Raw genomic sequence first — 54356 nt, 5'->3', positions numbered from 1 at the left:
CAGTCATCCAGAACGTGCCGTGGTAACTATTGGTGGATTTAAAGGACAGTCTGGGCCAGTTCATCCTATACCAGAAGTTACTGCTGCTCCTATCCCTCATCACACAACTGACAATGTGAAATCGGTTTATAGTGATACTTACACTTCGCTTGTTCCGCATATGTTTATTGGCTCTTGGCAACAAAAGACAGCTACACAGAGTGTCAGCCTTGACGGCAACAATACACTCAAGTGTTCCAACTTTAATTATGTCGGAATTGAGTTTGGTGGTCCTGAGATAGACGCAACAGATATGGAATATCTCCATTTGGATATCTATCCTCTATCTTCTTTTACGATCAATGTATACCCAATATGTCGTAACAACGATGGTAGTGTCAACGACCAATTGAAAAAACCTATTAATCTCATAGCTAATCAATGGAATAGCATAGATATCCCTATGAGTGATTTTGTTGGACTCAACGCTTCTAGGATCTTCCAGTTCAAGTTTGATAACGGTAAAGGAGAGACCTTCTATCTCGACAATCTGTATTTCTACAAGAATGGTTCTTCTAACGGAATAAGTAGCATAGAGACCCACAAACAGGATAATCATGCGTGGTACAACTTGCAAGGTCAGCGTATGAACGATGGTGCAGGCTCATTGCCAAAGGGAGTGTACATACATAACGGAAAGAAGATTTTAGTGAAATAACATAAAATAATAAAAACTCATGCGGAAGATTCATCCGCATGAGTGATAACCAGATCAGTGACATGAGTCCAGTATGTGGTCAAATAATTAAAAATATGAAGAGACGAATTCTTTTTGCAAAAAACTTTTTCCTTGTAGGTTTATTGCTATTAACTTCTTTACAAGTCATAGCGCAAAAAGCCCGTGTGATGATCACTACGGAAAACAACAGTAAACTCTTGTCAGAGACAATACTGAAAACCACAAAAGGTAGTCCTGCATCCAACTATGTGCGTATCAATACAGACCGTCAATATCAGACGGTAGATGGTTTTGGCTTCGCTCTTACCGGAGGGACGTGTTACAATCTAATGCGAATGAGTGAAGGAGAACGTGTTGTACTTCTTAAGAAAATATTTTCAGAGCGCCAGGGTTATAGTGCGAGTTATGTGCGCATAAGCATAGGATGTAGTGACTTTTCTCTTTCACGCTATACTCTTTGCGATGAAAAAGGCATAGAAAATTTTGCCCTTCAAAGTGAAGAAATTGCGTATGTGATTCCCATTCTAAAAGAAGTGCAAGCCATCAACCCCAAGCTGAAAATCATTGCCGCACCATGGACTGCTCCTAAATGGATGAAGGTGAGTCAGAAAAATGGGGATGTTCCGTATGAGAACTATGTAGGCGGACATCTGAATAAAACTTGTTATTCGGACTATGCGGACTATTTCGTAAGGTTTCTGAAAGCGATGAAAAACAACGGAATAACAATCCATGCGGTGACTCCACAAAATGAACCTGGAAACGGATACAACGAAGGAGGAGCTATGCTCATGGATGTTGAAGAGGAAATAGCTTTTGTTAAGGTTCTTGCCACAACCTTTCACAATGCAGGACTGAGTACCAAGATATATCTTTTTGACCACAATTTTGATAACGAACAATATGCCGAACAGGTAGCAAAGTCCTTGCGGTCATCATCGTTTCTTGGTGACGATCTTGTGGAAGGTGCCGCTTTTCATAACTATGGGGGTGACCCTACAGCCATGGCTACGTTTTATAATAACACGGGTCTGAAGTCAATCTATACTGAGTCAAGTATAGGCTCGTGGAACGATGGACGTAATCTAAATGGCAAGCTATGCGGAGAATTCAACTGGTCGGGTTTGCGTGCGTTGCAAAACCAGAGTAGTGCATTTATAGCATGGAACCTGCTTCTCGACTATGATGGTCATCCTACCACCTTATCTAATAGTACTGTGTATGGCAATATAGAAATAGATCCAAGTAGTTATGCGCTCTCTACGGTACGCTACAATCGCGATTATTATATCATTTGCCATCTTTCTTCTGTCATCCGACCTGGTGCGGTAAGATGTGACTATATAGAGAATGGTGTACCAAGAGATGACTGGGACTTCAATTATGTCGCACTAAGAAACTCGGATGGCACCACAGCTTTTGTCATTAGTAATAAGACATCGGTCGAAAAGCATATCAACCTTGCTTCGAATAGCGAATATGTGAACGTAGATATACCTGCCAAAAGTATTGTTTCTGTCCTTTTGGGAGATACAGAACAAAATGCCGTGACCTTTGGTGGTATGGAGATGATTCCGTCAGATAACCGAAATAGTTTTTCTATCAATACCTATCTTGAAAAGGGCAAAACATACACTGCTGTAGGCGATGATGCCTTCAGTTCACCTGACTTCTATGAAGATCCTGATTTTTTCATCAAGTTAGGAAATGGTTGTTTCAAGTTTACGGCTCTCAGTGGTTATTATAACATCAAGTTTGTCCCCGCAACGAAGAGTTTTCGTATATACGCCTCTCATGAGAATGGGAATCCATTGAGTCTTAATGCAGATGGCACCGGTGCCTTATGGGCTATTGGCAGTGATGGATTGCATAAACCGTATTATAGTATCATAAGCAATCAGGGCTGGTGGACTGATACCGACCATGCTACATGTATGGCACCCGTGGGCAACAAGAGATACCAACTGACACTTACTGCAGGTCGTCAACTGAATGTAAATCATGTTGACTTTAAATTTTTCGGACAGGCAGGATGGGGTGTTGAATTGAATCCTACAGGTGAATACCGCATCTCTTCCAGGAGTGATGTGTTTCTCATAGGGCATAAGGCAGTGAATGGGCATAGTGATGGCAATGTGTATGTGGCAGACGGTGTGACGCTACAAGAAGGAAGAACCTTTCGTTTTATCGTTGACATGTCGGTTCCCTCGCAGCCAGTAATGTCTGTTGATGATATATCTACGGGCATAAAACATCCTGAAGTATATGCTGATGGTCTTTCCCACGAGTGGTTCACACTTTCAGGTATAAAGATCGAACGGCCACATAAAGCTGGTGTTTATTTATGTAATGGGAAAAAAATCATGATCTTATAAATATCTGACTGAAGTTTCGCATGTGGTTCAAGTACGGGCTGAAGGCCCAAAAGCTCCTAGCCCAGGGCGTGTGGGGCGATGCTAAGCCTTATACCCCCTGGACATCTTGGGATTAAGACTTACTTATTATAAAGGAAATGCGGGATTGAGTTGATTGCTCAATCCCGCATTTTATTTTTTTGCTGTTGAATTTAAATCGCTAACTACTCTGAATAGAAAAGCCTCGAAAAAATGAAAGCGGCTTCGATAGTCAATGAAGCCTATTTCGTAGAGCAATGAAAGCGGCTTCGTAAGCAGTTGAAGCCTATTGCATTTGTGGTTTAACGATTTTAGTCAGCGCTCCACCATCTGCTGCAACTCACTGAGGGAGGTTGCCACTTCGATGTAGTCGTGCCAGTTGCCACGAATCATGCCCTGCGAAGCCATGTCGTCGAGGAGGGCAATGGTGGAGTTCCAGAAGCCCTTCATGTTGTAGAGAATCACCTTTTTGCTATGATAGCCGATGGTGTGGGAGGCTGCAACGGTGAATATCTCGTCGAGGGTGCCGATGCCGCCAGGGAGCGCCACGATGATGTCGCTCTGAGAGAGCAGCAAGTCCTTGCGGTCGCTGAGATTGTCGCAAGGAATCTCTACGTCGAGGTCGGGAAAAGTTTTGCCGCCTCGCTCTACAATGGTGGGAACTACGCCTATGGCTCTGCCGCCATGCGCCTTGACTGCCTTGCCGATGGTGTTCATCAGGCCGATGTTGCAGCCGCCGAAAACTAAATCGTGCCCTTGCTCTGCCATCCACTTGCCCATCTCCTCTGTGAGACGGAAGTAGTCGCTGTCAATATGGGCGTTTGCTGAACAGAATACTGCTATTTTCATTGTTATTATGTTTTTTATGTTTTGCCGAGTGCAGGATATCTTTTGCAAAGATTGCACCAACGAGCGCAATGAAAGCTTGCTTTCAGATTGCCGAGTGCAGCTAATCTTATGCAAAGTTAAATAAAAACTTTGGATTTGATTTCTTTTTCTGACTATTATTTCTTACTTTTGCAAACAATATAACTAATCTACCATTGCACAGATGACTAAAAACAGAATAATAAGATTTTTTTTGATGTGGATTTGCTGTTTGTTGAGCCACGTCGCTGAGGCTGTGCCGACCCTTCAGGACGGAGGGGCTTGGGCGAAGCAGGGCGTTACAGAGAGAAGGCTCAACGAGCTCGATGGACTGGCGCACCATCACGCAACGGGTCTTGTACAGGACAAACAGGGAATGATCTGGGTGGCAACATGGAACGGACTGAGCCGATACGACGGCTATCGCTTCGTGTCGTTCAAGCCGAAGGCGGGCGATGGATGCTCGATGGGCGTGAACCGCATCAAGGATATTCGTATTCGTGATCCTTATATATATTGTAATGCGGAAGGCTACTGCTTTGTCTTCGATATTCGCACGGGGCGGTTTGATGACAGCCATCTCTCCTGGAACAAGGCGCTGCGCAAATGGGGCTTCTCCGGTCAGGGAACGAAACGGCTGAAGACAGCCGACGGAGTGGAGTGGGCAGTGGACTCTCTGGGCGTGAGGATGAGCTACCGCAAGCCGTGTTATGCTACGTGGCTGTTGAGGCAACCAGGATGTCAGGTGAGGGCACTCTTCCGCGACCGCGAGGGACGGATATGGGTGTGCTCGCGCGACGATGCCTCTGTGAGAATCTACGACGCCAATCTGAATCTTTTGGGATTTCTTGGAGCCGACGGCCGACTGCATGGCGGAAAGACTCCTTTCCGGTCGGCTGTGTACACGATGTTGCAAGACGAGGACGGCAGCCTATGGTTGGGATGCAAACCTGGTGGACTGTTGCATCTGTCGCCCCGTGCCGACGGCAGCTACGACATCAGCCGAATAGCGCTTGTAATCCGTGGTAGGGAGAAAGAACATCATGTTTACTCAATGCAGAAAGACCGATGGGGCAGACTGTGGGTGTCAACGCTGAACCATGGACTGTTCTGTTTTACCCGTACGGGAAAGAGTTGGAGGTGTCAGCCCATCGTCCTCTCTCATGACGACAAGACAGGCAAGTACTTGGGGGTGCGAATGATATATATCAGCCATCGTGACGAGCTGCTGGCGGGCACAACGCTTGGACTTTTCGCCACGAAGCTTACTGCCGCCAATCCAGCCTCGCTGCGCTTTATCCAGCATGAGCGTGAGGGCGGAAGAGACGGCAGCCTGAGTTGCTCTGCCGTCATGTTTATGGCGGAGGACAGGGCCAACAGACTCTATATCTGCACCGAGGGCAGCGGACTGAACATGGTGGAGCCCGGCATTTCGCTGCTCAGCAAAGATGTGGACTTCAGACACTTCGACAGGCGCGATTTGCCGGAGGACTTCCTCTTGTCGGCTTTCGCGTATGGACAATATATGTGGTTTGTAGGCACCAACGATTTGACGGGCGTGGACGTGGAACATGGACTATCGCTCTATTTCAACCACCGCACATGGACCGATGAGCTGATTTTCTCGGATGCGCAGCCCCTGAGATGGAAAGGCGGCAAATGGCTCATGGGTCTGATGGACGGTTTGGTGCTGATGGATATGGACCGGCTGACGAAGCGCACCAAGGCACCGCGCATCGTACTGACAAGGGTGTCGGTGGAAGAAGGCGAGATGATGGAGGCGGTGAGCGCCCTCGACACCATCTGCCTCGATGAGACAGTGCGCAATGTGAAGATTGAGTTTGCTGCCATCGACTATGCCAACACCCAGTCGATAAGCTATAGATTCCAGTTGGACGGCGGTGTATGGAACACGTTAGAGAACAGCCACACGGTGACGCTGCTCAACCTTTCGCCCGGTACGCACACGTTGCGGGTGGAGTCGAAACTGCCCACTGGACAATGGGCGGGCAACGTGAAAGTGGTGATAATCTTCGTGAAACCAACCATCTGGCAGACTACTACCGCCAAGGTGCTGTATGTGCTGCTGGCGCTGTTGTTTATCTATACTATGGTGTACGTGACGAGGACTATTCGCTCCTCCCACCGCAAGCAGAGGGAACTCTTGGGGCAGTATCTCGACCTGATGGAGAAATACGACAAGGAGAAACACCTCGTCGTGGCTGTCAAGGATGCTGGGGCAGACAAAACTGCTGTTGAGGTGGCAGAAAAGGCTGCTGAGGAAACGGTTGTTGCCGACGGCCAACAGCCCTTGCAAGCCGACAGCCGCAGCGTAGGCGAGGAGAGCCTGAACGAGGAAGACCAGCGCTTCATGCAATGCGTGGTGGAGTTTGTGGAACAGCACATCGACAATTCCGACCTCAGTGTGACCGAGCTGGCAGCCAAGCTGAACGTCAGCAAGTCGGGACTGAACCGCAAACTGAAGAGCCTGTTGGGTGTGGCGCCCAAGGAGTTTATCAACAAGGCACGCATGAACCGTGCCGTGGCGCTGTTGCTTCACAGCGACCTTCCTGTGAAGGAAATCGCCTATCGCTGCGGTTTCTGCGATCAGAACTACTTCGGTAAGTGTTTCAGGGCGGCAATGGGCGTCAGTCCGTCTGAATATAGGCAGAAAAACGGGCTTTGAAACGTTTTTACCGAACTTTTGGGAGTTTTTTACCATTCATGATAGGGGTTTTTAGCTACTTTTGCCCCCGACAATCTACTTCATTTTAAAAACTAATAATAAAAACTATGAGAAAAGTAGCGATTATTTTTATGAAGAAGTGTTCAGTACTATTGCTGATGCTTCTTTTCCCGTTAGGAGTGTTGGCGCAAAGCGTCACCGTTAGCGGACAAGTAACTGACGAGGCTGGTGAACCAATTATTGGCGCAAGCGTGAGGATTCCTGGCACATCGGTGGGAGTGGTGACCGATATGGACGGCAATTACTCTATCTCTGTTCCGAAAGGAAAACAACTCGAAATCACTTATGTGGGTTATAAGAAGGAAGTGATCATTGCCAAGGAAGGCAAGATGACTGTCCAGTTGAAGGAAGATTCCAACATGCTTAACGAAGTGGTGGCTATCGGATACGGAACCGTAAAGCGCAAGGACGTGACAGGTTCGGTTTCTTCGGTAGGCAATACAGAACTCGTGTCGGTGCCTGTGGCTTCGCCTGTTGAGGCCATGCAGGGTAAGCTGGCAGGTGTGCGCGTCACCATGCCTGAGGGCAATCCCGATGCCGAGGTCATCATCCGCGTGCGTGGTGGTGGTTCTATCACCCGCGACAACACACCTCTTTATATAGTAGACGGTTTCCCCGTCAGCAGCATTTCCGACATTCCTACCAGCGACATCGAGAGCATCGACGTGCTGAAGGACGCTTCCTCTACCGCCATCTATGGTAGCCGTGGTTCCAACGGTATCGTGCTCGTCACCACCAAGAGTGGTAAGGCTGGCAAGGTGACTGTGAACTACAATGCCTATGTGGGCTTCAAGAAGGCAGAGGACAAGGTAGACGTGCTGGGAGTGGAAGACTATCTGAAGTGGCAGTACGAATTGTCAAGCCTCTCTACTGGTGCCAATGCCGGTAAGTACCAGCAGGTACTCGGCGGATGGGACAACATACCCAACATTATGAACTCGATGAAGACTACCGACTGGCAGGACGAGGTGTACGGACGCACCGGCAACGTGTTCAGCCATAATGTCAACATTTCGGGAGGTTCAGAGAAGTTGCGCTTCACAGCAGGGTACAACTACATGAAAGAGAAAGCCATCCTGCTCACCTCTGACTTCTATCGCAGCAACCTGAACTTCAAACTCAACTATGAGCCCAACAAGAAGACCAAGCTCGAGTTCTCTACCCGTTACTCACGCACCAAGGTGAACGGCGACGGACAGAGCGACGCTACCGGCGACCAGAACTCTGTGCCTTCAGGCTCTTTCGGCCGTATCCGCCATGCTGTGGTACAGTCGCCTTTGACAGGCTCAGGAAGCCTTCTCTTCGATGAGAGCAACATCGACGACGGACTGGAAGACCCAATCACAGCCCTCAACGACAACTACAAGAAACGTGTTCGTGAGAACTTCAACATGAACGGAGCTTTCACATGGAAGATATTGCCCGAGCTTACTTTCCGCACAGACGTAGGTCTCGACATTTACAACAACGACTTCCGTTACTTCTCCGGCTCTACTACCTATGAGTCGCAGAACAACACCCTGGCAGAATACAAGAACATGCCGCTTACTACACGTACCCAGGTGAACCGCCGCACCGTGCGCAACTCCAACACTCTGCAGTACGACTTCTCAAAGATTCTGCCCAAGGCTCACAGCCTGAACCTCATGGTGGGACAGGAGAGTATCGTAAGCCGCGAGACACTGGCAACGACACGCATAGAGGGATTCCCTTCATTCTACGATGCCGACATGGCTTTCCACCTCTCTGCACAGGGCACTCCTACACGTGCCAACGAGTTCTACTATCCTGACGACAAGATGGTGTCGTTCTTCGGACGTGCCAACTACAGTTTCTTGGACCGCTATCTGCTTACCGCCACTCTGCGTGCCGATGGTTCAAGCAAGTTCTCTAAGGACAACCGCTGGGGCTACTTCCCATCAGTGGCAGCCGGATGGCGCATTATCGAGGAGCCTTGGATGAAGTCAACACAAGACTGGCTGAGCAACCTGAAGTTGCGCTTGAGCTACGGTGTGTCGGGTAACAACAACATTCCTTCAGGACAGACCAGCCGTACCTATTCTATCAAGGAGAGCTCTTGGTTGCACCTGCAGAACTCATGGCTCACCACGGGTAACGCAATGAGCAACCCCGACCTGAAGTGGGAAACCACACATTCGCTCAACCTGGGTATTGACTTCGGTTTCTTCAACAACAAGCTCAACGGTTCGTTCGAGGTGTACAAGAACAACGTGAAAGACCTGCTCATGGAGATGCAGATCACAGGTAGCGGCTACAACACACAGTACCAGAACGTGGGCGAGACCAAGAACTCTGGTTTCGAGTTGACATTGAACTACGATGCCATCAACACCAAGAACTACGGTCTGAACTTCTCGTTCACACTCGGTCATAACACCAATGAGGTAGTGAGCCTCGGAAGCATGGACTCATACAGTAAGCCTTCTTACTGGGCAAGTACAGAAATTGGCTCCGACTACTTAGTGAAGCCAGGAAAGCCTGTAGGAACCATCGTCGGCTACAAACTGGCAGGAACAGGACGCTACGAGGTGGACGACTTCGAGGGATACGATGCTGCCGCAGGACAGTGGAAGTTGAAGGAAGGTGTGGCTGATGCCAGCGGTATTGTGGGCACAGTACGTCCTGGTACCATGAAGCTCCTCGACAAGAACGGTTCAGGAACCATCAACGATGACGACAAGTTCGAAATCGGTGACGCCAACGCATGGGCTGTAGGTGGATTCTCTATCGGTGCACGTGCCTACGGATTCGACTTCAACGCCGACTTCTCTTACAGCATCGGCAACGATGTTTACAACGCTGACAAGATAGACCAGACCTCTACACGTGGCGGTATCTGGCGCAACCTCAACACCACGATGGCAAGCGGCAAGCGCTGGACCAACGTAGACGAGAACGGCAACTTCATCAACGATGCAGCCAAGCTCGCCGAGATGAACAAGAACACCACGATGTGGTCGCCTTACACAACAAAGGCTGTTCTCACCGACTGGGCTATCGAGGACGGATCATTCCTCCGCCTCTCTACACTTACCTTGGGCTACACACTGCCTAAGACATGGATGCAGAAAATCTATGTTCAGAACCTGCGTCTGTACTTTACCGCTTCAAATCTTTTCTGTATCACCGGTTACAGTGGTATGGATCCAGAGGTGGACTGCTGCCGCAACGTGCTGGTTTGTCCAGGCGTAGACTACTCGGCTTATCCAAGAAGCCGCCAGTTCATCTTCGGTCTTAATCTTACATTCTAAAAAAACACTTAAAGGAAACATCGTTATGAAAATAAAATATGTATTTACAGCCCTGTTGGCTGGCGCTACACTCATGTCGTGCAACGACTATTTGGACGTAGAAAGCGAGTCACAATACAATGACAAGGTGGTGTTCTCTAACACCCCGCTTGCCGAGAATACGGTCATCAGCATCTACAGCTGGTTTGCCGCCACCAATTCTCACCGTGCGCGCTACATGCCTTACTATGGTATGAATACCGATGCCGAGTGCTACTACGACATGGCGCAGCCTTCGTCGGACAACAAAACCTCGCTCTGCACTTACAGCGCCTTCTCGGCCAACAACTGGATGGCTTCAGGAAAAGATCCTAACGCCTTCACAGGCTTCTTCAACGGCATTGAGGCTGCCAACTGCTGCATCGAGGGAATACGTGCCTATGGCAATCCTGAGAGCAATGCCGACATGGCTTATCTTTTAGGCGAGTCGCTCACCCTGCGTGCGCAGTACTACTATGACCTCATTCGTGCCTGGGGCGACGTGCCTGCCCGATTCACATCGGTGAAGCAGAGTACCATCTACCTTCCCAAGTCAGACCGCGACGTCATCTACAAGCAGATTATTGCTGACCTGAAAGAGGCTGCAGGCTATCTGCCATGGCCAGGAAAGGCTGAGCGCACCAAGACGACAGAGCGAGTGAACAAGGCTTTTGCCTTGGGTCTGCGTGCACGCCTCATCCTCATGGCCGAGGGTTACAGCCAGCGTCCTACATCGCTCGACAATCCTACTACTTATGAGGTGCGCCGCAGCAACGATCCTGAGCTTACCAGCACAGCCCTGCTGCAGGAGGCTTACGACGACCTGAAACTCGTCATCAGAGAGAGTGGACTCGCACTCGACGCCACTTACGAGCAGTTCTGGAACGACCTCGCTACTGACGTCATCACCATCGAAGGCTCACACAAAGAGTCTATCTTCGAGATTCCATTCAACGACGGACGTGGAAGATTCTTCTATCACTTTGGTGTTTACCACAAGTCAAAGAGCCCACACTTGGCCAAGACCAACTATGGCGGACAGAACATTCCTGCTCCTACACTCTACTATGAGTACGACAATGCTGACCAGCGCCGCGACGTGAACTGCGTGCCTTACAAGTACGACAACGGCTACACAATGGCCAAGTTGGGTGACAACGATGCCTCTGCTCCAAGCTTCAACTTCGGCAAGTACGACTATGAACGTATGACCCGTACGGTGTCTTCCAACGACGACGGTGTGAACCTGCCCGTGCTCCGCTACGCCGACATCCTGTTGATGGCAGCTGAGTTGGCCAACGAGTTGGAAGGTCCTGATGCAGCCAAGCCTTACCTCAAGGAGGTTCGCAACCGCGCCTTTGCCGTAGCCGACCGCCCTGCAAACGTAGAGGCTTATGTCAACGCCATCAGCTCGAAGGCCGACATGCTGAAGGCCATCCAGAAGGAGCGCCTTCTCGAATTCCCTGGCGAGATGCTGCGCAAGCAGGATCTCATTCGCTGGAACTTGCTCGGAACAGCCGTAAGACAGACCGTGACCGACATGAGAGCGCTGCGCGACCGCACAGGCAAGTATGCTGACGTGCCTACAGTGGTTTACACACGCACCAATGCTGCTGGCAAGTTGGAGTACTATGGCTTGGCTAAGGGTGAGACAGCAGCTCCTGCTGGCGAAGGCTGGACACAACTCGACTACGACTTCGTGTCTGCCACAGTGAAGGACAACATGCTGGCCAACTATTTTGCCAACGATCCAGACTCCCGTCAGTACTGGCCTATATTCGACTCAGACATCAACGCGTCGAACAACGCATTGATCAACAACTACGGATATTAAAATAACTGAACTTTTGCATGTGGGGAAGTTAAAGGGAAGTTAGTGAAGTTAGAGGGAAGTTAAGGGACAAATGTCCTAAGTTTAAACTATAAGACTATTATTTCTTAACTTTCCGAACGACCGACGGGAGTGATAACAGCTTTAGCTTCTATCAATTTCCTCGCTTGCGAAACTTGAATTCAAATAATGAATTAACGGTAGGTTTTTAGTTATATATTAAAACAACATGCAGGCCTCTCTGCCTCGTGAGAAGTGGAGAGGCTTTTTTCTTAAAATCTACTTTCGCAGGAATTGTTCCAGGGACAACAATTTTGTTCCAACAGCAATATTCCCAACATTTTTCAAACCACTTAAAAACCGGGATGCCTCATGAAGAAAGCAGTCTTTACTCTTATTTGCAGTCTTGCCTTTGCAGCAGGGGTTATGGCGCAGGATGCTCCGCTCGATGTCTCGAAGCGGGTGGCTGATTATCTGCTGAGCCATCACAACCACAACGTGTCAAAGGCACAGGACGGACACACTCACATCGACAGCTATTATCAGGAATGGAGATACGTGAATGGTGTGCTCGGAGTGGCAATGCTCAATCTTGCCGATGCGGCAGGTGAAAAGAAGTATGAGCAGTTTGTCAAAGAGAACTTTGACTTTTATTTCGAACCAAAAATACAGCGACAACTCAGGAAAGAATACGGATCGGGCGTGCGCGACAATGCGTGGCGCAGATTCTTCTCCATGTCAAGCCTTGACGACTGCGGAGCTATGGGCGCTGCCCTCTCCGAACTGGCACGACGATACAAAGACCAACGTTACGAGAATTATCTCGACAAGATAAGCCATTACATTCTTACTCAGCAGGAGCGTATTCCCGAAACAGGCATTTACTGCCGGGGAAGGGTGGGAGAGCGAACTCTCTGGCTCGACGACCTGTATATGTGTACTTCTTTCCTGGCTCATCAGGGAAGTCGCAAGGGTGCATCGTCCGACTTGTTGCAGAGAGCGGCAGAACAGGTATTGCTCTTCGACAGTCTGCTCTTCGACAAAGACAAGCGCCTCTATTGGCATTGTTTCTATTACGATACGACTCATGCCCACGGCACCGCCCACTGGGGAAGAGCCAACGGATGGGCGTTTCTGGCACAGGCTCTCGTGCTCGACAGATTGCCCGAAGAGCATCCTCTGCGAGACAGATTGCTGCAGCTGTTCCGAAAAAGAGTGGAAAACATCATCGCCTATCAGGACGCACAGGGCATGTGGCACCAGTTGCTCGACAAGCCTGACTCTTATCCCGAAACTTCCTGCACAGCCATGTTTGTCGCAGCCATTGCGCATGGTGTGAACAAGGGCTGGCTCGACAGCTCGTTCGCCTCTGTGGCGCTGCAGGGATGGAAGGCTGTCTGCAGTCAGATAACCCCTGAAGGACAGGTGAAGAATGTGTGCATGGGAACAGGCATCAGCCGCGACTTGCCTTTCTATTACAACCGACCGGCTCCGCTCAACGATGCCCACGGACTGGGAGCCGTGGTGCAGGCAGGAATAGAAATCAATAACGTAACAACAAAAACAACAGAATAGATATGAAAAACTTAAAGCTAAAACTCACATTCCTGTCGCTGTGCGCCTTTGCCACAGCGGCTCATGCACAGCAAGTGAAAGGAAACAGCGTGCTCTACACATCGTCACAAGGCAACATGCGCATCGAGATGTGTTCGGAAAGCATGTTTCGTGTAACCAAGGTGCCTGCACAGCAGATGCCTGATAATGAGAAGTGGATGGTGGTCAACTACAACTTCCCACAGGTGGATTTCAGCGTGGACGGCAAACAGATAAAGACCAGTAAGCTGCAGGTAAGCATTCAGGAAGCTCCTTGGCGCATACAGGTGGCTGATGCTTCGGGTAAGGTGCTCTACGAGGAGTTGACATCGGGCTGCAAGGACAGCATATATAATGAGGTGAAGATGAATCCCGACGAGCACTTCTTCGGTTTCGGTGAGCGCATGGACCGCATCGACCAGCGTGGACAGCGTGTTCACCTCAATGTGGAACTGGGACGGGGCTCAAAGCCTGCGGTAGGCGGCAAGGACATTCTGAGAGCCAACTACTGTCCTGTGCCTTTGATGCTCAGCAACAAGGGCTACGCCGTGTTCTTCCATACTGCTGTGCCCAACGACTGGGACATGGGATGGACCAACAATGACAAGTACAGTTTCTCGGCACCTGGTGGCGACAATGACTATTATTTCATCTATGGCGAACAGTTGGAAACTCTGATTCACAGCTATCAGCAGCTCACGGGCGTGGCGCCTCTTATGCCACGTGCAGCCTATGGTCTGCACATCGGCTCGTACAGCGGTGGAACATGGCATCATGAGAGTAAGGCCAACGATACGTATGTGGTCAATCTCATCGACCGCCTGCGTCAGGAAAAGATTCCGTTCGACATGATGTGGCTCGACTCTACCTGGCGCCTCTTTGCCAAGTTGGGCAACGGAGGCTGTACCTTCGAGTTCCAGGATCAGTTTAAAGACCCAAAGGGCATGATCGACCATGCCTATAAGAATCATGTGGCAATGTTTGGTCTGCACATTCGTTCGCTGGTCGACAACGGCAAGCGCAACAATCTGCTCACCACAGCACAGAAGAAGGGACTCACCATTCAGGATGGTGGAACCAACGCCATCATCAACTTCTTCGACGACAAGGCTGTGGACTGGTGGTGGAAGAATGCAGCCAAGAAAGTGACCGACCTGGGAGCCAAGTTCTTCAAGACTGATGTGGGAAGCGCTCTGAACTACAACAATCCAAACATCGAGCAGAAGGCTGCCCACAACCTCTTCCCTATAGCCTATGCCAAGGCACCTTATGAGAACTTTGCCAAGCTCAACGGACAGCGTGGCTTCGACCACACACGCGAGGGCTATGCAGGTATTCAGCGCTATCCTTTCATCTGGGCTGGCGACTGGGGCTCGGAGTGGCAGTGGTTTGAACCTATCATCCGCGGCGGTATTAATATAGGACTCTCTGGTGTCGGCTATTGGAGCCACTGTATGGGTGGATTCGAGCAGTATTCAGCCTACGACACCGACCTCTATCTGCGCTGGGTGCAGATGGGAATGTTCTCGCCTGTGTCCATCCTCTTCGGTATGGATCATCCTCGTTATCATGCGCCATGGACTTATGGCGAGGAAGCACAGAAAATATTCATCCAGTACGACTCGCTGCGTTATGCGCTCCTGCCTTACATCTACACCAGCGCCTGGGATATGTACAAGACCAGCCGTCCGCTGATGACACCTTTGTTCTACGATCATCTGCAGGATGTCAATACCTATCAGATTTCAGACCAGTATATGTTTGGCCGCGACATGATGGTGTGTCCTGTAACGGTGAAGAATGCACTCTCGCGTCCTGTTTACTTCCCCGGTGGCGACTGGCTCGACTTCTGGACAGGTGAGCGCATCAGCGGACGCCAGTACAAGTCGTTCCTCACACCTATTGAGATCATGCCTATCTTCCTGCGCCGTGGAGCCATCATTCCCCGTCAGGAAGCCATGCAGTACGTGGACGAGCGCCCCAACACCAACATCTCGCTGCTCATCTATCCTTCCGAGCATTCGGTGTATGAAATGTACGAGGACGACGGCAAATCGCTCGATTATCAGAAGGGAGTTTATGCCGTCACCAAGATGGAGAGCCGACTGGCACAGAACGAGTGGATACTCAACATCACGACTCCTAAGGGCGACTACAAGCCTGTTTCTCACTACTACAGCGTAAGTGTTTACCTTGACAAGAAGCCTAAACTCGTTACTGTAGCCGGCAAGTTTGTCGATGGATGGAAGTACGACGAGAAGTTGCGCTTACTTACCTTCGATGCAGGCGAGGGCGATATGGAAGTGGTTGTCAAGATGTAAAATCAAGACTTTTGGGGTTGAATACTTTGCCATGAAGCATATGGCTTTAACTTCTCCAACTACTCTAACTTCTTCATTTGCATTTATAAAGATATTACTATGTATAGAAACAGATTCTTCTTATCGGTTGCCGCCGTGCTTGCAGGTACGGTGGCAATGGCTCAGGGCTCTTACAAGGCTCTGAAGTTCAAGACAGCCACCTCGCTCTACAACTACGAGATGCTGCCAGTACACGCTCAGAACTATGAGCGCCAGCAGGCTTTCGAAAAGGCTTGCCAGTCGAAGGAAGCCATGCAGCAATACGTGAGCCAGTTGCGTAGTCGTTTTAGTCAGTTGGCTGGCGAAATGCCACAGCGTGGCAAACTCAATGCCAAGGTAGTGGGCTCGTTGAAGGGCAACGGCTTTATAGTCGAGAAGATTGTCTTTCAGAGTACGCCAGGCCGTTACGTCACAGCCCATCTTTATCTGCCCGAGAAGGTGCAGGGCAAGATTCCTGCCTGTATCGAGATGTGCGGACATGGACTCGACGGAAAGGGCACGGGCTCGGGAAGTGCTGAGCAGTTGGCTGTCAATGGTATTGCTTCCATGGTGGTCGACCCCTTCTCACAGGGTGAGCGCCAGCAAACCATCGATGCACAGGGCAAGAATCTTACCCGTGGCGTAACTACCGAGCATACACTCATTGCTCCGGGCTTCATCCTCCTTGGCAGCAGCCTTGCCGCACAGGAGTTTTTCGACAACAGCCGCGCCATCGACTATCTGCTCAGTCGTAAGGACATTGATGGCGACAAGATTGGTTGTTATGGCTTCTCGGGAGGCGGCACGCAGTCGTCTTATCTGGCTGCTCTCGACGACAGGGTGAAGGCAAGTTGTGTGGGATTGTTCTTCTCGTCGCGCGAAAGAACCCTGGAGACTCAAGGCCCAAGCGACGGATGTCAGTGGATTCCAGGCGAAGGACGCGAGCACATCGAGATAGCCGACATGGCGATGATGAATGCGCCAAAGCCTTTCCTGATTCTTGATGGTCGTTTCGACTTCGTTGACCATTGGGGAGCCTTGCGTGGCTATGAGGAAGTGAATCGTTGCTACAGTCTGCTGGGAGCGCCCGACGCTGCCGAACAGTTTTATTACGACGACGGACACGCCATTCCCAAGCCCAGCCAGGACAAGATGGTAAGCTTCTTCCGCAAGGCTCTCTTGGGCGATGCTCAGGGCGAGGTGAAACCTTATACTTACTGGCGTAGTGACGACATGCGTTGCACCAAGGCTGGACAGGTAAACTTGGAATACAAGGATGCGCTCAGCTCCATGCAGGAGTGTGAGGCACAGATGGACAGGCTGTCGGCCCAGCGCCAGGCTTTCTGTTCGCAGTCGGCCGACAAGGTGAAGGCTGGCATTCTGAAGCTGTTGGGACTTTCCGGACTGAACGACCACTGGAATGCTATTGAGACTCGCCACGAATCGCAGCGCGACGTGGAGGAATATCGTTATCAGCTCGATTGCGAAGGTCAGTATCCTGTTCCTGTCATCGTCAGGATTCCGTCGGTTGCCAATCAGCAGTCGAAGGTTTGCATCCATCTTGCTGATGCAGGAAAGGCAAGTCTGCTGATAGAGACCGATCGTCGTGATGCATTCTCCGACGGCACGATTCATGTCTACGCCGACTTGCGAGGTTTTGGTGAGACGAGCGACATTTTCGAGTACAACCTTTCCAAGTATTGGAATACTCAGTATCGTTCTGCAGTAACAGCCCTGCATGCAGGCAAACCGCTCATAGGTCAGCGTGTGCAGGATTTGCGCACCATTCTCAACTTCTGCTCGGCAGACGAAAAGTTGAAGGACCGCCAGATTATAGTCAAGGCTGACGGAATGAACGCAGTCGTAGTGATGCACGCTGCTGTGCTCGATGAGCGATTGGCTGGCGCCACACTCACCCGCACATTGAAGACCTGGCGCAATTACATTCAGCACCCCGTGCAGCACGACATGATGTCGAACGTCATTCCTGGTGTCTTGCGCTGTTACGACATTCCCGATCTTCTTTCGTTGGCAAAGGGAAGGGTCGTTATCCAGGACTAAACGCAGTATCAAGATTCCTGTTATCGACGTAAGGAATTTAGATGCCATCCTCGCCCGACAAGTGCTCGTGGAATGGCAGCTGAAAAGAGACCAACAGCCTGGGAGAGGAAAGCTGACTAAGGGCTGAAAAGCGTCTCAGTCTCAGTAGTCTCAGTTATTTTTAAGAGGGGTTCCAACTTCCGTTTTTGTTCTTTTTTCTTTACTATATTATTATATAACTATTTAATATATATATAGTTATAATATATATATAATAATAATATATAATAAAAAATTGACAAAATGAAAAAATCTCAACCCTCAAAAAATTAATTGAAACAACTGAAACTGAAACAGCAGGCAACTTAGCTTCTTCTCTAAAAGGCTAATAATCAACCATTTATACTCTCACAGGCATCAAAATCCATGCACGAACCTATCGTTCCGATGAATTTCCTTGTTCTCGGAGTGCACGTAAGTGGAGCCAAATTCATGTATCCTAACCTCATTTGGAAGGAATTATGCGGCAAGAAGGGCAATCTCCCATCGAACTCTTGCCTATTTGAGATGTCATAACGATGCATTGCGACTCAAAAAGGTGTAGAAATCACTTCCCTAACTGGAAAAAAATAATTCCCCAGTTGGGAAAATAAAATGACTTTACTCAACTTTCGCATGTTCTGAAGTTAGAGAAGTTAAAGCCGTATGCCTTTACAGCAAAATATTCAACACAAAAAACTGTTGGCTATAACTTCTAACAACCGAAGGGAGTGATAACTTCTATAACTTCTGAACTTGCAAAACTTATATGCAAACTGCAACAAAAAACTGTTATTATCTCATAAAAAACATGTAAAATGCCTTAAAATAAAGAAAAAAGAAATCGCATATCCATATTTTTACTATATTTGTAGGCAGTTTTTTCGGAAACTCCCCTGATCAGAGAGAATTAACTATCCAGTAATAACAACTTAAAATTAGAGATTATGAAAAAATTACTTTTCATCGCCCTTGTGGCATTATCATCAATTGGTGCTTTCGCACAGAGCAGAACAGGTTCGACTACTATTCAGCCTAAAATCGGTTTGAATGTATCTACCGTAGGTGACTTAGACTGGAAGGCCGGCTTCGTATTCGGTGCTGAGATCCAGCATCAGTTTACAAGCAAGATGGGTCTGGCCGGTGGACTTCTCTATTCTTTCCAGGGTGGCAAACACGACGACTACTCGTGGAACCCGGGCTATCTGAACATTCCTGTAACACTCAACTATTATGTGGCCAAGAACTTTGCCCTCAAGGCAGGTCTTCAGCCCGCATTCATGGTCAGCAAGGACGACATGAAAGACGTAAACACTTTCGACCTCGCTGTGCCTGTAGGAATGTCTTACGAGTTTGACAGATTCGTAGTAGATGCTCGCTACAACATCGGTGTTACCAAGGTGCCAAAGCATGGTGACGGCTACACAAATGTTCTGCAGCTGACTATAGGTTACAAGTTCAACCTCTAAGTAGGCAAAGCCTTCTCATGAAGGTTCCACATCATAGAAAACTCGTAGTTTCTTTCCTCCATAAGCTAAGACTTATAAATGCAGAAACTACGAGTTTTTGTTTTTATTACTGATTGAACTTTCGCATGTGGCTCAAGCACGGGCTGAAGGCCCAAAAGCTCTTAGCCCAGGGCAGCGTCCTGGGTATAGTAACAGTCAGCAATGCGCCCTGTAAGGGCAAAAGCTTTATAAATTTCCGTGTGAGTTTTAAAGCTTTTGCCCTTACAGGGCGTCAAGTTTGCGAACATGATAACCCAGGGCGATGCCCTGGGCTAAGAGCTTCTGCCCTTTCAGGGCGTGTGGGGTAAAACTTGAGAAACTTCAATCCGTAATATACCCTTTAGTAAACATATCGTAAGACAAAGCTTCCAGCTCGGAGAGAGTCATGTGCTCCACAGCATGCTCTATCTTGCGAATCAACTCGTCTCGCTTGTAATCGTCATTATCGCTCAGGCGTGATGTAAATCTATTGCTCATCGATTGTCAATGTTTAATGTGTAGTGTTTAATGTGTTTATGCTCGCTCATAGGTATCAATGACATTGCCATCGTATTCCTCATGACTTATCGGCTTCACATCGCGAGGAAGCCTCGGTGCCTCGGTGCCTGTCTTGACAAACTTAGCCGTGGCTGTCTCTATCCTGATTTCATCCCAAAGACCGGCATCAAGGAAAGACTGGTGAGTGATGGCTCCACCCTCCACAATCAACGATTGCACCTTATTAATATATAGGAAGCTCATGATCTGGCGCAGCACCGCCTCGTTGCCCTTAGAGAAGTCCAAGCCCTCGAAACAAGGATGATGGCGATCGATGACCAAGCGCACAGGATTCTTACCATACCAGTCGCGAACATTCAGCTGACTGTGGTCGCGCTCATCGGTAACCCGTCCCACCAGGATGGCGTCGTTCTCAGCCCTGAGCTTATGAGAAAGCATCTTGGTAAAGGCCGACGAGACAGCCATTCCCTTGCCTTCATTGTCGAGGAAGCCATTGGCAGTCTGCGCCCACTTCAGTATGATGTAAGGACGCTGATGCGTGTTGTAGGTGATGAAGCGCTTGTTCAGTTCGAGACATTCCGACTCCAAGACGCCCACCGTCACCTCGATGCCTGCCTCACGAATCTTCTGAATGCCACGGCCCTGTACCTTGGCAAAAGGATCGACACACCCACAGACACATCTTTTCACCCGCTTGCTCACGATGAGGTCGGCGCAGGGAGGCGTCTTGCCATAATGCGAACAAGGCTCAAGGCTCACATAAATTGTAGCTCCTGCCAACAGATGCTCGTCCTCGGGCTTGACCGATGCAAAGGCATTGACCTCGGCATGACCCTCGCCACAGCGCACATGATAGCCCTCGCCCAGGATTCTGCCATCCTCACTTACGATAACGGCTCCCACCATGGGATTGGGCTTCGCATTCTGACGGCCATTCTTAGCCAGTTGCAGACAGCGGCGCATGAAATGTTCGTCTATCTCCTGCTGAGAAGGGGAAGGTTTGCCCGCAAGAGGGTTTCCCAAAGATATATTATTCTGCTCCATATCACAATTTCTTCGTTGTTTTTTACTTGCTTTCGATAAAATGTCGTATCTTTGTTCTCGAAAAATAAATCAAATCATTGTAGACTGACATGAATACGTATCAGCAACTTTGGCAATCACTCACCCCTCTCTACGATGCAGATGAAGCAAGAGCTATCGTCCGCACCGTACTGGAAGTGAAATACGGAATGACGCTGACCGACATAATCTGTGGCAAAATTACTGAATTATCTGCAGACGAGAGCATAAAACTCGAAGAAATTATGGCTCGACTGCAAAAAGCTGAGCCTGTACAGTATGTATTGGGCGAAGCCGACTTTGGCGGAAGAAAGTTTCGTGTAGAGCCGGGAGTTCTTATCCCACGTCCCGAGACTGCCGAACTTTGCAAGTGGATAGTCGACACACAAAAGGAGAAGGAGGCTGCAACAGGAAAGCCAGCTGTTCATCACCCCAACATCTTAGACATCTGCACAGGCTCCGGCTGCATTGCCATCACACTAAGTCTCGACATTCCACAATCGACGGTAACAGGAATAGACATCTCGGAGAAAGCCATTGCCACAGCTACAGAAAACGCCAAAAAGTTGAATTCCAACACAAAAATAAAGCATGCTGATGTGTTCGACTTGCTCAAGATGACAAAAGAAGGCATAAAGAACGAGCCCAGCCTCGACATCATCGTGAGCAACCCACCCTATATCTGCGAGAAAGAGAAAGCAGACATGGCGAAGAATGTATTGAACTACGAACCCTGCCTCGCCCTCTTCGTTCCCAATGAAGACCCGCTGAGATTCTATCGGGCCATCGCAGAGATTGCCGCCCTGGAGCTTGCCGACGGAGGAAGGCTCTACTTCGAAATCAATCCCATCTACGAGAAGGAAACAAGGGAAATGCTCGAAGGATTCGGATTCGAGAACATAGAGACCCAACAAGATTTCTATGGCAAGAAGAGAATGATGCGAGCGATGAAGAAATAACCGAGGAGACTGAAAAGCCTCAACTTTTCATATGAAAACAGAAGAATGAGTATGGAATACAGCAACTACAACAAGCCCAAGCGACCCAAAAAACCCATGACCGAGCAACAAGCCCTGCTGAAGCTCACCACTCTCTGCACCCAAGCCGAACATTGCTCGCAGGAAATGCTCGACAAGATGAAGAAGTGGGAACTGAGCGAGGAAGCCATTGCACGAAACATGGAGTTCCTGACACAGAAGAAGTTTGTCGACGACGAACGATTCGCCCGCTTCTTTATCAACGACAAGATAAAATACAACAAGTGGGGACGGCGCAAGGTGGAACAGGCTCTCTGGATGAAACACATACCTAAGGAAATATCCGACCCCATCTTCGAGGAGATAGAAGACGGACTCTACATGGAAACCCTGCTGCCCCTGATGAAGAGCAAATACAAAACCATCAAGGCGAAAAACGACTATGAGCGTTCGATGAAACTCATACGGTTTGCCATGGGAAGAGGCTTCAGCATAGACCTCATACACAAATGCATCGACAAGATGGGAATGGAAGCAGAAGACGAAGACTTCGAAGAGGAACAATTCTAAAATACAACCGGCCTATGCGACTCAGCCTATTAGCCCAGATTCTCGACCTGCTCTGTCCACGCCATTGCCTTATCTGCGGTCAACGACTGCTGGGCGAGGAGGAAATCATCTGCATAGCGTGCAATCTGCATCTGCCACGCACCAACACCTGGCAACAGCCAGAAGACAATGACATGGCAAAACTCTTCTGGCACAGTATTCCCGTAGAGAAATGCTGCGCCCTGTTTCATTATCACGGGCACGCTCCTGCCAGCAACCTGCTCTACCAGCTCAAATACAACCAGCATGAGGAAGTAGGCGTAGGCATGGGACACCTACTGGCCAACGAAGCCCTCCGCATACAGTTCTTCGATGGCATAGACGCCATCGTGCCTATCCCTCTGGCGCCCAAACGAAAAAGAGAGCGGGGCTACAACCAGAGCGAGGCCATAGCGCGAGGACTACACGAAGCTACAAAGATTCCCATACTCAACAAGCTCGTCAGAAGAAAGACTTTCGTCGAAAGCCAGACACACAAGAACCGATGGGAACGCAACATCAATGTGCAGGATGTCTTTGCCCTGTCGCCCGACTACGCACCAGGAGGAAGCAAGGCCGAAAGCCTCGAAAACAAGCATCTGCTCATCGTTGACGACGTGTGCACAACAGGAGCCACCATCATTTCCTGCTGCCGGGAACTGATGAAGGCAGCAGACTCGATGAAGTTCAGCATCCTCACCATAGGATACGCCAAAGGACAATAAGTTCAAAAAATAAATAATAAATTTGGTTTTGTCTGCGTTTTAACGTACCTTTGCAAGCAAAACTTTAATCCTTTAATGATTATGGACAAACTGAAGAAAGATTTCGCATCAAAGTTATTAAACGTCAAGGCTATCAAACTGCAGCCTAACGATCCTTTCACATGGGCTTCTGGCTGGAAGTCTCCTTTCTATTGTGACAACCGCAAGACTTTGTCGTTCCCAGAGCTGCGCAACTACGTGAAGCTCGAACTCGTACACACCATCCTCGAACAATTCCCTGAGGCTGACGCCGTAGCTGGTGTGGCAACTGGCGCCATCGCACAAGGCGCATTGGTGGCCGACGAACTGAACTTGCCTTTCGTATACGTTCGTTCTAAACCCAAGGACCATGGTATGCAGAACCTCATCGAGGGCGAACTGAAGTCTGACGCCAAAGTAGTGGTTGTAGAAGACTTGATCTCTACCGGTGGAAGCTCACTCAAAGCCGTAGAGGCTCTCCGAAAGAACGGAAACGAGGTTATAGGCATGGTGGCAAGCTACACTTACGGTTTCCCTGTTGCCGAGAAAGCATTCGCCGACGCTGGTGTCAAGCTGGTAACTCTTACCGACTATGAGCACGTAGTAGCCGAGGCTTTGGAGACCGGATACATCGCACAGGAAGACGTAGAACTGCTCCACGACTGGCGCAAAGACCCAGCCAACTGGAAGAAGTAATCAAGCTGATCCATCAATAATGAGTACAAGTACATTCGAAAGTAATATCAAACAGATTCCTCACAAGCAGGAATCTGTTTATCGTACATTGAGCGATCTGAACAACCTGCAGCGACTCAAAGACAAATTCGAGCAGGTGAAAGACCAGATTCCTGAGGACAAGAGAAAGGAAATGGAAAAGCTGAAGGACCTCAAGTTTGATAGCGACAGCATCTCTATTACCGCACCTATGGTGGGCGAAATCAAGATGCGAATTATCGACCGCGAGGAGCCTAAGACCATCAAGTTTGAAACAGAAAACAGCCCCGTTCCTTTCAACTTCTGGATTCAGCTGCTGCCTACAAGCGACACTGCCTGCAAGATGAAGCTTACCATCAAGGCCGATCTCAACCCATTCATCAAAGGTATGGTGAAGAAGCCGCTCGAAGAAGGCATAGAGAAGATTGCCAATGCCCTGGCAATGATTTCATACGAAGATTAAAACAACGACATTTCCCCTCAAGAGGAATAAGCAACAAGACGATTCCGGGCAAGAGGAACTTTAGTAACATGAAGTAAATCAACATAAGAAAATGGCACAAAAACTTTGGGAAAAAAACTTTGAAGTGAACAAGGAGATAGAACGCTTCACCGTAGGACGCGACAGAGAACTGGACCTCTATCTCGCCAAGTATGACGTACTGGGAAGCATGGCGCACATCACCATGCTCGAAAGCATCGGACTGCTCGGCAAGGAAGAGCTGCCACAACTCCTTGCTGAACTCAAGAACATCTACGCCATAGCCGAAAAAGGCGAGTTCGTAATTGAAGACGGCGTAGAGGACGTACACTCCCAAGTGGAACTGATGCTGACACAGAAGTTGGGCGACATGGGAAAGAAGATACACTCCGGACGCTCGCGCAACGACCAGGTGCTGGTAGACCTGAAGCTCTTCACACGCCACGAACTGAAGGAAATCGTCGATGCCGTGAAGATTCTCTTCGATGAACTCATACAGAAGAGCGAACAGTACAAGAACGTGCTGATGCCTGGCTACACACATCTGCAAGTAGCCATGCCTTCGTCCTTCGGCCTGTGGTTTGGCGCTTATGCTGAGAGCCTTGCCGACGACATGCTCTTCCTGCAGGCAGCCTATCGCATGACCAACCGCAACCCCTTGGGAAGCGCTGCCGGCTACGGAAGCAGTTTCCCGCTCAACCGAACCATGACAACCCAGTTGCTCGGCTTCGACAGCATGGACTACAACGTGGTTTATGCCCAGATGGGAAGAGGAAAGATGGAGCGCAACGTGGCTTTCGCCATGGCTACCGTGGCGGGAACTCTCGCCAAGATGGCTTTCGATGCATGTATGTTCAACTGTCAGAACTTCGGATTCGTCAAGCTGCCTAAGGAATGCACCACTGGCTCGAGCATCATGCCTCACAAGAAAAACCCTGACGTGTTCGAGCTGATTCGCGCCAAGAGCAACAAGTTGCAGAGTCTGCCACAACAGGTAATGCTCATCATGAACAACCTGCCAGTGGGCTACTTCCGCGACCTGCAGATCATCAAGGAGGTGTTCCTCCCTGCCTTCGGCGAGCTGAAAGACTGCCTGCAGATGGCTGCCTACATCATCAACAAGATGGAGGTGAACGAGCACATCCTCGACGATCCTCGCTACGACCCTATGTTCTCGGTAGAAGAAGTAAACCAGTTGGCTGCCAACGGAACTCCTTTCCGTGATGCTTACAAGAAAGTAGGACTGGAAATCGAGGCTGGCGAGTTTAAGCCCAACAAGGACATTCACCACACCCACGAGGGAAGCATCGGCAACCTGTGCAACGACAAGATTCAGGAACTGATGGAGAATACACTCTCCGAGTTCCACTTTGAGCGCATGGAGAATGCTGAAAAGGAACTGCTCGGAAGGTAAAAACTAAAAGCAGAAAGACAAAGAAGTGAAACACTCCTATATATATAATAAGGTGAAACATGGCTGGGCGTGGAGCATGGCCTTGCTCTTCTGCCTGACAGTCCTTGCCGGCTGTGATGCGGAAGACCTGATCAGCACCCGCTTCCCATGCAGTTTTTACTTCAATCCCAAGTTGCATCCAGGAACCTCCATTGAGACAGCCCTGCTCAATCCCGGATGCTACACCTTCATCAGCGTGAAAAATCTTGGTGTCTGGCACATTTATTCCACACTCAACGACGGAAGAAACATCACCGAGGACATCAAGATTACTACCGACCGCACAGAGGGATGGGACAACCGCATCAAGACTCACCCCTTGGGAGCCAACAACGGAATCATCATCGGATGCAGCAACTTTCAGGGGCATGTGGCCTGGGACAGACAATGCCCCAACTGTATCACACAATACGGCGGCACCAACTATCCACTCGAGCTGAACGGAATACGCCAGTCGGTCATGTGCAAGAAGTGCAAGCGTACCTATTCCTTAGAAACAGGCGCCATTACAGAAGGAGCCAAGGGCGAGGCGCTGATGAGATACGGCATCAGCTACGACGGACTTGGCTGCCCAGTAAGCGTAGGAAACTAAGCCAGAAACAGGGAAGAAGCCAAGAAAAAACAACTTTTCATCTAAAAAAATGTGATTTTTTTTGGCTGTTCCAAGAAATAGCACTATCTTTGCACTCACATTTTGCGGAAATAGCTCAGTTGGTAGAGCACGACCTTGCCAAGGTCGGGGTCGCGGGTTCGAGTCCCGTTTTCCGCTCTCTTTTATTGTTTACCATGCCGCAATGGTGGAATTGGTAGACACGAGGGACTTAAAATCCCTTGGCCAGTAATGGCTGTGCGGGTTCGAGTCCCGCTCGCGGCACTTTCCTCCTACATATGAAAAAATTTGCTTATTTTTTTATTCTAATAGCAAGTCTTACACTTACCGCCTGTGGGGTAAGCAGCAACAGATTTCAGCTCGAAGGCAGATTTCTTCACATGGACCAAGGTGAATTTTATGTTTACAGTCCTGATGGCGGCATCGAAGGTGTCGACACCATCAAGGTGATAGACGGACGTTTCACCTACGAGGCTCCCTGCAAAGACAAATTTACCCTGATGATTGTGTTCCCCAACTTCTCCGAGCAGCCAGTATTCGCTGAGCCGGGACAGTCGGTAGACATCAAGGCTGACGCCTCTCACCTCAAGGAACTTACTGTAAAGGGAAGCAAGGACAATGAGCTCATGAACTCGTTCCGCGAACAGATTCTCAACGTCTCACCTCCCGAAGAAACCCGAATAGCCGAGCAGTTTATCAAAGACAACCCTGCCTCGGTAGTAAGCGTATTCCTCGTCAGAAAATACTTCGTGGCTGCTCTTTCGCCCGATTACGCCAAGGCTTCACAACTGCTCAGCATTCTGAGCAAGGAACAGCCCGGCAACGGCAATCTCGCAAGACTGACACAGCAGATCAAATGGCTCAAGAGCGCAGGCATCGGCTCACAACTGCCTGTATTCACAGCCTACGACACCAACGGGAAACTCATATCAAGCACATCTCTTGCTTCAGCACCCGTAGCCGTCATCACCACCTGGTCAACCTCCGTCTTCGACAGCATGGACCTCTTGCGTGAACTCAAGAAGCGCCAGCGCAGTTCGCAGGGAAAACTCAAACTGATGAGTATCTGTATAGACGGCAATAAGGCCGACTGTAAAAGAAACCTGGAGCGCGACTCCATCTCATGGCCCAACGTATGCAACGGAGACTTGCTTGCCGACAAGACTCTCCTGAAACTCGGACTGATAGGAATCCCCGACAACATCGTGCTGAAGAATGGCAAAATCGTGGCGCGGAGCCTGAAGAAGAATGAGCTGAACAGCAAGTTGGACCAACTGCTGAAATAAAGCATATCAACACCCCCCGAAACGACAACAATCTTCATCACCATCTAAAACCTGAAGACATGTTAGTAAAAACCTATTGCGCAGCCGTAAACGGTCTGGAAGTAACCACCGTAACCATAGAAGTAAGCCTCAACCGAGGCGTACAGTATCATCTCACGGGTCTTGGCGACGAGGCTGTAAGAGAAAGCCGCGACCGAATAGCCGCTGCCCTGCAGTATAGTGGCTTCAAGTTTCCCGTGGCTGACATTACCATCAACATGGCTCCAGCCGACCTTCGCAAGGAAGGAAGCAGTTTCGACCTGCCCTTAGCTATCGGCATATTGGGAGCCAACAGCAACATCATAGAAGATCATCTCAAGGAATATATGATGGTGGGCGAGCTGAGTCTCGACGGAACCTTGCAGCCCATCAGGGGCGCCCTGCCTATTGCCATAAGGGCAAGAGCCGAACATTTCAAGGGACTCATCGTACCCGAACAGAATGTGCGCGAGGCTGCCGTGGTCAACAACTTAGAGGTGTACGGCATGAAAAACCTGCTCGAGGTCATCCAGTTCATGAACGACCAGAGCAATCCTTCTCCCACCATCGTCGATACTCGCAAGGAATTCTACGAGAACCAGAGTCATTTCGACCTCGACTATGCTGACGTCAGAGGACAAGAGAACGTAAAGCGTGCCTTGGAAGTAGCTGCGGCAGGCGGCCACAACCTCATCATGGTAGGACCTCCTGGTTCGGGTAAGTCGATGATGGCTAAGCGTCTGCCTTCCATTCTTCCTCCTCTCACACTCTCTGAGAGTTTGGAAACCACACAGATACATTCCATAGCTGGCAAGTTGGGCAAGAACGTATCGCTCATCTCGCAACGTCCATTCCGCTCTCCCCATCACACCATATCTCAAGTGGCTTTAGTAGGTGGAGGAGCAACTCCTCAGCCTGGCGAAATCTCGTTGGCACACAATGGCGTGCTCTTCTGCGACGAGCTGCCCGAGTTCAACAAGACGACCCTCGAGGTGCTGCGCCAGCCTTTGGAAGACCGGCACATCAACATCAGCCGCGCCAAATACACCATCGACTATCCTTGTTCTTTCATGTTTGTGGCAAGCATGAACCCTTGTCCCTGCGGCTATTATGGCGATCCAACCCACAACTGTGTCTGCACCCCAGGACAGATACAACGCTACATGAACAAAATCTCTGGTCCCCTGCTCGACCGCATCGACATCCAGTGCGAGATAACTCCCGTTCCCTTCAAGGACATCTCGAAAGCGGCACAAGGTGAGCCAAGTGCCGAGATACGCAAACGTGTGATAAGGGCAAGGGAAATCCAGGCGGCACGCTTCAGCGGACAAAAAGGAATCCACTGCAATGCACAAATGAGCGAGCGCATGATACATCAGTATGCCGAACCCGACGAGGCTGGCATCAGCATGTTGAGAATGGCGATGGAACGTCTGTCACTCTCTGCCCGCGCCTACAACCGCATCCTGAAGGTAGCACGCACCATTGCCGACCTGGAAGGCTGCGAACATGTAGAGTCGCACCACTTGGCAGAGGCCATCGGTTATCGCACCCTCGACCGTGGCGACTGGGCTGAAAGAGGAATATAGAACTTTCGTCTTATCGGTAAGTACCGTCAGGCTACACCGAAAACGGTGCTGAGTATAGAAACGGATACTATTATTGGCTTTAACCCAAAAGCGGGCATTGGGCTTGAATCCGATGTCCGCTTTTTCATATTTCATTTCTTGCTAATTGATCAAGAACGCTTGATAGTCCACTTATAACCAAAACGTAATTGATTATTTTCATAATGGTTTACTTCCACAATGACCTCATTGCTGGTCAGCTTCTTGTAGGTCATCTTGAGAGTGAAAGGCGTGTCTTCTGTCCAATCGCAGTGATACTCCTTGATCAATCCCTTGGAGCGAGTGCCCAACTTGCCACCAATAGCCAGGACATTCAGAATCTCACCATTGGTGCCATCAAAGAACTCTGCCTCCTCCAAAATCAGCAACATATTCAGGTCAAGAGCCTTATCAAAAGGTGCAGGAATGGCTGTTGTCTTGTCGTAAGCGAATGTAGAGACAGCATCCATGCTTTCACACTTCACCTTTGTGAGATAACCATTTTCCCAAATGAAAGTATGATTGTCCCAGTCGTCAGAGCCATCATACTCACTGATGTCATTATAACGAGTCTGCTTCATCGTACCATCAGCATTATAAGATATCTCAAATGGTCTTGTGCCGTTCATCCATGACTTGAAGATAGTACCACTGACAATCCTTCCATTCTCCAATTTGGCATTAAAGTCTGCCACATCCTCTTCTGTCTTCTGAGAAGGATAATAGATAGATTTCCTATTCCAATCCGTCTTGATGCTTGCTCCCGAGTTGAAGATGGTTCCGGTAGTAGTCTCAATACAATACTTGTCGCTGGCACCAGCCATATCATCACGCTCCACATGCTTGAACCTCGTCAAATTGCCATTCTGATACTGCAGCTCATAAGTCTCCGTCCCATCATCCTCTACATGAGTACCAGTAATGACAGAACATTCTTTGGTAATAGTAAAGAGAGCCGTAATTCCACCATTATCAACATCGGAATCTCCTCCAACATTTGAGCTATCCTCAGCAGTCTGAGTAATCAATATGGGCACCGTCTTGTCGTCACATACTATAATAATGTACGCAGAACGGCTTTTCCCTGTATCGTTCTTATCAAGCTGGATACTGATGTGACAGGTTCCGTCATCAAGGCGAGAGCCTTCATAACGCAGCCAACTGATTTCTTCTGTAGACGAACCATCCGACGTAGCAGAAACATAAGCACGATAAGCCTTGGATGCCTTCATGATGATTTCGGATGAGGTTTGATTCGCAGCAACAGACAGTTTGCCATCACGAACATTCTCAAACTGAAATCCGCCCCACTCGTCTCCATTATCATCGGAGCTACAACTTACCAATGCCGAGGTAGCAAATGCCATCAGACACAGCACCCAGTAACTAAAAATTTTCTTCATAAATTCAAGTATTAAATCATTATCATTTTAAAAAACTTATTTCACAACCCAACGGTTTCCATCCTCATCCAATCCCGTGACAGTATTGATGATATGGAAATTGCCCTTATTGGTCCATCCCTGTACAGAATGACCAAAACTGAACATATCATGCAACTCAAACTTCATGAACTTGAAGAGAAACATCAATGAGAACAACAGGATCAGCACTCCGACAATGGAGAATCCTGCCATGTAAGAAATACCTGCAGCCACAGCTTGGAAAACTATCTTGCGCCAACGCACCTCCTTGGGAGTATCCTCATAAGCGAAAACAACACACAAGATCACACAGAAGGAAGCTATAAGATACACATTGGCGTCCTCGCCAAAAAGCAAGCATAAGAAAGACCAAAGACCCAAGGCTACAGACCCTAAAAGTCGCATATTGCCACTACGCTCATAAGACTTATCCCCCTTATCCACTTTCAATACGAAACGATCAATACGCTCATAAAGAAGGAACATGACGACAAAGAGTATGGGACTTACCAAAGCCGGTCCGCCTAAGTTCTTGTTAAAGACGTCCCATAATCCAGACACAGAAATCGACAGTTGGGAGTCGGCTATCAGCACCGAAAGAATACCAAGCACCACACCTCCTACACACAGAACCTTCTTCTCGTCACAATAATGACTGTCCTCCATATCGTCAGGAGCACTCCATTCCGCACCAACAGACCTAAAGAATGTCAGCTTCACATCATTGAGCATTCCTGCATGATTTTTAGCAAGCAAGATGGCAAGTGCCAAACTGATATATACAACCGAAGACGTATCCTTCACCAAAAAAGCGATGACAGACCACAGAATATAGGTTTGTTGCCAATAGCGCAAATACTGCAACATACCTCTTGAACATAGAGAATTGCCAACTTGCTGCAGAGCACCAAGATGCTTACAACCCGCTATCAACACAATAAGGCCAGCCAATCCCCCTCCCCAAACAACACCAAAGGACAAGGTAGCTACAATACCTGCCACGCCATAAGCAGCCAGCAACATTCCACTACTCTTCACCCATGATGCAATCACTTCGTTGCGAATACCAGCAGAACGCTTCACGGCAAAATAAGCGCCAAGGGCAATGAGGATAACATCTATCACAAACAGTCCTCTCTCCAACACCACAAATGTAAAGAAGAATCCTATTGACAACAAAAAATTATCATATCCCTTCAAAGCTTCTCTACGGATAGCCAACTGTTCTTTTTCTTCTTTTTCCATATTAAAATATCATGTTAGTTTAAAAATTTGAGTTGTAAAGGTAAGACAAAATAAGATGAAAGTCTTTCCACATGACATAAAAGTCATCTTTTCCCTAAAATTCTATGCTATTCCATAGCCTCACCCCCATGGTTTTCCGTAGTTGGAACCCCAAATTACAGAAAAAGGATACTTTCCATTAACTTTTCAATCGCAGAAAAATACACTTTCTGTTCTTTTTTTTATATCTTTGCAAGGTAAATGCAACGTAAACTGACTATAATGACATCCAAGCATCCATCCTCCCTATTGGCATGGCTATTCGTCATGCTGCCGATATTGGCATTCTTCTCCGCCTGTTCCAACCACAAAGCAGGAGACGAGCAGAAGGCGTATGCCCTGTTCCTTGAGGCAATAAACCACAATGCCGCCGGCGACAAAAAACTTGCGATTACCCTTATCGACAGCGCTCTGCAGATGAATGCCGCCGACACCACTCGCAGTTGGCTTACCTGCGAGAAGACCACGGCACTCGTCGACCTCGGAAAGTTGAAAGAAGCTACTGCCATAGGCAAGAACGGCATACTGTTCGCTGAGAAAATCAAGGACGAAGAAGGTATGATGGGGATGTGCGGCTCGCTGGGCATCTGCTACCGAAGACTGGGCGACCTCGACTCCTCGCTCTTTTACTACAAGAAGGGATTGGAAACAGCCATAGAGAGTCAGAACACAGAATACGAGATATACTTGAACAACTGCATCTCCGTGCTCTTCAACGAGCAAAAAAGATACCGTGAAGCCATCGAATACTCCGACAAGGCCGAAAACAAGGCGATAGCCACCAATGACACCATCGAAAGACTGTCTGCCCACGCCAACAAGGGTGCCATATTCATGCGACAGGGCTTATACCGAAAGAGCATCGATTTCCTCACCCCTCTTTGGGGCATGGTAAAAGAAGCCAACTATAATGTGCTGACCCTCAAATATCTGTCACCTTTGCTCAAGTCATACTTAGCTTTGGGAAAGACAGATTCCGTGATGCACTATATGGCTTATGCTGACGAGGCTTGCCGCAACTTGGGTCCAACCAGCAACGGCATACTTGGCATCCTGGAAATCAAGGCGCAAATGTTGGGCAAACAGAAGAGATACGCCGAGCAGAGCATCCTGCTTGACAGCATCAGCAGATTCAACAATGTCAACATGGCGATGCCACAAGACAAACTCTTTGCCACCCAAGCCGAGTGCCTCTACAACCTGGGCAAGACACACGAAGCTTACAGCACCATGAAAGCCGCCTATCAGAAAGCTGACTCATTGAAACTAAGCGACATCGACAAGCAACTGAGCGAATTCAACGTCAAATACAAGACCTTGGAGAAAGAGGTGCAAATAGAAAAGATGAACCACGAGCAGAGCCTGCTCTACATCCGTATTCTCTGCCTCACCATCGCCATCATCATCCTGCTCATCGCCATTCTTATCATTCTCTACCGCAGGAAACTGGAGAAGCAACGTGCCGAGTTGACAGAGAAAACCTCCTATATCAATGGAGTGGAAACAGAGCGCAAGCGACTTGCCAAGGAACTGCACGACGGCGTATGCAACGACATCCTCGCCGTCAACATCATGATGCAGACCGACAAGGAAGCTGCAGAACGCCTGCTCAAAAATGTAGGAAACGATGTGCGTCGCCTCTCACACGAGTTGATACCACCTCGTTTCGACAATGCCTCTCTCTCTGAGCTGGTATGCACCTATTGCCAGTCGATGAGCGCCGAGAATGGCACTATCGTCAAACCGTTCGTCAGCCGTTCCTTTGAGAAGCTGAATCTCCCAAGCCGAACGGCTTTAGAAGTATATCGCATCGTTCAAGAGAGTGTGTCGAATGCTATCAAGTATGGCTACAGCAAGATGATTACCGTGACCCTGGACGCAAGCAACAACCAAGCCTCCCTCTGCATTGCCAATGACATATCCCGAGAACACCCTATCACACAGGGTAAGATGGGTATAGGCAAAGATACGCTGAAGATGAGAACAGAAGCCCTGAAAGCCGTTCTCACCATCAGCGAACAAGACGAAGAATACAAAGTAGAGGTGCGTTTTCCACTATAGTCCAAGCCTTCTCAACCTATCACAGACAGCAAAGAAACAGACATGAAAAAGAACATTCTCATCGTAGATGACCATCCCATCGTTTCAACAGGGCTACAAGCCCTCATTGAACACACAGGAGAATACGGCAAAATATATGTCACCAACAACATCGCATCAAGCCGCCTTCTGCTCAGGCAAAAAGACATCGACATCGCCATCATCGACCTGGAATTGCAGGATGCCAATGGCATGGAACTGATCAAGTACATCCACCAGACTCACATCAACACCAAGATACTGGTCTATACGATGCACGAAGAACTCTGGACGATTCGCCAACTGATGAAGGAGGACGCCGATGCCATCGTCATGAAAGGCGACAATCCGCAAGAGGTGCTCATTGCACTTCGCAAGATAGAACAGGGCAAGGGATATTTCAGCCAACAGTTCATGAGGCTCATCAACAGCCAGGACACTTCAGAAATCACCTTGTCCAATAGAGAGGCTGAGGTGTTGGAACACATCTCCAATGGTTTATCCACCAACGACATCGCCCAGCAACTCAACATCAGCAACAACACAGTGGAGTTCCATCGCCACAACCTGATGAAGAAACTCTCTGCCAACAACATGGCACAGCTCGTGAAGAAAGCGATACAGTTGGGGCTCAACTTCATAAAGTGAAGCTCACGACTACGGATTACCATAGGAAAGACTCATCATCCAGACTTTTTGCATAGCCGAAACAGCATGTTTTCGGCTATTCTTTTTTCATAACATTCTTTTTTTCTTAACTTTGAGTTCTTGATTATCACTAAAAAGAAAGATTATGAACAAAAAGTTTTACCTCATCGCATCGCTCCTGTTAGCATCCGCACAAATGGGACTGGCACAAAACAGCATCGTAAAGAGAGTAGACGTCAAGGACATTCCTACCGTCAAAGCACCTGCTCAAGCCTTTACACAAGTCACCAAACTCACAGGTTGGACATACACTAATAGTTCAGGGGAAACCGAGAACGTAAGTGTCCAATATGACGACAAGGGGCGATTCCAGACCATCAACCACGGCACGTACAAGGAACTGATTTCCTACACGGACGGCACCAATGGTCAATGGATAGAGATGACCATCACGAAGTCTGAAGGCTCTACCCTCATTCCCCAATACAAGAATGTGCGCACACAAGATGCCGAAGGACGTATCGTGACCGAAAAGGTGTATAAGAATACTGACGGCGAACACCTGTCCCTGGTTCACAGCTACGCCTATGCCTATTCGGTAGTCGACAATGCCGAGCGCATCAGCCTCATCGAGGATATGACATACAATGAGTTCAATCCCGAGGGAATAGGTACCAAGTATGTATGGTGCGAACCTACAAAGAGCTATATCGAGAACCGATACAATGCACATGAACGAACCATAACCACCCTCAAGGACGGCACCTACTCTACCATTCATCAAGAACTCGATGAAGACAAGGGTACATGGACAACCTGGGTGACGGAAGACATAAGATACGATAACAAGGGCGAGCAATGCTACTACCTGAGGAAAAGCTATACCAGGGATGGTCGGTTGATGGAGGCTGAAGGTAAAAAGACAGAGACAGCGTACAACACTCCCACCGCTGGCTACCACACCATCACCTCTTACACCTTCACCAATGGCAATGACGAAGACAGCAGTACCGACTCACAGCCTAACCTCGCCGACTACCAATGGGTGCCAAATCAGAAGAAGGTTGTCTCAGACAATTACGACAAAGAGCAAATGATATATGGCGAGAGCAAAAGCTGCAAGATTTACTCTTACGACAACGGCAACTGGATTTTGTCTACAGACGAGGTCATGGAGTGGGTCAACAAGCATGTATTGAAGAAATTCTACAATAGCCACAATTATAAGGACGATGCAGGCTACTTCTATTACAATTATTACGATGACAATGGCAAGGAGCTGGGCAGTGCCTACATGTTCGACGATGGCAGCTACATGTCGGAAATCGACATGGACTATCAAATCAACGGCCGTGACGTCACCGAGTACACACTCTACGACAAGCAGCACAACATGCTGAAGAAATACAGGAAGGCTTACATCGGCAAAGAAAACTATTTGTTCACAACAGAGCCTACCCTGTTTCAGGAGTGGGACGGCACAGCATGGCACAACTTCGAGGGCACATTCAAGCTGGGCGAAAGGACTTACATCGTCGATAAGAAAGGCCGAATCATCGAAAGCGACAGATGTGACGACAAGGGCAATATCTGGTACCGCGTCATAACCACCTACCAAGACAACGGCTATACGGAGACCGAATATGAGTGGAACGAAGACCTCTCCGCCTTGTATGAAAGCGACAAGCTCACTCACTCCATCGACGGAAACGGCACCTACCAATACATCCACTTCGAATACGACCCAAACCATAACATCATCTATGGAAGGATGGACAAAGAGTATACCAATGGGGTGTGGGAGACTTACTCTTGGGACGGAAGCGGATGGATGCTGAGAAATAGTGGGGTATCTTCTCTGACCAGTACCAATGGCAATGAGACCATCAACATCAGCCGAGAGTGGCAAGACGGGAAAATCGTAGAAACAAGAAAGCGGATAGAAGTACATACCGACGACTACACCAAGTATGAGGAGTACGTCAAGCAAGACGGGAAATGGGTAGGAAAATCCAAGCAAGAGTCACGCATTGTCAACTACCACACCGACTTTGCCACCACACCAGCTGACCCTCTGCAAGACTACTACAATAAGACCAACACCATCGATGCTGGCGAGGCATTAGCAGAAGCAAAAGAAAATGATCATACTTGGTATCAATGGGACGAGGCTACTGGCGATTGGAAAATAGAGAGCAGCAGAGAAACCACATTCCAGATGGTGGGCAACACCCTGACAGAAACCATCAAGAACATAGAAGATGGCGGAAGGTACATCGAAACCAGACAAACCATCTACAAGCGCGATGCCCAAATGCGCCTGACATCGGTAGACAGAACATACACCGAAACCAAAACCGATGCATCACATAGCGAACATGCGGCTACACTCTATACATACGACGACGAGGGCAACCTGATATCGGAGCAAATAACAGACATCTATGGCAAGACCTCTAAATACATCTATCAATATGGGAAAATAGACGTAGTAAACGGCATTGAGAGTGGCATCGACGACGCAAGAGGAAGCATCATTGTTACGGGCCGTAACATACATGTAGCAGGTACGCAAGGACTTGCCCTCTACTCACTCAGCGGCACACTGGTGTCACAAAGCACGAGCGACGTCATTGAAGCTCCGACGAGTGGACTCTACATCCTAACTTCAAAAGACAAGAAAACTAAAATCTTTGTCAAGTAAACCACAGAATAAAGTTCCACGATAATAACAGAAAACTTCGTTCCGTACATGGAACGAAGTTTTTTTAGGTAACTAAACTTTCTCAAGCCTACAAAAATCTATGTTCTAAACTATCGAACTTATGTTCTAAAGTTTAGAACTTGTGTTCTAAAGTATCGAACTTATGTTCTAAACTTTAGAACATAGATTTTTCACAAGATTCAGAACAATTTCATATCGAACAAAAAACAATTTGTATAGTATTAAAGTAATTACTCATGGCTATAGGGGTGCCGGGGTGTTACTTTTTCATGTATCAACGATCAATTAGCTAAAGAAAAAAGCAAATATATCCTACTAATTACAGTATTTTTTTGTAATTTTGCAGCCAAATAACAAAAATATATTAGCTAATATGGAACAAAAGAATTTTAAACGTACCACCGTGACGGCAGCCTTGCCTTATGCTAATGGTGGTGTACATATTGGACACTTGGCTGGAGTTTACGTACCTGCCGACATCTATGTACGCTATCTCAGACTCAAGAAGCAAGACGTGGTCTTCATCGGCGGAAGTGATGAGCACGGAGTTCCCGTAACCATCCGAGCTAAGAAAGAAGGCATCACCGTACAGGAGGTGGTTGACCGTTACCACAACCTTATCAAGAAGAGCTTCGAGGATTTCGGAATCTCTTTTGATGTATACAGCCGTACCACTTCACCTACTCACAATAAGTTTGCTTCCGATTTTTTCCGCACACTCTATGACAAGGGCGTCTTAGAGGAAAAGGTAGAGGAGCAGTTCTGCGACGAGGTAACCGGCGAGTTCCTTACCGACCGTAATATCGTGGGCACATGTCCTCGATGCGGTGCAGAGGGAGCTTATGGCGACCAGTGCGAGAAGTGTGGCGCAACCCTCTCACCAGAGGAACTCATCAACCCTACCAACAAGAACAACCCAGGCCACGGTCTGGTAAAGAAGCCTACCAAGAACTGGTATCTGCCTTTAGGAAAATATCAGGACTGGCTGAAGAAATGGATTCTGGAAGGACACAAAGAATGGCGCTCCAATGTTTACGGTCAATGCAAAAGCTGGCTCGACATGGACCTTCAGCCACGTGCGATGACACGCGACCTCGACTGGGGTATTCCTGTTCCTGTAGAGGGAGCTGAAGGCAAGGTGCTCTACGTATGGTTCGACGCACCTATCGGATATATCTCCAACACCAAGGAACTTTGTGATGCACATCCCGAGAAATGGGGCACATGGCAGAAGTGGTGGCAGGATCCAGAGACTCGCCTCGTACACTTCATCGGTAAGGACAACATCGTATTCCACTGCATCATATTCCCTACCATGCTGAAGGCTCACGGCGACTATATTCTGCCAGACAATGTGCCAGCCAATGAGTTCCTAAACCTCGAGGATGACAAGATTTCCACCTCGCGCAACTGGGCTGTATGGTTGCATGAATATCTCGTAGACTTGCCAGGCAAGCAGGATGTATTGCGCTATGTACTGACAGCCAATGCGCCTGAGACCAAGGACAACAACTTTACATGGAAAGACTTCCAGGAGCGCAACAACTCTGAGTTGGTAGCCGTATATGGAAACTTCGTCAACCGCGCCCTGCAACTTACCAAGAAATACTGGAATGGCGTGGTTCCTGCCTGTGGCGAACTTCAGGAAGTGGACAAGAAAGCCATTGCAGAATTCAAGGACGTAAAGGAGAAGGTAGAGCAGTTCCTCGACGTGTTCAAGTTCCGCGAGGCACAGAAGGAAGCCATGAACCTGGCACGCATCGGCAACAAGTATATCACCGAATGCGAGCCTTGGAAGGTATGGAAGACCGACCCTAAGCGAGTAGAGACTATTCTGAACATCTCACTCCAGTTGGTTGCCAACCTCGCCATCGCCTTTGAGCCATTCCTGCCATTCTCTTCTGAGAAACTCCGCAAGATGATCAATATGCCAAACTTCGAATGGACACAACTCGGAAGCACCGACCTGCTGAAGGCTGGCGACCAGTTGGGCGAGCCAGAGCTCCTCTTCGAGAAGATAGAAGACGAGGTGATAGATAAACAGCTCCAGAAACTTGCCGACACCAAGAAGGCCAACGAGGAGGCTTCCTATAAGGCAGAGCCTGTCAAGCCAGAAGTAAGTTTCGAAGACTTCGAGAAACTCGACATACGCGTAGGACACATCCTGAACTGCGAAAAGGTAAAGAAGTCGAAGAAGCTCCTCAAGTTCACCATCGATGACGGTACAGGCACCGAGCGCACCATCTGCTCAGGCATCGCTGCTTATTATGAGCCAGAAGACCTCATCGGAAAGGACGTGCTCTTCGTTGCCAACTTCGCTCCACGCAAGATGATGGGCATAGAGAGTCAGGGCATGATTCTCTCGGCTGTCAACTTCGACGGAAGCCTCAACGTCACCTCTCTCCTGGGCAAGGTGAAGCCAGGAAGCCAGGTGGGATAAAGACAAACATAAAAGTACTTTCGCCCCTATATTGCAAAGGCTCTATATCTATATTTTTAATATAAGGTATAGAGCCTTTTACCATATCATCGGCGTACCGCTCTATATTAGCTAAAAGCGGAAAAATCACAAAAATATCAAATCGTATGGAAATAAAGCGTAATATACATTTAAATAGAATCATCTCTACAATCGCCATACTGCTCTGCATCTGTTGGATGCCAGTATGTGCACAGATAAGAATCGTGGACGAACAAGACGGGAAACCCGTTGCTGGCGCTTACATCTTCAGCAGCGACAACCACCTGCTGTGCATCAGCGACTCAAAGGGGAACATAGAACCACAGAGCGGAATGATCACCATCAGCAACGTGGCGTATGAGTCGAAAACGATAGACGCTTCGACCATCAAAGGGGATGTTCTGCTGAAGCAAAAGGTTTATGCGCTGCCCGAAGTGACAGCAAACAAGACCGACTACATAAAACTTACCGGAGTCTTTCGGGACATCTGCCGCAACAATGGCAAGACCATCCTATACCGGGAGGGCATCATGGACTTCTACATCAACCTGGAAAACGGGAAGACAAAACGCAGAGTGCGTGCCTGCCGGCAATACGAGCGAAGCGGACTCAGAAAGCTCATCAACTTCAATATTTCCATCCTCAGCGAAGCCAGATCGTTCGACATGTCACGCATCAAATATGTGAAGCGCGATACCATAAACAGCATAAAGGGGGACACAACATTCTATAGCTCACACTTCAAAGGTACGCAGAGCGACAAAGCCATCATGTACATAGACACACACCAGAAGAACCTGTACAGGCACATCATAGACAACACACAATACAGAAAAATCACCAATCCGCTGCTCAAAATAAAGACCGATGTATGCGACTGGACCTTCTCTGATAAAAAGGAGGCCTGGAGCTCGCTCGTATCATTCAGAAAGATATGGAACTACGACAATACACCATTGCCTAGCAAGAGCGCAATAGAAACAGAGGAGATGAACGACTTTGTGGTAACCGGCGTGAAAGCCTTGACCAAGGAGCAAGCACAGACAGAAATGAAAGACAGAACAGAAACCGACAACTTCACTCTGCCCGACTGTCTGCCAGCCATCCCCTACGACGTAGCCAAAGAGACGGAAGGCCTCTTGATAAAAAGATTTTGGGAAATGTAAAGAACTGAGCTTTCGCAAGTTCAGAAGTTATAGAAGGCAGAGAAGGGAATACTGAAGAAAGCCGTGAGGACAAACAACAAAAACAGGAAGAACCCTTCATACATCTCGCTTTTTGGGCCAAAAACATGCACAGTTTGATAGGGTTTGTGCACAAACGGCTATCTTTTTCATCAAAAAGTTTGCTCATATAAAAAAAAAAGCGTTCCTTTGCACCCGATTTCAACGGCAAAGATGGTAAGCGAGAGAAGTTTACACCTTATTATATATATATAAGATATCGTGCCGTTATTATAAACAAAAGTATTAAGATAACAATGACTCACAATTTGTTAAAAGGCAAGCGTGGCATCATCTTCGGTGCCCTCAATGAGGAATCAATCGCTTGGAAAGTAGCCGTTAAGGCTGCTGAAGAAGGTGCCACCATCGCACTGAGTAACACAGCAATGGCCCTGAGAATGGGTACACTCGACAAACTCGCTGAACAAATCAACGCTCCTATCATCGCAGCTGATGCGACAAGCGTAGAAGACTTGGAAAAGGTTTTCACAGAAGCACAGGAGAAATTGGGTGGCAAGATTGACTTCGTTCTCCACTCTGTAGCCATGAGCCCTAACGTGCGCAAGCATCGCACTTACGATGATCTCGACTACAACTTCCTGAACAAGACTCTCGATATTTCTGCCATCTCTTTCCACAAGATGCTGCAGGTAGCCAAGAAGTTGGACGCCATCAATGAGTGGGGTTCTGTAGTTGCCCTTACTTATGTGGCTTCTCAGCGCACATTCTTCGGTTACAACGACATGGCTGATGCCAAGAGTATGCTGGAGAGCATCGCACGTAGCTTCGGATACATCTACGGTCGCGAGAAGCACGTGCGTATCAACACCATCTCACAGAGTCCTACAGCCACTACCGCTGGTAAGGGTATCAAGGATATTGACAACATGATGGACTTTGCCGACAAGATGTCGCCACTGGGCAATGCCGTTGCAGAGGATTGCGCAAACTACTGCGTAATGATGTTCTCTGACTTCACACGCAAGGTAACCATGCAGAACCTCTTCCACGATGGTGGTTTCTCGTCTATGGGTATGAGCCTTCGCGCCATGAACCAGTATGCAAAGGACCTGACTCCTTACGAGGATGAGAACGGAAAGGTAATCTACGGATAATACAACCCGCAATATCTGCTTCAAGAAGATAGCGATACTGCATCAAATAAGAAATCCGCATTCGGAGAGAGATAGAAAACTCTTCTGAATGCGGATTTTGCTATGTTATCAAAGTGCAAAACGATAACCCACCGAGAATGTAAACACACGATTCTTACAACTGTCATCATGACCTGGAGAATCGTCAACATTGGTAAGTCCCAAATTGTAACGGGCATCGAGCACTACCCCCATATACTCATAAGACAAGCCTATAGGCAGAGAGACATCCACCTTTTTAGCTGGCCAGAAATCTGACACCTTCTGTGAATTGTCATAGGTAGCACCACCATATTGGTCCCTCTCTATATCAATGGAGGTAAACTCATACTTAGGATCGTTGAGCAGGAAACCTGCCTGTACGCCAACCATAAATGCCAACTGACGGGTAACATAACCCTTCACCATCAAAGGCACATTGAGATAATGCAGATTGGTGTGATAGTCGGAAATGCCCTGATACTTCCTTCTTTCAGCATCAATAGTAGCCTCATAACTGGAGAAGCGGAAGCCCTGCTTGGCATAATAAGCTCCTAAACTGACGCCAATCTCCTTGGTAGCACGATACTCCACATCGACACCACCCATAAAACCAGCCTGGAAACTTGACTTCAAAGAAGCCTTATCTTCACCTGAAGCATAATAAATGCGGTTATTGCTCCAGTTGGCAAGCGCCACACCTACACGAGGGATGACAGAAAACCTGCCGACCTCACTCTCTACTGTCTGCGCCATTGTCACTAAAGAAAGAGCCAACAAGCAGACAAGTGATAAAATATTTCTTCTCATAAACACTTATATATTCCATTAATAAATCATGAATACTCCTTATATATATTATCTAAAACGCAAACACACTCATAATATTGCACCCATATCATAAGGAATCAACTAAAAGAGTCAAAAAGCTATTAAAGCCACCATAAATAAAGGCATTTACTGGCTAAATGGAGCAACAAAACAATTATTACGCCTACAAAAACTGTTTTTGCCCCATATAAAGATAACTATTTCATATCTTTGCATCAGAAAACAAAAACGACGTTGTGAAACGCATTTCATCATCTTTTACTTATACATATATAATATTAAGAAATTATTCTTAGGAGAAACAAGGAAGTTATCTGAATTTTCAGGTAACTTTCTTCGTTTATATACAACCCACACAAATCAATCTTCCTATTAAAGCAGTACACTTTACAACACCCACGGCACTCCATTAGAAAGATTGTGTTTCATCATAGTCTGTACACATTTTTATATAGCATCAAAGACTAAGCTATTTACAAATACACAGAACCATGAAGTCTTCAAGATTCCAATCGCACTCAATCATCTTTACGCTCAAAGCGAAAGACAAGTGGCAGATGGTCACTATAGCCTCCCAGGTAACGAGGTCCCAAGTAAGTACGTTTAGGATGATAGCCACCATAACGCTCATCCTCTTCCATCAGGAAGGGCAAATCACCCACATAACACTCAACAGAGCATCTTGCCACAGGAGGACTGCAAAGTATATGATCGAGACTGCGCCATTCACCATGCCAACGATATGTGGCCTTTGCACCATGTCTGCCCATTGCTTGCTGCGAAACCTCTGTTAGACGGGAGCCTGCACGCAAAGACAACAATGCAGGTGAGTCGGAATAGTCATTAAAATCTCCTGCCACGATGATACTTGCCTCCTTACTCAAGGTATAGATAGAATCCACCGCCTCGTTCAACTGCTTGGCAACCTGCATACGAAAAGGACGAGAAACCGTCTCTCCTCCCCTACGACTGGGAGCATGTACAACAAACACATGCAAGGTATCACCACCCAGAAGAAGCCCACTGACGTACAAAATATCGCGTGTAGGGCGCATTCCAGCCAAAGACTTGATACGTATGGGATAAGAACGCAAAGGGCAGAAAGAAGAAGGAAGATACATCAGAGCTACATCTATACCTCTCTCATCGGGCGAAGAAGTCATCAGATATTCATAACCGGCAAGACGAAGAAGCGAGCGCTTGGTGAGGTCGGTCATCACCGTATCGTTCTCCACCTCGCACAGAGCCACCAAATCGGGAATTTCCCATTCCTTATTTCCCTTCTCGCCCAAAGCTACCAGTTCCTTTGCCAGATTGTTCAGTTTACGCCAATACCGGGTACGAGTCCAATGATAGCTGCCTTCAGGAGTAAACTCCATGTCATTCTTGAGGGAATCGTGACGTGTATCAAACAGATTCTCGCAATTCAGCTCTACAAAAGTGAGTAAACTGGATAAAAGTAAGGCTAAAAACATAGACAACACATTATTATAATAGGGTAAAACGGAGGGAGTGATAAAAAATAAGGGCTTTTATTTCGGAAAGTCATTTTTTTGATGTATCTTTGCAGAAGCAAAGTTGCACGCAGTACTACAGAGAACATTCTTTGCGTACTCTGCCAATGGCTTTGCAAAATATATTCTACAGGGGTTCCATAGTTTAATGGATAGAACGGAGGTTTCCTAAACCTTTGATCCGAGTTCGATTCTCGGTGGAATCACTGCCAAACAATAAAAGGTCGCTCCTTGATGGATGCGACCTTTTGTTGTTTTATATCTTTCCCCCGTCCGAAGGACTCGGACAGGGAATCAGATTCATTGATTATTTAGCCTCAACAGCTGCAACTTCCTCAGCAGGCTCAGCCTTGATCTTACGACCCAAAACGAGGTAAGCCAAAGGTGAAGCGATGAAGATAGAAGACAATGTACCGAATACAACACCCAGAATCATTGCGAATGAGAAGCTGCGGATGCTGTCACCACCAAGGATGAAGATGCAGAGCAACACGAGCAATGTAGAAACTGAAGTATTGATGGTACGTGCCAAGGTCTCGTTGACAGAAGCATTGAAGATCTGCTGACGATCAGCCTTAGGATGAAGCTTCAAGTTCTCACGGATACGGTCGAATACAACCACCTTATCATTGATAGAGTAACCTACCACAGTCAGGATAGCACCGATGAAGGTCTGGTCAATCTCCAATGAGAATGGAACGTGACCCCACAAGAGAGAATAGAAACCAACAACTGTCAAGGCGTCGAATGCCAAAGCGATGGTAGAACCCAAAGAGAAGGCTACGTTGCGGAAACGAAGCAGGATGTAAAGGAAGATGGCAATCAAAGCGAAGAGCACACTATAGATAGCGCCCATAGTGATATCCTTGGCTACTGAAGGACCGACCTTAGTACTACTGATAATAGAACCACCCTGACGAACATCTGGATTCTTGAATGCATCAACATTTTCCTGAGAAACCAAACCAGCCTTCTTCAAAGAGTTGTAGAGAATAGTCTCTGCCTGATCGTCGACTGCAGGGTTGTTGCTCTCAATCATATAGTTGGTAGACACACGGATTGTCTTACCATCTGTTCCGATAGCAATGGCACTTGTATTAGCCTTAGTTCCATCGGCATTGACGAAAGCATCACCAAGTACTGTACGAATCTCCTCTGGCTCAACTGGGCTCTCGAACTGAACCACATAGTTGCGACCACCTGTGAAGTCGATACTCTTGCTCAATCCACGTACAAAGAAGCTGCCGATAAATACTACTGCAGCAATGATAGCTACGGTAAAGGTAGTCTTGTACATAGACATGAACTTGTACTTCTTGCCCTGCATCAGGTTGTGAGAAACGGCAGTGTCAAACTTGCAGTGCATCCACTTGTCGTGGTTCAACTTGTAATCGTAAACCAGACGAGTCAAGAACACAGCAGTGAAGAAAGATACGATGATACCGATAATCCAGGTAGTGGCGAAACCACGGATAGGACCTGTACCTGTAGTCAACAGGATAACACCTGTGATCAAAGAAGTCAAGTTAGAGTCGAAGATGGCAGAGAAAGCGTTACCATAACCTGCGGCAACAGCCTGCTTCATACCCTTGCCAGAACGAAGCTCTTCCTTGATACGTTCATAAATAAGCACGTTGGCATCCACTGCAGTACCCAAAGAAAGCACCATACCGGCGAGACCTGGCAACGTCAAGGCTGCCTGGAACGACGTCAGAATACCAAGCGTGAAGAATACATTGACGAGCAATGCCAAGTTAGCCATCATACCAGGTACAATGTTGTACATAACAACCATGTAAACCATCAAGAGTACAAAAGCCACAACGAATGAGATGATACCCATCTGGATAGACTGAGCACCAAGAGTAGGACCAACTACCTCTTCCTGAACGATACGTGCAGGAGCTGGCATACGACCAGACTTCAATGTGTTGGCCAAGTCCTTGGTATCCTCGATAGTAAAGTTACCAGAGATCTGTGAGCTACCACCATCAATCTCGCCATTAACACGAGGAGCAGAATAAACTACACCATCCAACACAATGGCAATAGCCTTGCCCACGTTGGCCTTGGTCATCTGAGCCCACTTGCGTGCACCCTCAGTATTCATCTTCATGCTGACAACAGGAGAACCCATCTGGTCGAACTCGTCCTTGGCGTCTGTGATTACATCACCCTCCAATGGAGCACGACCTGTAGTGGTAGTCACCTTCAAGGCATGAAGCTCATAGATATTCTTTACATTCAGATGATCAGCTGGCTTAGCACTCCAAAGCAGACGCAAGTCAGATGGCAAAACACGCTTAGCTACGGCAGAGTAAATAATCTTGTTGATAGCAGCAGTATCGCGGACACTGGCATAACCTACAGTACTCAAACCGCCAGCGAGTTGCAGACGAGCCAGCAATGGATGAGCCTTGATGGCAGCTGCATTCTGTGCATCCTCGCCTACCTTAGCAGTAGCATCGTCCTTCTTCTTGATAGAGAACTTGCCTTCTGCCTTCTTAGGCTCTGCCTTGGCTACGGCTTTCTTGGCTGCAGCAGGATCTGCTGCTACTGTATCAGTCTTCTCCTCACCATTATCGCCATTAGCGATACGAGTGTCGAGCTGCTGCAGATAAGGAGCGATCTCATCAGAATTGTATGTCTCCCAGAACTCGAGGTTGGCACTACCCTGAAGCATCTTACGCATACGCTCTGGCTGGCTGATACCAGGCATTTCTACCATGATACGGCCCTGCTGACCTTCCAGTTTCTGAATATTAGGCTGAACAACACCAAACTTGTCGATACGAGTGCGTACAACATTGAAAGAGTTGTCGATAGCATCCTGGACAGAAGTGCGGATAGCCTTTTCTACCTCCGCATCGCTGCTCTGAGGAGAAACCTTACCCTGCAACTGCTGGGTAGCGAACACTTCTGCAAGTTTATGACCTGGTGCGCTCTTGTGATAAGCGTTAATAAAAAGTGACACAAAGTCACCACCGTTAGCTTCTTCCTGAGCTCTGGCTTCCTTCATGGCATTTGTAAAGCCTGCATCGGTCTTATGATCGGCAAGGTTTTCAAGTACATCAGGTACAGAAATCTCAAGGATTACATTCATACCGCCCTTAAGGTCAAGTCCGAGACCAATCTGAGTTTCCAAGCAGTTCTGATAAGAGTAGACACCAAGATACTTCACAGAATCTTTATAATTCTGCTGTGCAATGGGGTCTTTCAACTCTGCAGCCTTACTGTCATAATATCTCGTAGCAAACGAGAATGACAGATAGAAGATGCTTGCAAGCGTCAACAAGACGGCAACACAAATTACAATTCCTTTGTTTTGCATTTCTATTTTTATTGTTATTAATTATTAATTTACATATAATGACGTGCAAAAATAATCATTTTTTTTCTTTTTAAGAAATTATTTCTGCGATATTATTCTTTTTTTAGTGTTTAGACTGCATTTTTAGGTAACAAAGCATGGGATAATGGTCTGAAACTGCTATTTTACTATCCACTTTACAGCCATAAGGCTTCCAGTCTTCAGAGCACATGATATTGTCTATACGTACATAGAATCCACTCCTGTGATAACTTATCCCCAATCCATTCCCGCTCTCTATAAAACAATCAGTCAGGTCTTGTGCTATCGTACGATGCGCATACGAGATAGGACTGTCATTGAAGTCACCACAAAGTATGATGCTCTTTCCTTTATACCGACTCAGATAGTTTGCCACGGCGTCTGCCTCAGGAGCACGTTTCTTAGTGGCTTCCGCCAGTTTTACAATCAACAGTTTAGATGTCTGTTCGGCTGTATCGGTCTCCAATTTACCTTTCACTAAATTCTTGAACTTACGACGCTCTTCTAAAGACAAGCCTGTAGTCTCCAAATGATTATTGACCAACAACACTTCCTTACCCTTTACCGACAGACGGAAAGCCGCACTCAAGTTGCCTTTAGAGGCATAGGGAATCAGTTCCTTGCCCAGTATAGGGAACTTGCTCAGCACCATCAGGCCGTTACCGCCATTAGGGTGATTGATGGTTTCGATATAAGGATAAACAGGACGCAACAGCGTGTCTATCTGTTCCCACTCGTAAGCGGTAGGGACAGCTTCCTGAAGACACACAATATCTGCATTCTGCCTGCGCACATACTTCACTATAGGATTGACACCGTCCTCATCCGTCACGCCTTCTGCAAGGCTCAACGTATTATAAGACAGTACTTTGATAGAACCAGCAGGCGGTTCGCTACAGATATTCAAGGGCATGTATTTCCTTACCGGCACATAACACAGCAAAAAGCCCAAAAACGGAATAAGAGCATATCGCGCCTTGACAATCAGCCAGAAGAACAAAAAGCAGAGATTGACGAAAAGGAAAAGGGGAAAGAACAATCCGGCAGTAGACAGCAATGCAAAATGCTCTGGCGACAAATGGTCAGAGTATCCTACAGCCATCATCAGAATGACAGAAGCGACATTGGCGCCTGCTATCATCCGTATGGTGAAAATCTTGATTCCGTCAAACATTTCCCTAACTTATTTCTGACTTAGCAAGTAATGTTGTTAGTACTTTATCATTGATAGCCTTATTTATTGCTCTGATCGAAAAGAATCTGCTTTTCTTCCTTGGTCAAACTATCATAACCATTCTTGCGTATCTTGTCAAGGATACGGTCTATCTCTTCTTGTGTAGCTTGCTTTTTCTTATTATAATCCCAGTCTTGCTGACGCTCATCAACTGTAAAGTTCTCATTTCGGGTATAAGTAAACTGCTGTTTACGATGTTTGCCCGCAAAGGTGTCACGCATCTTCGCAAAAGCATCCTTTGCCCTGCTGCCACCATAACCTCCATCTATCTGCTTGCGCCAATAACGAATCATGAAGAAGCCAAAGACCATACCTCCGAGGTGAGCAATATGAGCCACACCATCACCCGTGGTCGCTATGGCAGAAAACAGTTCGATGGCAGCATAACCTATCACGAAATACTTGGCCTTGATAGGCACTGGGATAGGGAAGATGAAGATGCGGTCTTCGGGGAATATCATACCAAAAGCCAACAGAATGGCATAGATGGCACCCGAGGCTCCTACTGTAGTCCAACTATTCAACGAAGCCGACAATCCATGAGCAACAGAGAAAACATTGCCTACCGAGATACCAGGCATGACATCTGACATCTTCATATAAAACTGCACAAACTGCGCTGCTTCTTGAAACAAACCAGCACCCACGCCACATGCAATGTAATAAAAAAGGAATTTCTTTGCTCCCCACACTCTTTCTACAACACAGCCAAACATCCAGAGGGCAAACATATTGAAGAGAATGTGTTCGAAACCTCCATGCATAAACATGTAAGTAAAGAGCTGATAAATTTGAAAGTCGGAAGCCAAAAAGAAATGGAGTCCGAAAATATCATTCAGAGCATAGCCACCACTGGCATCCTTACCCATCAGGAAAGTAAGCAGGAAGGCTACGACATTCACTATCAACAAGTTCTTTGTAACTATAGGTATATTGCGCATCTTTAAAATCTGATTAATTACTAAATATTTGCGGCAAAATTACTAAAAATATCCGTGAAAACGCCAAAAAAAAGACATAATACACTTAATTTTCAATAAATTCATCACTTTTCTGCATTTTTTGTTTGACTTTTAAAAGAATAATTCTATATTTGTAAGCAAAATCGATGAAAAAACATTAGTATTAATCATTTAATAAAGTAAAATTATGAACAAGACAGAATTGATTGACAAGATTGCAGCAGGTGCTGGCATCAGCAAGGCTGATTCTAAGAAGGCTCTCGACGCCACAGTTAACGCACTTAAGGAAGCCCTCATCGCTGGCGACAAGATACAGTTGGTAGGTTTCGGTACATTCAGTGTTAACGAGCGTCCTGCTCGCGAGGGTATCAACCCTGCAACAAAGGAGAAGATCCAGATTGCTGCCAAGAAGGTTGCTAAATTCAAGGCTGGCGCTGAGCTTGCAGATGCTTTGAACAAGTAATTGTAAAAAATCTTGCAGATAAATAAAGGGCAGTCATTTTTGACTGCCCTTATTTTATAGTCTATGTCCTACCTGTTTATTTTGGCTGCTTGCCGATATAAGCCAAGATACCACCATCCACATAGAGAATGTGTCCGTTTACTGCATTAGATGCCTCTGAAGCGAGGAACACCGCTGGACCCATCAACTCCTCTGGCTCCAACCAGCGGCCGGCAGGAGTCTTAGCACAAATAAAGCTGTCAAAAGGATGACGGCTGCCATCTGGCTGATGCTCACGAAGAGGTGCAGTCTGGGGAGTGGCAATATAACCAGGGCCTAAGCCATTGCACTGAATGTTGTGCTCACCAAACTCTGAACAGATATTACGTGTCAGCATCTTCAAGCCACCCTTGGCTGCGGCATAGGCAGAAACTGTCTCACGACCCAACTCACTCATCATAGAGCAGATGTTAATAATCTTGCCATGTCCCTTCTTTATCATACCAGGAAGTACTGCCTTTGAAACGATGAAAGGCGCAGTCAGGTCGATATCTACCACCTGCTTGAAGTCCTCTACCGACATTTCCGTCATAGGAATACGCTTGATGATACCGGCATTATTCACCAAGATATCTATCACGCCGAGTTCCTTCTCGATATCGGCAACCATCTTCTTCACCTGCTCCTCGTCAGTAACATCACAGATGTATCCCTTGGCATCAATACCTTTTGCCTTGTAATCTGCCAAAGCCTGATCCATGTGATGCTGGCTACGACAGTTGAAAGCAATCTTTGCACCTGCCTTGGCATAAGCCTCAGCGATAGCGAAGCCGATTCCGTAAGCGGCTCCTGTTACAAGGGCTACCTTGCCCTCCAATGAAAATAATTTAGAAAAATCCATATCTCAATAGAATTATTGTTGTTATATCAAGTCTGTTATCTCAATTTTGTTTCTAAAGTCTGCTATTTCAATCAAGTCTGCTATTTCAGATCTGTTATCTCATAGAAATCCTGATCACCATAGTCAAGATTCTCGCCGCCCATTCCCCAAATGAATGTATAGTTGTGGGTAGCTGCCGCACTATGTATACTCCACTCTGGCGACAAGACTGCCTGATTGCCCTTCATCCAGATATGACGGGTTTCCTGTGGTTCTCCCATCAAGTGGCAAACTGCTTGCGACTCGGGAACTTCAAAATAGAAATAGGCTTCCATTCTTCTGCTGTGGGTATGTGCTGGCATGGTATTCCATACGGAGCCTGGTGCCAATTCTGTCATTCCCATCTGCAACTGGCAGGTAGGAAGCACCTGGTTTACCAACATTTTATTAATATTACGCTCATTGCTCATTTCGAGTGAACCCATGTGGGCACAGATGGCATCCTGCTTGGTCACCTTACGACAAGGATAACTGGTATGAGCACAGGTACTGTTGAAATAGAATTTGGCAGGATGCTGAGGGTCCTTGCTCTCAAACAGCACATCTCTGTCGCCACTGCCTATATAAAGTGCCTCCTTAAAACCTAAGGTGAAAGACTCTTCACCCACTTTAACCACACCTTCTCCCTCGCCTACATTGAAAACACCAATCTCGCGGCGAGTGGTAAAATAAGTAGCTTTGAGAGGATCTATAGCTTCCAGTCGAAGAGTCTCGGCTTTAGGCATAACACCTCCCACTATCATTCTGTCGTACATGGAATAAACCATATTAACCTCATCGTTCACAAAAAGCGTGTCTATCAAGAACTCTTTTCGCAAACGCTGGGTATCATAATTTTTAGCATCCACAGGGTGAGACGCATAACGAAGTGAATAATTAGTTTTCATGAAATTTTAAGTCTCTAAGATTAGTTTGATGGCAAATTTACAAATTATTTTTCTAATTCCACCAAAAACACACGAAAGATTCTTCCTTTTTGCTTATTTTATTATTAGAAATAATGATAAGTGTAAATTAGATGCCATTTTATACTACTAAAAAAGAGGAAAGAAAAGAAAACAATAAACACCTCATGAAAAAATGAGTCAGAAGACATAAAAAAACAACCCTCCAAGCCATAACAGCCTGAAGGGTTGTTTTTGAAAAGTTGTCCCAGGCGGATTCGAACCACCACTGACAGAACCAAAAACTGTAGTGCTACCATTACACCATAGGACAATCAAACCGGATGCAAAGGTAGCGGATTTTTTCTCCACTACCAAATTATTTTAATACTTTTTGCATTTTTATTATTGAAATACACTGAAATATACTATTTCACTGTAATCAGATAATAATTCTTCTTACCCTTTTGAACCAAGAGGTATTTACCGTCGATAAGATCTTCAGCTGTTACCAACTGATCGAAAGCAGAGAGCTTCTCCTTATTGAGTGACACACCACCGCCCTTGACAAGTTTGCGCATTTCGCTCTTGCTTGGGAAAATCTGCATATCTTCCTGACAGAACAGGTCAACAGCACCACCACCCAGCAGACTCTTATCAAGGGTATAATGAGGCACATTGGCGAAGACATCATTCAAAGTAGCCTCGTCAAGCTGGGCAAGATTTTCCTTGGTAGCTTTACCGAAGAGAATGTTGCTGGCAGCAATAGCCATCTCCAAGTCCTCCTTGGAATGTACCATCACTGTTACCTCCTCTGCCAGACGCTTCTGAAGCACACGACGACCAGGGTCCTGCTTGTGCTCTTCTACAAGTGCATTAATGGTCTCCTGGTCCAAGTCGGTAAAGATCTTGATATACTTCTCAGCATCGTCATCGCTTACATTCAACCAGAACTGATAGAAAGCATAAGGAGTGGTACGGTTGCGATCCAGCCAGATATTGCCACTCTCAGTCTTACCAAACTTCTTACCATCAGCCTTGGTGATCAACGGACAGGTAAGACAGAAGCATTCTGCATCATTGCCCAAAGTACGGTGAATAAGTTCGGTACCAGTGGTCATGTTACCCCACTGATCATTACCACCAAGCTGCAGGCGAACGCCATACTTCTGATACTGATAAAGGAAGTCGTAACCCTGAAGCAACTGATAGGTAAACTCGGTGAAAGACAATCCGTCACGAGCCTCACCATTCAAACGCTTCTGCACGCTATCCTTGGCCATCATATAGTTAACAGTGATATGCTTTCCCACCTCACGGGCAAAGTCGAGGAAGGTAAAATCCTTCATCCAGTCATAGTTGTTTACCAACTCTGCCTTGTTGGGCTGATCACCATCGAAGTCGAGGAATTTAGACACCTGCTTCTTGATTGCCTCCTGATTATGATAGAGAGTCTTTGAATCGAGAAGATTACGCTCCTGACTCTTGCCAGAAGGATCACCGATCATACCTGTAGCACCACCAACAAGGAGGTAAGGCTTATGACCACAACGCTGCAAATGACGCAACATCATGATACCACACAAGTGACCAATGTGCAGGGAGTCTGCTGTAGGATCGGTTCCAAGGTAGGCAGACACCATATGGGTGTTGAGATATTCCTCTGTACCTGGCATTATCTGTGCCAGCATACCACGCCATTTCAATTCTTCAACAAAATTTTTTGCCATAGAATGATTTCTATTTATTATATATTATAATATGTATATGGGACCTGACAACTGCCAGAAACTTACGGAACGGGATCATAGCCCGAACC

The 54356-nt window shown here is 47.4% G+C and carries 38 protein-coding genes, 4 tRNA genes and 1 pseudogene (1 of these 43 only partly in view); 28 read left to right on the top strand and 15 right to left on the bottom strand.

What is annotated here, in order from left to right; all coding sequences use genetic code 11:
- Positions 1 to 697, top strand: a pseudogene (locus F7D20_RS03835) (hypothetical protein); the annotation flags it as partial.
- Between the two features lie 38 nt (positions 698 to 735).
- Positions 736 to 3093, top strand: a complete 2358-nt coding sequence (locus tag F7D20_RS03830) for a DUF5121 domain-containing protein (RefSeq protein ID WP_158462912.1) — start codon at positions 736 to 738, stop codon at positions 3091 to 3093.
- Between the two features lie 333 nt (positions 3094 to 3426).
- Here the strand turns inward: F7D20_RS03830 and F7D20_RS03825 are convergent, their stop codons facing one another.
- Positions 3427 to 3960 (bottom strand): TIGR00730 family Rossman fold protein, encoded by a 534-nt coding sequence (locus F7D20_RS03825; protein ID WP_158462911.1) that lies wholly within the window; start codon positions 3958 to 3960, stop codon positions 3427 to 3429.
- A gap of 235 nt (positions 3961 to 4195) precedes the next feature.
- Between F7D20_RS03825 and F7D20_RS03820 the strand changes: the two genes are divergently transcribed.
- The 7 genes from F7D20_RS03820 to F7D20_RS03790 all read left to right on the top strand — a co-directional run bounded on the left by F7D20_RS03820 (position 4196) and on the right by F7D20_RS03790 (position 19325).
- Complete coding sequence (locus F7D20_RS03820) at positions 4196 to 6664, top strand: helix-turn-helix domain-containing protein (protein WP_194253483.1); 2469 nt, start codon at positions 4196 to 4198, stop codon at positions 6662 to 6664.
- Between the two features lie 131 nt (positions 6665 to 6795).
- Entirely contained in the window at positions 6796 to 9996 is a 3201-nt protein-coding gene (locus F7D20_RS03815; RefSeq protein ID WP_228114094.1) for a SusC/RagA family TonB-linked outer membrane protein, read from the top strand.
- 25 nt (positions 9997 to 10021) lie between these two features.
- Positions 10022 to 11848, top strand: a complete 1827-nt coding sequence (locus tag F7D20_RS03810) for a RagB/SusD family nutrient uptake outer membrane protein (RefSeq protein WP_158462908.1) — start codon at positions 10022 to 10024, stop codon at positions 11846 to 11848.
- Between the two features lie 369 nt (positions 11849 to 12217).
- A complete protein-coding gene (locus F7D20_RS03805; protein ID WP_158462907.1) occupies positions 12218 to 13420 on the top strand; it encodes a glycoside hydrolase family 88/105 protein in 1203 nt (400 codons plus the stop codon).
- A 2-nt stretch (positions 13421 to 13422) separates the two neighbouring features.
- Positions 13423 to 15759, top strand: coding sequence for a glycoside hydrolase family 31 protein (locus F7D20_RS03800; RefSeq protein WP_022251550.1), 2337 nt, complete (start codon positions 13423 to 13425; stop codon positions 15757 to 15759).
- 99 nt (positions 15760 to 15858) lie between these two features.
- Entirely contained in the window at positions 15859 to 17838 is a 1980-nt protein-coding gene (locus F7D20_RS03795) for an alpha/beta hydrolase family protein (RefSeq protein ID WP_194253482.1), read from the top strand.
- Positions 17839 to 18803: 965 nt separating this feature from the next.
- Positions 18804 to 19325: a porin family protein gene (locus tag F7D20_RS03790; RefSeq protein WP_158462906.1), complete on the top strand. Its 522-nt coding sequence runs from the start codon at positions 18804 to 18806 to the stop codon at positions 19323 to 19325.
- A 360-nt stretch (positions 19326 to 19685) separates the two neighbouring features.
- Here F7D20_RS03790 and F7D20_RS12885 read toward each other — a convergent pair whose 3' ends face one another.
- Both F7D20_RS12885 and ribD read right to left on the bottom strand, forming a co-directional pair.
- Complete coding sequence (locus F7D20_RS12885; RefSeq protein ID WP_022253177.1) at positions 19686 to 19841, bottom strand: hypothetical protein; 156 nt, start codon at positions 19839 to 19841, stop codon at positions 19686 to 19688.
- A 36-nt stretch (positions 19842 to 19877) separates the two neighbouring features.
- Positions 19878 to 20906 carry a bifunctional diaminohydroxyphosphoribosylaminopyrimidine deaminase/5-amino-6-(5-phosphoribosylamino)uracil reductase RibD gene (gene ribD, locus F7D20_RS03785; protein ID WP_158462905.1) on the bottom strand — a complete coding sequence of 343 codons (1029 nt, stop codon included), beginning with the start codon at positions 20904 to 20906 and terminating at the stop codon, positions 19878 to 19880.
- 89 nt (positions 20907 to 20995) lie between these two features.
- On the opposite strand from ribD, the gene prmC reads away from it, so the two are divergent.
- The 11 genes from prmC to F7D20_RS03730 all read left to right on the top strand — a co-directional run bounded on the left by prmC (position 20996) and on the right by F7D20_RS03730 (position 29383).
- A complete protein-coding gene (gene prmC / locus F7D20_RS03780) occupies positions 20996 to 21883 on the top strand; it encodes a peptide chain release factor N(5)-glutamine methyltransferase (RefSeq protein ID WP_158462904.1) in 888 nt (295 codons plus the stop codon).
- Between the two features lie 51 nt (positions 21884 to 21934).
- The gene (locus F7D20_RS03775) at positions 21935 to 22471 is read left to right on the top strand and encodes a regulatory protein RecX (protein ID WP_254880120.1); all 537 of its coding nucleotides are present in this window, start codon (positions 21935 to 21937) and stop codon (positions 22469 to 22471) included.
- A gap of 14 nt (positions 22472 to 22485) precedes the next feature.
- Complete coding sequence (locus F7D20_RS03770) at positions 22486 to 23214, top strand: ComF family protein (protein ID WP_158462903.1); 729 nt, start codon at positions 22486 to 22488, stop codon at positions 23212 to 23214.
- A gap of 81 nt (positions 23215 to 23295) precedes the next feature.
- The gene (gene pyrE, locus F7D20_RS03765) at positions 23296 to 23928 is read left to right on the top strand and encodes an orotate phosphoribosyltransferase (RefSeq protein ID WP_158462902.1); all 633 of its coding nucleotides are present in this window, start codon (positions 23296 to 23298) and stop codon (positions 23926 to 23928) included.
- Positions 23929 to 23947: 19 nt separating this feature from the next.
- Positions 23948 to 24409, top strand: a complete 462-nt coding sequence (locus F7D20_RS03760) for an SRPBCC family protein (protein WP_158462901.1) — start codon at positions 23948 to 23950, stop codon at positions 24407 to 24409.
- 91 nt (positions 24410 to 24500) lie between these two features.
- The gene (argH, locus tag F7D20_RS03755) at positions 24501 to 25841 is read left to right on the top strand and encodes an argininosuccinate lyase (protein WP_158462900.1); all 1341 of its coding nucleotides are present in this window, start codon (positions 24501 to 24503) and stop codon (positions 25839 to 25841) included.
- A gap of 25 nt (positions 25842 to 25866) precedes the next feature.
- Positions 25867 to 26472, top strand: a complete 606-nt coding sequence (locus F7D20_RS03750; RefSeq protein ID WP_158462899.1) for a hypothetical protein — start codon at positions 25867 to 25869, stop codon at positions 26470 to 26472.
- A gap of 104 nt (positions 26473 to 26576) precedes the next feature.
- Positions 26577 to 26649: transfer RNA gene (locus F7D20_RS03745), tRNA-Gly, on the top strand.
- 19 nt (positions 26650 to 26668) lie between these two features.
- Positions 26669 to 26754 (top strand) — tRNA-Leu (locus F7D20_RS03740).
- 14 nt (positions 26755 to 26768) lie between these two features.
- Positions 26769 to 27776, top strand: coding sequence for a DUF4369 domain-containing protein (locus tag F7D20_RS03735; protein WP_158462898.1), 1008 nt, complete (start codon positions 26769 to 26771; stop codon positions 27774 to 27776).
- Between the two features lie 59 nt (positions 27777 to 27835).
- Positions 27836 to 29383, top strand: coding sequence for a YifB family Mg chelatase-like AAA ATPase (locus F7D20_RS03730; RefSeq protein ID WP_022253167.1), 1548 nt, complete (start codon positions 27836 to 27838; stop codon positions 29381 to 29383).
- 149 nt (positions 29384 to 29532) lie between these two features.
- On the opposite strand, the gene F7D20_RS03725 is transcribed toward F7D20_RS03730, so the two are convergent.
- Together F7D20_RS03725 and F7D20_RS03720 are read right to left on the bottom strand one after the other, a co-directional pair.
- Entirely contained in the window at positions 29533 to 30804 is a 1272-nt protein-coding gene (locus tag F7D20_RS03725; RefSeq protein ID WP_158462897.1) for a BACON domain-containing protein, read from the bottom strand.
- 36 nt (positions 30805 to 30840) lie between these two features.
- The gene (locus F7D20_RS03720; RefSeq protein ID WP_158462896.1) at positions 30841 to 32070 is read right to left on the bottom strand and encodes a hypothetical protein; all 1230 of its coding nucleotides are present in this window, start codon (positions 32068 to 32070) and stop codon (positions 30841 to 30843) included.
- Positions 32071 to 32310: 240 nt separating this feature from the next.
- On the opposite strand from F7D20_RS03720, the gene F7D20_RS03715 reads away from it, so the two are divergent.
- The 6 genes from F7D20_RS03715 to F7D20_RS03690 all read left to right on the top strand — a co-directional run bounded on the left by F7D20_RS03715 (position 32311) and on the right by F7D20_RS03690 (position 42360).
- Entirely contained in the window at positions 32311 to 34170 is a 1860-nt protein-coding gene (locus F7D20_RS03715; RefSeq protein ID WP_158462895.1) for an ATP-binding protein, read from the top strand.
- 42 nt (positions 34171 to 34212) lie between these two features.
- The gene (locus F7D20_RS03710) at positions 34213 to 34836 is read left to right on the top strand and encodes a LuxR C-terminal-related transcriptional regulator (RefSeq protein WP_158462894.1); all 624 of its coding nucleotides are present in this window, start codon (positions 34213 to 34215) and stop codon (positions 34834 to 34836) included.
- A 145-nt stretch (positions 34837 to 34981) separates the two neighbouring features.
- Positions 34982 to 37540, top strand: coding sequence for a hypothetical protein (locus F7D20_RS03705; RefSeq protein ID WP_158462893.1), 2559 nt, complete (start codon positions 34982 to 34984; stop codon positions 37538 to 37540).
- Between the two features lie 394 nt (positions 37541 to 37934).
- A complete protein-coding gene (gene metG, locus F7D20_RS03700; RefSeq protein ID WP_158462892.1) occupies positions 37935 to 40001 on the top strand; it encodes a methionine--tRNA ligase in 2067 nt (688 codons plus the stop codon).
- A gap of 146 nt (positions 40002 to 40147) precedes the next feature.
- Positions 40148 to 41188 (top strand): hypothetical protein, encoded by a 1041-nt coding sequence (locus F7D20_RS03695; protein ID WP_158462891.1) that lies wholly within the window; start codon positions 40148 to 40150, stop codon positions 41186 to 41188.
- A 314-nt stretch (positions 41189 to 41502) separates the two neighbouring features.
- Entirely contained in the window at positions 41503 to 42360 is an 858-nt protein-coding gene (locus tag F7D20_RS03690; protein ID WP_158462890.1) for an enoyl-ACP reductase FabI, read from the top strand.
- Between the two features lie 108 nt (positions 42361 to 42468).
- On the opposite strand, the gene F7D20_RS03685 is transcribed toward F7D20_RS03690, so the two are convergent.
- Entirely contained in the window at positions 42469 to 43188 is a 720-nt protein-coding gene (locus F7D20_RS03685; protein ID WP_158462889.1) for a porin family protein, read from the bottom strand.
- A 539-nt stretch (positions 43189 to 43727) separates the two neighbouring features.
- Positions 43728 to 44684 carry an endonuclease/exonuclease/phosphatase family protein gene (locus F7D20_RS03680; RefSeq protein WP_158462888.1) on the bottom strand — a complete coding sequence of 319 codons (957 nt, stop codon included), beginning with the start codon at positions 44682 to 44684 and terminating at the stop codon, positions 43728 to 43730.
- 173 nt (positions 44685 to 44857) lie between these two features.
- Between F7D20_RS03680 and F7D20_RS03675 the strand changes: the two genes are divergently transcribed.
- Positions 44858 to 44929 (top strand) — tRNA-Arg (locus tag F7D20_RS03675).
- Between the two features lie 101 nt (positions 44930 to 45030).
- Here F7D20_RS03675 and secDF read toward each other — a convergent pair.
- From secDF to F7D20_RS03660, 3 genes are all read right to left on the bottom strand, one after another.
- On the bottom strand, positions 45031 to 48054 hold the full coding sequence (gene secDF, locus F7D20_RS03670; protein ID WP_158462887.1) for a protein translocase subunit SecDF: 3024 nt from the start codon (positions 48052 to 48054) through the stop codon (positions 45031 to 45033).
- A 103-nt stretch (positions 48055 to 48157) separates the two neighbouring features.
- Entirely contained in the window at positions 48158 to 49249 is a 1092-nt protein-coding gene (locus tag F7D20_RS03665; protein ID WP_158462886.1) for an endonuclease/exonuclease/phosphatase family protein, read from the bottom strand.
- A 59-nt stretch (positions 49250 to 49308) separates the two neighbouring features.
- Positions 49309 to 50250 (bottom strand): rhomboid family intramembrane serine protease, encoded by a 942-nt coding sequence (locus tag F7D20_RS03660; protein WP_158462885.1) that lies wholly within the window; start codon positions 50248 to 50250, stop codon positions 49309 to 49311.
- A gap of 208 nt (positions 50251 to 50458) precedes the next feature.
- Here F7D20_RS03660 and F7D20_RS03655 point away from each other — a divergent pair, with 208 nt between their 5' ends.
- Entirely contained in the window at positions 50459 to 50734 is a 276-nt protein-coding gene (locus tag F7D20_RS03655) for an HU family DNA-binding protein (RefSeq protein WP_022252519.1), read from the top strand.
- A 76-nt stretch (positions 50735 to 50810) separates the two neighbouring features.
- On the opposite strand, the gene F7D20_RS03650 is transcribed toward F7D20_RS03655, so the two are convergent.
- From F7D20_RS03650 to yidD, 5 genes are all read right to left on the bottom strand, one after another.
- Positions 50811 to 51614 (bottom strand): gluconate 5-dehydrogenase, encoded by an 804-nt coding sequence (locus F7D20_RS03650; protein WP_022252518.1) that lies wholly within the window; start codon positions 51612 to 51614, stop codon positions 50811 to 50813.
- An 80-nt stretch (positions 51615 to 51694) separates the two neighbouring features.
- On the bottom strand, positions 51695 to 52540 hold the full coding sequence (gene kduI / locus F7D20_RS03645; RefSeq protein WP_022252517.1) for a 5-dehydro-4-deoxy-D-glucuronate isomerase: 846 nt from the start codon (positions 52538 to 52540) through the stop codon (positions 51695 to 51697).
- A 260-nt stretch (positions 52541 to 52800) separates the two neighbouring features.
- Positions 52801 to 52871 (bottom strand) — tRNA-Gln (locus F7D20_RS03640).
- 94 nt (positions 52872 to 52965) lie between these two features.
- Positions 52966 to 54267 (bottom strand): tyrosine--tRNA ligase, encoded by a 1302-nt coding sequence (tyrS, locus tag F7D20_RS03635; RefSeq protein ID WP_158462884.1) that lies wholly within the window; start codon positions 54265 to 54267, stop codon positions 52966 to 52968.
- A gap of 62 nt (positions 54268 to 54329) precedes the next feature.
- Positions 54330 to 54356, bottom strand: the final stretch of a protein-coding gene (gene yidD / locus F7D20_RS03630) for a membrane protein insertion efficiency factor YidD (protein WP_194253481.1). Its footprint extends 219 nt past the window's final position; only the last 27 of its 246 coding nucleotides appear in the window; its start codon lies beyond the right edge, outside the window; the stop codon is at positions 54330 to 54332.

The sequence above is a fragment of the Segatella copri genome (genome assembly GCF_009495355.1).
Taxonomy (GTDB): domain Bacteria; phylum Bacteroidota; class Bacteroidia; order Bacteroidales; family Bacteroidaceae; genus Prevotella.
This window is presented reverse-complemented; position numbering and strand designations above follow the sequence as displayed.

Coding starts and splice junctions, on each gene's coding strand:
- F7D20_RS03830 (WP_158462912.1), top strand. CDS start 736: ATGAGTGATAACCAGATCAGTGACATGAGTCCAGTATGTGGTCAAATA.
- pyrE (WP_158462902.1), top strand. CDS start 23,296: ATGGACAAACTGAAGAAAGATTTCGCATCAAAGTTATTAAACGTCAAG.
- F7D20_RS03735 (WP_158462898.1), top strand. CDS start 26,769: ATGAAAAAATTTGCTTATTTTTTTATTCTAATAGCAAGTCTTACACTT.
- F7D20_RS03710 (WP_158462894.1), top strand. CDS start 34,213: ATGAAAAAGAACATTCTCATCGTAGATGACCATCCCATCGTTTCAACA.
- F7D20_RS03715 (WP_158462895.1), top strand. CDS start 32,311: ATGCAACGTAAACTGACTATAATGACATCCAAGCATCCATCCTCCCTA.
- F7D20_RS03720 (WP_158462896.1), bottom strand. CDS start 32,070: ATGGAAAAAGAAGAAAAAGAACAGTTGGCTATCCGTAGAGAAGCTTTG.
- F7D20_RS03815 (WP_228114094.1), top strand. CDS start 6,796: ATGAAGAAGTGTTCAGTACTATTGCTGATGCTTCTTTTCCCGTTAGGA.
- F7D20_RS03760 (WP_158462901.1), top strand. CDS start 23,948: ATGAGTACAAGTACATTCGAAAGTAATATCAAACAGATTCCTCACAAG.
- F7D20_RS03650 (WP_022252518.1), bottom strand. CDS start 51,614: ATGGATTTTTCTAAATTATTTTCATTGGAGGGCAAGGTAGCCCTTGTA.
- F7D20_RS03725 (WP_158462897.1), bottom strand. CDS start 30,804: ATGAAGAAAATTTTTAGTTACTGGGTGCTGTGTCTGATGGCATTTGCT.
- F7D20_RS03665 (WP_158462886.1), bottom strand. CDS start 49,249: ATGTTTGACGGAATCAAGATTTTCACCATACGGATGATAGCAGGCGCC.
- F7D20_RS03800 (WP_022251550.1), top strand. CDS start 13,423: ATGAAAAACTTAAAGCTAAAACTCACATTCCTGTCGCTGTGCGCCTTT.
- prmC (WP_158462904.1), top strand. CDS start 20,996: ATGAATACGTATCAGCAACTTTGGCAATCACTCACCCCTCTCTACGAT.
- F7D20_RS03680 (WP_158462888.1), bottom strand. CDS start 44,684: ATGTTTTTAGCCTTACTTTTATCCAGTTTACTCACTTTTGTAGAGCTG.
- F7D20_RS03810 (WP_158462908.1), top strand. CDS start 10,022: ATGAAAATAAAATATGTATTTACAGCCCTGTTGGCTGGCGCTACACTC.
- F7D20_RS03730 (WP_022253167.1), top strand. CDS start 27,836: ATGTTAGTAAAAACCTATTGCGCAGCCGTAAACGGTCTGGAAGTAACC.
- F7D20_RS03825 (WP_158462911.1), bottom strand. CDS start 3,960: ATGAAAATAGCAGTATTCTGTTCAGCAAACGCCCATATTGACAGCGAC.
- F7D20_RS03820 (WP_194253483.1), top strand. CDS start 4,196: ATGTGGATTTGCTGTTTGTTGAGCCACGTCGCTGAGGCTGTGCCGACC.
- F7D20_RS03705 (WP_158462893.1), top strand. CDS start 34,982: ATGAACAAAAAGTTTTACCTCATCGCATCGCTCCTGTTAGCATCCGCA.
- F7D20_RS12885 (WP_022253177.1), bottom strand. CDS start 19,841: ATGAGCAATAGATTTACATCACGCCTGAGCGATAATGACGATTACAAG.
- F7D20_RS03805 (WP_158462907.1), top strand. CDS start 12,218: ATGAAGAAAGCAGTCTTTACTCTTATTTGCAGTCTTGCCTTTGCAGCA.
- F7D20_RS03695 (WP_158462891.1), top strand. CDS start 40,148: ATGGAAATAAAGCGTAATATACATTTAAATAGAATCATCTCTACAATC.
- secDF (WP_158462887.1), bottom strand. CDS start 48,054: ATGCAAAACAAAGGAATTGTAATTTGTGTTGCCGTCTTGTTGACGCTT.
- F7D20_RS03655 (WP_022252519.1), top strand. CDS start 50,459: ATGAACAAGACAGAATTGATTGACAAGATTGCAGCAGGTGCTGGCATC.
- ribD (WP_158462905.1), bottom strand. CDS start 20,906: ATGGAGCAGAATAATATATCTTTGGGAAACCCTCTTGCGGGCAAACCT.
- metG (WP_158462892.1), top strand. CDS start 37,935: ATGGAACAAAAGAATTTTAAACGTACCACCGTGACGGCAGCCTTGCCT.
- F7D20_RS03685 (WP_158462889.1), bottom strand. CDS start 43,188: ATGAGAAGAAATATTTTATCACTTGTCTGCTTGTTGGCTCTTTCTTTA.
- F7D20_RS03795 (WP_194253482.1), top strand. CDS start 15,859: ATGTATAGAAACAGATTCTTCTTATCGGTTGCCGCCGTGCTTGCAGGT.
- F7D20_RS03770 (WP_158462903.1), top strand. CDS start 22,486: ATGCGACTCAGCCTATTAGCCCAGATTCTCGACCTGCTCTGTCCACGC.
- kduI (WP_022252517.1), bottom strand. CDS start 52,540: ATGAAAACTAATTATTCACTTCGTTATGCGTCTCACCCTGTGGATGCT.
- argH (WP_158462900.1), top strand. CDS start 24,501: ATGGCACAAAAACTTTGGGAAAAAAACTTTGAAGTGAACAAGGAGATA.
- F7D20_RS03790 (WP_158462906.1), top strand. CDS start 18,804: ATGAAAAAATTACTTTTCATCGCCCTTGTGGCATTATCATCAATTGGT.
- F7D20_RS03775 (WP_254880120.1), top strand. CDS start 21,935: ATGGAATACAGCAACTACAACAAGCCCAAGCGACCCAAAAAACCCATG.
- F7D20_RS03660 (WP_158462885.1), bottom strand. CDS start 50,250: ATGCGCAATATACCTATAGTTACAAAGAACTTGTTGATAGTGAATGTC.
- F7D20_RS03690 (WP_158462890.1), top strand. CDS start 41,503: ATGACTCACAATTTGTTAAAAGGCAAGCGTGGCATCATCTTCGGTGCC.
- tyrS (WP_158462884.1), bottom strand. CDS start 54,267: ATGGCAAAAAATTTTGTTGAAGAATTGAAATGGCGTGGTATGCTGGCA.